This is a genomic window from Pseudomonas sp. 67(2021), from assembly GCF_017491835.1.
GTDB classification, from domain to species: domain Bacteria; phylum Pseudomonadota; class Gammaproteobacteria; order Pseudomonadales; family Pseudomonadaceae; genus Aquipseudomonas; species Aquipseudomonas atacamensis.
Genome location: NZ_JAFGYL010000001.1, coordinates 744,225 through 787,505 on the forward strand (window position 1 = coordinate 744,225; position 43,281 = coordinate 787,505).

At 60.0% G+C, this 43,281-nt stretch carries 46 protein-coding genes (1 of these 46 cut by a window edge); 14 read left to right on the top strand and 32 right to left on the bottom strand.

Annotated features, from left to right (window positions below; genetic code table 11):
- Nucleotides 1-221, bottom strand: the beginning of a protein-coding gene (locus J5M66_RS03365; RefSeq protein WP_056791251.1) for a hypothetical protein. 373 nt of this gene lie to the left of the window's left edge; 221 of the gene's 594 nt are visible here — the first part of the coding sequence; it begins with the start codon at nt 219-221; the stop codon falls past the left edge of the window.
- Nucleotides 187-927, bottom strand: coding sequence for an SURF1 family protein (locus tag J5M66_RS03370; RefSeq protein ID WP_207807644.1), 741 nt, complete (start codon nt 925-927; stop codon nt 187-189). Before J5M66_RS03370 ends, J5M66_RS03365 begins: the two co-directional genes overlap by 35 nt.
- A gap of 70 nt (nt 928-997) precedes the next feature.
- Between J5M66_RS03370 and J5M66_RS03375 the strand changes: the two genes are divergently transcribed.
- The gene (locus J5M66_RS03375) at nt 998-1,201 is read left to right on the top strand and encodes a twin transmembrane helix small protein (RefSeq protein WP_024015001.1); all 204 of its coding nucleotides are present in this window, start codon (nt 998-1,000) and stop codon (nt 1,199-1,201) included.
- A gap of 90 nt (nt 1,202-1,291) precedes the next feature.
- Here J5M66_RS03375 and J5M66_RS03380 read toward each other — a convergent pair whose 3' ends face one another.
- From J5M66_RS03380 to coxB, 4 genes are all read right to left on the bottom strand, one after another.
- The gene (locus J5M66_RS03380) at nt 1,292-2,179 is read right to left on the bottom strand and encodes a cytochrome c oxidase subunit 3 (RefSeq protein ID WP_016772329.1); all 888 of its coding nucleotides are present in this window, start codon (nt 2,177-2,179) and stop codon (nt 1,292-1,294) included.
- Between the two features lie 25 nt (nt 2,180-2,204).
- Nucleotides 2,205-2,756, bottom strand: coding sequence for a cytochrome c oxidase assembly protein (locus tag J5M66_RS03385; protein WP_016772328.1), 552 nt, complete (start codon nt 2,754-2,756; stop codon nt 2,205-2,207).
- Between the two features lie 261 nt (nt 2,757-3,017).
- Nucleotides 3,018-4,604, bottom strand: a complete 1,587-nt coding sequence (gene ctaD / locus J5M66_RS03390) for a cytochrome c oxidase subunit I (RefSeq protein ID WP_016772327.1) — start codon at nt 4,602-4,604, stop codon at nt 3,018-3,020.
- 82 nt (nt 4,605-4,686) lie between these two features.
- Nucleotides 4,687-5,814, bottom strand: a complete 1,128-nt coding sequence (gene coxB / locus J5M66_RS03395; RefSeq protein ID WP_016772326.1) for a cytochrome c oxidase subunit II — start codon at nt 5,812-5,814, stop codon at nt 4,687-4,689.
- 370 nt (nt 5,815-6,184) lie between these two features.
- Here coxB and J5M66_RS03400 point away from each other — a divergent pair, with 370 nt between their 5' ends.
- A complete protein-coding gene (locus J5M66_RS03400; RefSeq protein WP_016772325.1) occupies nt 6,185-6,835 on the top strand; it encodes a hypothetical protein in 651 nt (216 codons plus the stop codon).
- Between the two features lie 135 nt (nt 6,836-6,970).
- On the opposite strand, the gene J5M66_RS03405 is transcribed toward J5M66_RS03400, so the two are convergent.
- From J5M66_RS03405 to J5M66_RS03415, 3 genes are all read right to left on the bottom strand, one after another.
- On the bottom strand, nt 6,971-8,497 hold the full coding sequence (locus J5M66_RS03405) for a SulP family inorganic anion transporter (protein WP_016772324.1): 1,527 nt from the start codon (nt 8,495-8,497) through the stop codon (nt 6,971-6,973).
- Between the two features lie 90 nt (nt 8,498-8,587).
- Nucleotides 8,588-9,316: a carbonic anhydrase gene (locus J5M66_RS03410; RefSeq protein WP_016772323.1), complete on the bottom strand. Its 729-nt coding sequence runs from the start codon at nt 9,314-9,316 to the stop codon at nt 8,588-8,590.
- A 237-nt stretch (nt 9,317-9,553) separates the two neighbouring features.
- Nucleotides 9,554-10,612: a PA0069 family radical SAM protein gene (locus J5M66_RS03415; protein ID WP_207807645.1), complete on the bottom strand. Its 1,059-nt coding sequence runs from the start codon at nt 10,610-10,612 to the stop codon at nt 9,554-9,556.
- 271 nt (nt 10,613-10,883) lie between these two features.
- Here J5M66_RS03415 and J5M66_RS03420 point away from each other — a divergent pair, with 271 nt between their 5' ends.
- Nucleotides 10,884-11,159, top strand: a complete 276-nt coding sequence (locus tag J5M66_RS03420) for a hypothetical protein (RefSeq protein ID WP_207807646.1) — start codon at nt 10,884-10,886, stop codon at nt 11,157-11,159.
- Between the two features lie 59 nt (nt 11,160-11,218).
- On the opposite strand, the gene J5M66_RS03425 is transcribed toward J5M66_RS03420, so the two are convergent.
- Genes J5M66_RS03425 through J5M66_RS03435 form a run of 3 tightly spaced genes read right to left on the bottom strand, consistent with a single transcriptional unit; the run spans nt 11,219 to nt 15,066 of the window.
- The gene (locus J5M66_RS03425) at nt 11,219-12,520 is read right to left on the bottom strand and encodes a cytochrome c (RefSeq protein WP_207807647.1); all 1,302 of its coding nucleotides are present in this window, start codon (nt 12,518-12,520) and stop codon (nt 11,219-11,221) included.
- A 12-nt stretch (nt 12,521-12,532) separates the two neighbouring features.
- Entirely contained in the window at nt 12,533-14,317 is a 1,785-nt protein-coding gene (locus J5M66_RS03430; protein ID WP_073470773.1) for a GMC family oxidoreductase, read from the bottom strand.
- Between the two features lie 2 nt (nt 14,318-14,319).
- A complete protein-coding gene (locus tag J5M66_RS03435) occupies nt 14,320-15,066 on the bottom strand; it encodes a gluconate 2-dehydrogenase subunit 3 family protein (RefSeq protein WP_123441950.1) in 747 nt (248 codons plus the stop codon).
- 280 nt (nt 15,067-15,346) lie between these two features.
- Here J5M66_RS03435 and J5M66_RS03440 point away from each other — a divergent pair, with 280 nt between their 5' ends.
- Nucleotides 15,347-15,994 carry a tyrosine-protein phosphatase gene (locus J5M66_RS03440; protein WP_207807648.1) on the top strand — a complete coding sequence of 216 codons (648 nt, stop codon included), beginning with the start codon at nt 15,347-15,349 and terminating at the stop codon, nt 15,992-15,994.
- A 5-nt stretch (nt 15,995-15,999) separates the two neighbouring features.
- On the opposite strand, the gene J5M66_RS03445 is transcribed toward J5M66_RS03440, so the two are convergent.
- The 3 genes from J5M66_RS03445 to prlC all read right to left on the bottom strand — a co-directional run bounded on the left by J5M66_RS03445 (nt 16,000) and on the right by prlC (nt 20,476).
- Nucleotides 16,000-18,024 (bottom strand): M3 family metallopeptidase, encoded by a 2,025-nt coding sequence (locus J5M66_RS03445; RefSeq protein WP_207807649.1) that lies wholly within the window; start codon nt 18,022-18,024, stop codon nt 16,000-16,002.
- Nucleotides 18,025-18,137: 113 nt separating this feature from the next.
- Nucleotides 18,138-18,428, bottom strand: coding sequence for a YheV family putative zinc ribbon protein (locus J5M66_RS03450; protein WP_016772316.1), 291 nt, complete (start codon nt 18,426-18,428; stop codon nt 18,138-18,140).
- Nucleotides 18,425-20,476 (bottom strand): oligopeptidase A, encoded by a 2,052-nt coding sequence (gene prlC, locus J5M66_RS03455; RefSeq protein ID WP_123441974.1) that lies wholly within the window; start codon nt 20,474-20,476, stop codon nt 18,425-18,427. Before prlC ends, J5M66_RS03450 begins: the two co-directional genes overlap by 4 nt.
- Nucleotides 20,477-20,565: 89 nt before the next feature.
- On the opposite strand from prlC, the gene J5M66_RS03460 reads away from it, so the two are divergent.
- Nucleotides 20,566-21,111: a gamma carbonic anhydrase family protein gene (locus J5M66_RS03460; protein ID WP_016772314.1), complete on the top strand. Its 546-nt coding sequence runs from the start codon at nt 20,566-20,568 to the stop codon at nt 21,109-21,111.
- A gap of 28 nt (nt 21,112-21,139) precedes the next feature.
- The gene (locus tag J5M66_RS03465) at nt 21,140-21,790 is read left to right on the top strand and encodes an HAD family hydrolase (protein WP_024015022.1); all 651 of its coding nucleotides are present in this window, start codon (nt 21,140-21,142) and stop codon (nt 21,788-21,790) included.
- Between the two features lie 99 nt (nt 21,791-21,889).
- Here the strand turns inward: J5M66_RS03465 and J5M66_RS03470 are convergent, their stop codons facing one another.
- Nucleotides 21,890-22,981: an aminopeptidase gene (locus J5M66_RS03470; RefSeq protein WP_207807650.1), complete on the bottom strand. Its 1,092-nt coding sequence runs from the start codon at nt 22,979-22,981 to the stop codon at nt 21,890-21,892.
- Between the two features lie 58 nt (nt 22,982-23,039).
- Here J5M66_RS03470 and J5M66_RS03475 point away from each other — a divergent pair, with 58 nt between their 5' ends.
- The gene (locus J5M66_RS03475; protein WP_206421295.1) at nt 23,040-23,462 is read left to right on the top strand and encodes a hypothetical protein; all 423 of its coding nucleotides are present in this window, start codon (nt 23,040-23,042) and stop codon (nt 23,460-23,462) included.
- 40 nt (nt 23,463-23,502) lie between these two features.
- Nucleotides 23,503-23,922: a hypothetical protein gene (locus J5M66_RS03480; RefSeq protein ID WP_125917046.1), complete on the top strand. Its 420-nt coding sequence runs from the start codon at nt 23,503-23,505 to the stop codon at nt 23,920-23,922.
- A gap of 4 nt (nt 23,923-23,926) precedes the next feature.
- On the opposite strand, the gene J5M66_RS03485 is transcribed toward J5M66_RS03480, so the two are convergent.
- Nucleotides 23,927-24,166, bottom strand: a complete 240-nt coding sequence (locus tag J5M66_RS03485; RefSeq protein WP_206421294.1) for a DUF1161 domain-containing protein — start codon at nt 24,164-24,166, stop codon at nt 23,927-23,929.
- Nucleotides 24,167-24,407: 241 nt separating this feature from the next.
- On the bottom strand, nt 24,408-24,839 hold the full coding sequence (locus J5M66_RS03490; protein ID WP_016772308.1) for an OsmC family protein: 432 nt from the start codon (nt 24,837-24,839) through the stop codon (nt 24,408-24,410).
- Nucleotides 24,840-25,079: 240 nt separating this feature from the next.
- Between J5M66_RS03490 and J5M66_RS03495 the strand changes: the two genes are divergently transcribed.
- The gene (locus tag J5M66_RS03495) at nt 25,080-26,081 is read left to right on the top strand and encodes an LLM class flavin-dependent oxidoreductase (protein WP_024015025.1); all 1,002 of its coding nucleotides are present in this window, start codon (nt 25,080-25,082) and stop codon (nt 26,079-26,081) included.
- Between the two features lie 164 nt (nt 26,082-26,245).
- Here the strand turns inward: J5M66_RS03495 and J5M66_RS03500 are convergent, their stop codons facing one another.
- Both J5M66_RS03500 and J5M66_RS03505 read right to left on the bottom strand, forming a co-directional pair.
- The gene (locus J5M66_RS03500; protein WP_024015026.1) at nt 26,246-26,470 is read right to left on the bottom strand and encodes a DUF1161 domain-containing protein; all 225 of its coding nucleotides are present in this window, start codon (nt 26,468-26,470) and stop codon (nt 26,246-26,248) included.
- Between the two features lie 129 nt (nt 26,471-26,599).
- Nucleotides 26,600-26,815, bottom strand: a complete 216-nt coding sequence (locus tag J5M66_RS03505) for a dodecin (protein WP_016772305.1) — start codon at nt 26,813-26,815, stop codon at nt 26,600-26,602.
- 166 nt (nt 26,816-26,981) lie between these two features.
- Between J5M66_RS03505 and J5M66_RS03510 the strand changes: the two genes are divergently transcribed.
- Complete coding sequence (locus J5M66_RS03510) at nt 26,982-27,308, top strand: DUF883 family protein (RefSeq protein WP_024015027.1); 327 nt, start codon at nt 26,982-26,984, stop codon at nt 27,306-27,308.
- Here the strand turns inward: J5M66_RS03510 and J5M66_RS03515 are convergent.
- On the bottom strand, nt 27,281-28,198 hold the full coding sequence (locus J5M66_RS03515) for a LysR family transcriptional regulator (protein WP_207807651.1): 918 nt from the start codon (nt 28,196-28,198) through the stop codon (nt 27,281-27,283). The genes J5M66_RS03510 and J5M66_RS03515 overlap by 28 nt on opposite strands.
- Before the next feature lie 113 nt (nt 28,199-28,311).
- Here J5M66_RS03515 and trpB point away from each other — a divergent pair, with 113 nt between their 5' ends.
- A complete protein-coding gene (gene trpB, locus J5M66_RS03520; protein ID WP_016772302.1) occupies nt 28,312-29,544 on the top strand; it encodes a tryptophan synthase subunit beta in 1,233 nt (410 codons plus the stop codon).
- Nucleotides 29,544-30,353 (top strand): tryptophan synthase subunit alpha, encoded by an 810-nt coding sequence (gene trpA, locus J5M66_RS03525; RefSeq protein WP_024015029.1) that lies wholly within the window; start codon nt 29,544-29,546, stop codon nt 30,351-30,353. The genes trpB and trpA overlap by 1 nt, the downstream gene beginning before the upstream one ends.
- A gap of 58 nt (nt 30,354-30,411) precedes the next feature.
- On the opposite strand, the gene J5M66_RS03530 is transcribed toward trpA, so the two are convergent.
- The 10 genes from J5M66_RS03530 to J5M66_RS03575 all read right to left on the bottom strand — a co-directional run bounded on the left by J5M66_RS03530 (nt 30,412) and on the right by J5M66_RS03575 (nt 40,264).
- On the bottom strand, nt 30,412-32,373 hold the full coding sequence (locus J5M66_RS03530) for a DUF4105 domain-containing protein (RefSeq protein WP_130903249.1): 1,962 nt from the start codon (nt 32,371-32,373) through the stop codon (nt 30,412-30,414).
- Nucleotides 32,370-32,690 carry a DUF2388 domain-containing protein gene (locus J5M66_RS03535; protein WP_041476450.1) on the bottom strand — a complete coding sequence of 107 codons (321 nt, stop codon included), beginning with the start codon at nt 32,688-32,690 and terminating at the stop codon, nt 32,370-32,372. Before J5M66_RS03535 ends, J5M66_RS03530 begins: the two co-directional genes overlap by 4 nt.
- 27 nt (nt 32,691-32,717) lie before the next feature.
- Entirely contained in the window at nt 32,718-33,035 is a 318-nt protein-coding gene (locus J5M66_RS03540) for a DUF2388 domain-containing protein (RefSeq protein ID WP_024015031.1), read from the bottom strand.
- 108 nt (nt 33,036-33,143) lie between these two features.
- Nucleotides 33,144-33,461 carry a DUF2388 domain-containing protein gene (locus J5M66_RS03545; protein ID WP_016772298.1) on the bottom strand — a complete coding sequence of 106 codons (318 nt, stop codon included), beginning with the start codon at nt 33,459-33,461 and terminating at the stop codon, nt 33,144-33,146.
- Between the two features lie 333 nt (nt 33,462-33,794).
- Nucleotides 33,795-34,010: a DUF1127 domain-containing protein gene (locus J5M66_RS03550; RefSeq protein ID WP_007911656.1), complete on the bottom strand. Its 216-nt coding sequence runs from the start codon at nt 34,008-34,010 to the stop codon at nt 33,795-33,797.
- Between the two features lie 321 nt (nt 34,011-34,331).
- Nucleotides 34,332-35,825, bottom strand: coding sequence for an acetyl-CoA hydrolase/transferase family protein (locus tag J5M66_RS03555; protein ID WP_207807652.1), 1,494 nt, complete (start codon nt 35,823-35,825; stop codon nt 34,332-34,334).
- 214 nt (nt 35,826-36,039) lie between these two features.
- Nucleotides 36,040-37,473, bottom strand: coding sequence for an NAD(P)(+) transhydrogenase (Re/Si-specific) subunit beta (locus tag J5M66_RS03560; RefSeq protein ID WP_016772296.1), 1,434 nt, complete (start codon nt 37,471-37,473; stop codon nt 36,040-36,042).
- Nucleotides 37,473-37,793 carry an NAD(P) transhydrogenase subunit alpha gene (locus J5M66_RS03565; protein ID WP_003220416.1) on the bottom strand — a complete coding sequence of 107 codons (321 nt, stop codon included), beginning with the start codon at nt 37,791-37,793 and terminating at the stop codon, nt 37,473-37,475. The genes J5M66_RS03560 and J5M66_RS03565 overlap by 1 nt, the downstream gene beginning before the upstream one ends.
- A gap of 15 nt (nt 37,794-37,808) precedes the next feature.
- Nucleotides 37,809-38,930 carry a Re/Si-specific NAD(P)(+) transhydrogenase subunit alpha gene (locus tag J5M66_RS03570; protein WP_207807653.1) on the bottom strand — a complete coding sequence of 374 codons (1,122 nt, stop codon included), beginning with the start codon at nt 38,928-38,930 and terminating at the stop codon, nt 37,809-37,811.
- Between the two features lie 434 nt (nt 38,931-39,364).
- On the bottom strand, nt 39,365-40,264 hold the full coding sequence (locus J5M66_RS03575; protein ID WP_207807654.1) for a LysR family transcriptional regulator: 900 nt from the start codon (nt 40,262-40,264) through the stop codon (nt 39,365-39,367).
- Between the two features lie 157 nt (nt 40,265-40,421).
- On the opposite strand from J5M66_RS03575, the gene J5M66_RS03580 reads away from it, so the two are divergent.
- A complete protein-coding gene (locus J5M66_RS03580) occupies nt 40,422-41,603 on the top strand; it encodes an acyl-CoA dehydrogenase (RefSeq protein ID WP_207807655.1) in 1,182 nt (393 codons plus the stop codon).
- Nucleotides 41,604-41,617: 14 nt separating this feature from the next.
- On the top strand, nt 41,618-42,838 hold the full coding sequence (locus tag J5M66_RS03585) for a CaiB/BaiF CoA-transferase family protein (RefSeq protein ID WP_123441960.1): 1,221 nt from the start codon (nt 41,618-41,620) through the stop codon (nt 42,836-42,838).
- Between the two features lie 195 nt (nt 42,839-43,033).
- Here the strand turns inward: J5M66_RS03585 and J5M66_RS03590 are convergent.
- The coding region (locus J5M66_RS03590) for a hypothetical protein (protein ID WP_207807656.1) at nt 43,034-43,281 on the bottom strand (248 nt) is incomplete at its 5' end.

Sequence of the window (43,281 nt, forward strand, 5' to 3'; positions counted from 1 at the left end):
GCCTGCACGCCGAGGTCGGCGCGGGTCTGGCCGTTGCCGATCAGCTCGCCGTGGTAGCTGCGTCCTTCCGGCACCCAGAACTGCAATTTGTACATGCCGGTGGCGAGCAGCATCGGCCCGACCACGCCAAGCACGATCAGCAACAATTGAATGCGCCCGCGCCGGCGGCTCGGAACGGGTTTGGCCTCAGACATGCTGGGTGGATTCATGGCGCTTCCCATGGCGTTTCTCCTTTGCGTGGTGCCAGCCGAAATAGAGGTAAAGACCGAGCAGGGCCGTGGCCATGGCGAACCATTGCACGGCGTAGCCGAGGTGTTTTTCCGGGCCCATCGCGACTACCGGCCAATCGGTCTGGTAGCTCGCCGGCCCGGGTTCGGCGCGTAATTCGTAGGCGAAGCCGTCGCGCTCCAGGGTTTGCCACAATTTGCCCGGCTCGACGGCGGTAATGGTTTGCGGCCAGACATGGCTGACCGGATCGGCGTGCAACTGGAACGTTGCGCCGGGGGCGACATAGACCCAGGCGTCGAGCGTCAGCGCCTCGGCCGGTGTCGTGAATTGCGGCGGCACGCGCCGATCGGGCCATGGCAGCCAGCCGCGATTGACCAGCAGCCAGAGGCCGCTGCGTTGGTCCTGAAACGGTTGCAGCAATTCGACGCCGACCTTGCCGCCACGCTGGCGGTTGTCCAGCAACAGGGTGTGGGCCGGATCGAACTGGCCGTGCAGGCGCACGCGGCGGTAAGCCGGGTCGGCGTTGCCGAGCAGTTCGCTGCTGGCCAGCGGTTCGGCCACGCGACGTTCGGCATGACTGGCCAGCAGCGCGGTTTTCTCCGCACCCCGGCCCAGTTGCCAGAAGCCCAGCGCAACCATCAGCGGCAGCAACAGGGCGACCACTACGGTGGGAATCACGCCCGGGCGAAAGCGCTTCATGGGCGCGCCATAAAGTCAGTCATCGCGCTCGCTATACTCAAGTGCATCGCCTGTCCCCCGGAGTCTTGCCATGTTCAAAGCAGCGATCGTCCTGATGCTGATTGCCACGGTCGTCAGCCTGTTCAGCGGCCTGTTTTTCCTGGTCAAGGACGACAGCAGCTCCAATCGGCTGGTCATCGCCTTGAGTGTTCGGGTGGCACTGGCCGTGGTCACCGTCGGCCTGATGGCCTGGGGTTTCTACAGCGGCCAGTTGGTGTCCCACGTGCCGTGGTAGACGCGAGCGGCAAGCTTCAAGCGGCAAGCTACAAGTTAGAGGCCATCCCGCTTTGACTTGAAGCTTGCAGCTCGCCATTTGCAGCTGTTTTCAGAGCACATAGACGAAGAAGAACAAGCCGATCCACACCACGTCGACGAAGTGCCAATACCAGCTCGCCGCTTCGAAACCGAACTGGTGCTCGTTGTCGAAATGGCCTTTCATGATGCGCATCAGCATCACGAACAGGATGATCGTGCCGATGGTCACGTGGGCGCCGTGGAAGCCGGTAAGCATGAAGAACGTCGCGCCGTAGATGCCCGAGCCGAGGGTCAGCCCCAGTTCTTGGTAGGCGTGGATGTATTCCTCGGCCTGGAAACCGAGGAACGCGATGCCCAGCAGCACGGTGATCGCCAGCCACAGTTTCAGCGCGCCGCGATGGCCTTTCTTCAGCGCATGGTGGGCGATGGTGATGGTTACGCTGGAGCTGACCAGCAGGATCGTGTTGAGCAGCGGCAGGCCCCAAGGGCTGATGACATCCTTGGGCGGTGGGAACAGTTTCGGGTCGGGGTTGTTCAGCAACGGCCAGACATATTCGAAGTTCGGCCAGAGCATTTCCGACAGGCCCTTGCTGCCTTCGCCGGCCAGCCCGGGTGCGGACACGACGCGGATATAGAACAGCGCGCCGAAGAAGGCGACGAAAAACATCACCTCGGAAAAGATGAACCAGCTCATGCCCCAGCGGAACGAACGGTCCAGCTGCGGGCTGTACAGCCCCGCGCGACTTTCCTTGATCACCGCACCGAACCAGCCGAACAGCATGTACGCCAGCAGCAGGCCGCCGACGAAAAAGATCAGCGGGCCGTGGGAATCCGGGCGTGCGGCCTTGAGATCGTTGAACCAGGTGGCGAGGCCGTAGACGGTGACGAACATCCCGAGCGTGGCGATGATCGGCCATTTGCTCTGGGCCGGGACGTAATAATGCTCATGAGTTGCCATTTATTGTTCTCCTTATCGGGCACGCTCAGCCACCAGTGTTTACAGCCACCGGCGGATGTCGGGCGGTGATATCGAACAGCGTGTAGGACAGCGTCAGGTGCTTCACTTCCTTGGGCATGTCGCGGTCAACGATGAAACGCACCGGCATTTCGATCTGTTCACCGGGCTGCAGCACCTGCTGGGTAAAACAAAAGCATTCGGTCTTGTGAAAAAACGCCGCGGCGTTGCTCGGCGCAATACTCGGCACCGCTTGCGCACTCATCGGTTTATCGGTGGGATTGCGCGCGATGAATACCATCTCGTTCACGGCACCGGGATTGGCGGTCAGCTCGTCGTGTTTCGGGTAAAAGTCCCACGGCATGTCGGCGGTGTTGGTCGAGAGAAACTGCACACGCACCTGGCGCGAGGTGTCGACCACTTGCTCGCCCGCGTACTGGCCGCCGGTCTTGCCGTTGATGCCGAAGGCTTTGCACATCACGTCGTAGATCGGCACCAGGGCGAAACCGAAGACGAACATCGCCACCACCACCAGCAGCAGGCGGGTGACGAGTTTCTTCAGCGAGATCGAGTCAGCCATGGTTCATGCCTCCCCGGTGATCACCTTTGCTCGGCAATACCTGTGTGGTGAGGGGATTTATCCCCGTTGGGCTGCGAAGCGGCCCTGAATCCAGCGCACACGGTCTACCTGATGAATTTCGATTGCAGGTTTTGGGGCTGCTGCGCAACCCAACGGGGATAAATCCCCTCCCCACAAGGGATCTGTGTACATCCACAGGAGATCTGTGAGCATCCACTGGGGATCTGTGCCTCTGCACACATTGCAAAAAACAGCAGGTGTTCATTTCACTTCCGGCGGCGTGGTGAAGGTGTGATACGGCGCTGGCGACGGCACGCTCCACTCCAGCCCTTCGGCACCGTCCCACGGTTTCGCCGGGGCCGGTGCGCCGCCACGGATGGTCTTGATGACGATGAACAGGAAGAAGATCTGCGTGGCGCCGAACATGAATGCGCCGATCGACGAGACCATGTTGAAATCGGCGAACTGCAGGTTGTAGTCCGGAATCCGTCGCGGCATCCCCGCAAGACCGACGAAGTGCATCGGGAAGAAGGTCAGGTTCATGCCCACGAACGACAGCCAGAAGTGCAGCTTGCCGAGGGTTTCGTCGTACATGTGCCCGGTCCACTTCGGCAGCCAGTAATAGGCCGAGGCGAAGATGCCGAAGATCGCCCCCGGCACCAGCACATAGTGGAAGTGCGCGACGACAAAGTAGGTGTCCTGATACTGGAAGTCCGCTGGGGCGATCGCCAGCATCAGCCCGGAGAAACCGCCAATGGAGAACAGGATGACGAACGCCACGGCAAACAGCATCGGTGTCTCGAAGGTCATCGAGCCTTGCCACATGGTGCTCGCCCAGTTGAACACTTTCACACCCGTCGGCACGGCGATCAGCATGGTCGCGTACATGAAGAACAATTCGCCCACCAGCGGAATGCCGACCACGAACATGTGGTGCGCCCAGACAATGAACGACAGGAACGCGATGCTCGCCGTGGCGTAGACCATCGAGGTGTAGCCGAACAGCGGCTTGCGCGCGAAGGTCGGGATGATCTGGCTGACCGCGCCGAACGCCGGCAGGATCATGATGTACACCTCGGGGTGGCCGAAGAACCAGAACACATGCTGGAACAGCACCGGGTCACCGCCGCCGGCAGCACTGAAGAAACTGGTGCCGAAGTGAATATCCATGAGCATCATCGTCACGCAGCCGGCCAGCACCGGCATTACTGCGATCAGCAGAAACGCGGTGATTAGCCAGGTCCAGACGAACAGCGGCATTTTCATCAGGGTCATGCCGGGCGCGCGCAGGTTGAGGATGGTCGCGACCACGTTGATCGCGCCCATGATCGAACTGATGCCCATCAAGTGGATGGCGAAGATGAAGAACGTCACGCTTTCCGGCGCGTAGGTCGTCGACAGCGGCGCATAAAAGGTCCAGCCGAAATTTGGCCCGCCACCCGGGGTGAACAGCGTCGAGACCAGCAGCAGAAACGCCGCCGGCAACAGCCAGAAGCTGAAGTTGTTCATCCGTGGCAGGGCCATGTCCGGCGCGCCGACCATCAGCGGAATCATCCAGTTGGCGAGGCCGACGAATGCCGGCATCACCGCGCCGAACACCATGACCAGACCGTGCATGGTGGTCATCTGGTTGAAGAATTCCGGCTGCACGATCTGCAGGCCGGGCTGGAACAGCTCGGCGCGAATGACCATGGCGAACGAGCCGCCGAGCAGGAACATGCAGAAGGCAAACCACAGGTACAGCGTGCCGATGTCCTTGTGGTTGGTGGTCAGCACCCAGCGCATCAGGCCTTTGGCGGGGCCGTGGGCGTGGTCGGCGTGACCGTGGTCATCGATGACAGCGCTCATGGCCGGTCTCCTTCACGAAAGTGGACGGGGCAGGCCGGGGCGCGCTGCCCCGACCGGTTCACTGAATACGCAATTGACCGGCTCATTTGCTTTCCGCCTGTTTCAGCTCCAGCACTTCTTTTGGCGTGACCATGTCGCCCTTGTTGTTGCCCCAGGCGTTACGTTCGTAAGTCACGACCGCTGCGATATCGACTTCCGACAGCTGTTTGCCGAACGCCGCCATGGCGGTGCCGGGTTTGCCGTGGTAGACGATGCTCAGGTGATCCTTGATCGGCCCGGTGGCGATTTTCGAGCCCTTGAGCGCCGGGAACATCGGCGGCAGGCCCTGGCCTTCAGCCTGGTGACAGGCCACGCAAGTGGTGTGGTAAACCTTGTCGCCGCGCTCCTTGAGTTCGTCGAGGGTCCATTCCTTGCTGGTCAGTTCTTTGAGCTGCGCGGCCTCGGCCTTGCGCTCGGCGAGCCATTTTTCGTAGTCGGCCTGTTCCTTGACCTCGACCACGATCGGCATGAAGCCGTGATCCTTGCCGCACAATTCGGCGCACTGGCCACGGTAGAGACCGGGCTTGTCGATGCGCGTCCAGGCCTCATTGACGAACCCGGGAATCGCATCGCGCTTGACCGCAAACGCCGGCACCCACCATGAGTGAATGACGTCAGCCGAGGTCACCAGAAAGCGCACCTTGGCGCCGATCGGCAGCACCAGCGGCTTGTCGACTTCGAGCAAGTAATGCTCGCCCTTGGCTTCCTTGTTGTGGATCTGCTCGGCGGGGGTGGCCAGGTTGCTGAAGAACTCGACGTCCTGGCCCAGGTATTTGTAGTGCCACTTCCACTGATAACCGGTGATCTGGATATCGATGTCCGGCTCGCTGGTGTCGTACATCTTGATCAGCGTCGCGGTGGCCGGCACGGCCATGGCCACCAGGATCAGCAGCGGCACGATGGTCCACATGATCTCGACGCCGGTGCTTTCGTGGAATTTGGCCGCGACCTGGCCAGTAGAGCGGCGGTGCACCATCATCGACCAGAACATGGCGCCGAAGACGATGATCCCGATCACCACACAGATCCAGAAAATGGTCATGTGCAGGTCGAATACTGCGTGACTGATTTCAGTCGCTCCAGGCGCCATATTCACAGTCCATGCCGCGTTGGCCGGGCTGAAAATCGACCACAACAGGAGGCCCATCCAGACATGTGGATGTCGCATCATTGCGGGTTCCCCTTATCGTTCTTGTTATCCCGCCGGCGTATCGCCTGCGGCAAGGGAGCGGCTGCATCAGACTACGAACTTGAATCGCCGGGCCTTGCTGCGGGTGCAGTCGGGCGTCATCAGCTAACTCCATTCATTGGCGAGTATAGACAGCGCCCGGGAATTGCAACCCGGGCACGTAAATGAGCTGAAACACCCGGCGCTTGCGTTCAAGTGCCCGAATGGAGAAGGATGCAGACGAGTGGTGGCGAATGGATATAACGCAGCTGCATCAAGGATGAAATAATTATGACAAATGCGTCTTAGCGTTTTTCGTAAGCCAGCTAAGTTATGTCTTCCCTATTTCATTGCCTTGTTTCCTGGAGTTTTCATGAACACCGCCGCATTGCGCGAGCAGATCCAAAAAGCCCAACAGCACGAAAAAGACACCGGCCTGCTGACCCGTCAGCTGGAAAGCAAGCTGCCTCACCTGCACCCGGCGATCCAGTTGCCGGAAGCCGACGCCCAGGGCGTGCTGACGCGTTTTGTCGCCGCCTACATCGATGAAGTACCGGACCTGCTGGATGCAGCCAATGAAGTCGCCAGGGAAGCGGGAATCGAATCGCAGATCAAACCGGTGCTGAAAATCGCCGAGCAGTATTTCCTCCAGCCGCCGGCGATAATGGCCGGGCATGTCGGCCTGGACAGCCTGCTCGACGAGGCCTATCTGGCACACCGTTTTGTCGAAGAGGTCAACGACCTGTACATCAAGCACTTCGGCCAGCCATTGATCCCCTTGGACATGACGGTCGCCAACCTGATTGCTCACCAATTGATCGGTGAGGAATTCGCCAACCAACTGGATGAAGCGGTGCATCACGCGATCGACGAGATGCTCAACGAAGAGAGTTTTGCTTTGGAGTCGGTCGAAGCCTACCGCGAAAAACTCAGCAGTCCGGACACTGGCGCGGCGTGGAAACGCTGGCCGTGCATGGGCCGCCGGTTGGGGGTGGGTCTGGAACTCGACCAGCCTGCTGCATAACCCTCAAACACCTCATTCCAATGTGGGAGCGAGCTTGCTCGCGAATGCAATGTGTCATTCAACATCACGGTTGACTGGTCCACCGCTTTCGCGAGCAAGCTCGTTCCCACAGGGTTTGTGCTCAGGCAGGAAGATCTAGCCAGCCGCACCAATCCCGGTATTGGTCCGAACCCGCCCCTCAAGCCGTCGCTTCAACCCACGCGATTCGATCAACAGCTTCGATCCCTTCGCCGCATTCGCCCGGCCCCATTCCTCAAGCAACTCGAGACACGAATGGTCGATGTAGCTCAGGTTGTTCAGCGGCACATGCACCGTCGTGCCGTGGGGAATGCTGCCCAGCACCTGGGTCAGCGCCGGCACTTTGAGGAACGTCGCCGCGCCGACCAGACGCAATTCCATTTCGCCGTCCTGCGGCAAGTCGATCAGGCTGATTTTCAGGCGCGAAGCCTTGAATGCCAGTTTCAACATGGTCAGGCCGAAACCGATCAGCACACCGGTGAGCAGGTCAGTAAAAATGATCGCCAGCGCCGTCGCGGCGTAGGTGAACATCGGCATCCGCCCGTACCGGCCCAGACCACGGAAAGCTTTCAGGTCGACCAGTTTGAAGCCGGTATACACCAGCACCCCCGCCAGACTCGCCACCGGAATGCTTTGCAGCACGCTCGACAGCAACAGCACGAATGCCAGCAGCCACAGGCCATGGAAAATCGTCGAGTAGCGTGTGGTCGCACCAGCCTGAACGTTGGCCGAACTGCGCACGATCACCCCGGTCATCGGCAGCGCGCCGACCAGACCGCAGAGCATGTTGCCGACACCTTGTGCCGACAGTTCACGGTCGAAGTCCGAACGCACGCCGCTGTGCATGCGATCCACCGCCGCAGCGGACAGCAGGGTTTCGGCACTGGCGATGAACGCCACGGCGAACGCGGCAATCAGCAGTGTCGGGTCGGCCAGATTCATCAGGTCGGCCGGCTTGAGCCAATCGATCGCCTCGGCCAGATTCGCCGGCACTTCAACGCGTTTGACCTGCAACGCCAGCATCAGGCTCGCCACCGTCGCCAGACCCACACCGAGCAATGCGCCGGGAATGAAGCGCAGCGAATGCGGGCGGAATTTTTCCCACAGCCACATCACCGCAATCGTCGACAAGCCGAGCAGACCCGCCTGCCAGCCGAACGACGGCAAGGCTTGCGCTACGGCCGCCGGGAACGCCGTGAGGTTGTCGAGCCCGGAAGGCTGCGGCTTGGCATCGAGCATCACATGGATTTGCGAGAGCACAATCAACACGCCAATGCCTGCGAGCATGCCGTAGACCACCGCTGGCGCCGTGACGCGAAACCAGCAGCCAAGCTTCAGCCGCCCGGCGACCAGTTGCAGAAATCCGGCGAGCAGCAGGATCGGCCCGAGCATCTCGACGCCATGCTGGCGCACCAGCTCGAAAACCAGCACCGCCAGACCCGCCGCCGGGCCGCTGACCTGCAACGGCGAGCCCGCCAGCCAACCGACCACCAGACCGCCGATGATGCCGGTGATCAGACCCTTGGCCGGCGGCAGCCCTGAGGCAATCGCGATGCCCATGCACAGCGGCAGGGCGACCAGAAACACAACCACGGAGGCGAGCAGCTCCCGTGGCAACACAGCTTTCAATTGAGCCGCACGCATGGCGATTCTCCCGAAGTTTTCTTCAGGCGTGGCGAGGCCGGACCGCTGAATCAGCGGCCGGCGTCATACCACACAGATTGTTGGGAAGATTTAGAAGCGCGCTTTGGGCGTCGCCACAGGAATCGGATGGCTGCCGTCGAGAGGCAGGAAACGACCCTGGTCCGCGTCGTAAGCTTTGATTTCGCTGGTTTCGATGTTGTAGACCCAGCCATGGATGAACAGATGACCGTTCGCCATGCGCGAGGCTACCGAAGGATGGGTACGCAAGTGCTGCAATTGGGCGATGACGTTTTCCTCGGTGAGGATCGGCATGCTGTCTTTTTCGTCGGTGCAGTTGCAGTTGTCGTGCACCATGGTTTTCGCGACTTCAGCATGGCGCAGCCAGGCTTTGACCGTCGGCATTTTTTCCAGGCTGTCGGGGTTGAGTACCGCGCGCATGGCGCCGCAATCGGAGTGGCCGCAAATGATGATGTGCTGCACGCCCAGCGCCAGTACCGCGTATTCGATCGCGGTGGAGACGCCGCCGTTCATCTGACCGTAGGGCGGCACCACGTTGCCGACGTTACGGGTAACGAACAGATCGCCCGGCGAGCTTTGGGTGATCAGTTCGGGAACGATGCGCGAGTCGGCGCAGGTGATGAACATCGCCTTGGGCGCCTGAGCGGTGGCGAGCTTCTTGAACAGTTCTTCCTGCTGCGGAAAAACGTCATGGTGAAAGCGTAAAAAGCCATCAACGATCTGTCGCAGTGCTGCATCGGCGGATTGTGCTTCAGGGCTTTGCGCCGAGGCAGCCAACGACTGTTTATCCTTGTCACTCATGATTCATCCTCTTGTGCGGATTCAGGGAGTCTTCCCCGGTATTCCGGTATGAAGCCAGTGGCTGTTTAAACCATCCGGGTCATCCCGACCCGTCAGTCACTCGATGAACAAGGTAGCCGCCGAAACTTAACTGAAACTGAATCAAACGCTCTAGAACGTGTGTTCCAGGTCACAAAAAACGTGACCGGCGTGTTTCGGCGGAAGGATTCCAACCCGTCAACCCAAAGCCAATTGTCGCTAAATCAACGACATCTGGCGACCCGGCGGACAGAAGGCCGAGCAGTCGAGGTTATAGCCCTCGCGTTTGTTCAGGCCAAGCTTTTTGATGGTCTTGGCAAATCTTTGTGCGAGCAGGTCGGCAAACGGCCCTTCACCGCGCATCCGCGCGCCGAATCGACTGTCGTAGAGTTCACCGCCGCGACTCTGGCGGATCAGGCTCAGCACATGGGCGGCACGTTGCGGATAGTGCGCCTGCAACCACTCCTCGAACAGCGGCGCGACTTCCAGCGGCAGGCGCAGCATCATGTAGGCGGCGCTTTGCGCACCGGCAGCGTGGGCCTCGGTGAGCAGGCTTTCGATTTCGCTGTCATTGATCATCGGAATCATCGGCGAACACAGCACGCCCACCGGAATGCCTGCTTCGCGCATCACCCGGATCGCGCGCAGGCGTGCCTTGGGCGCAGCGGCGCGCGGTTCGAGGATGCATTTGAGTTCATCTTCCAGCGTGGTCAGGCTGATCATCACCGTTACCAGCCGTTGCTGCGCCAGCTCCGTGAGCAAATCGAGATCGCGCAGAATCAGCGAACCTTTGGTAACGATGGTCACCGGGTGGCGATAGCGCAGCAGCACTTCCAGGGTCTGACGGGTGATTTTGTATTCGCGCTCGATGGGCTGATACGGGTCGGTATTGGAGCCGAGATTGATCGGCGCACATTGATAGCCGGGTTTGCTCAGCTGTTCTTCGAGGACCTGGGCGGCATTGGTCTTGGCAATCAGCCGGGTTTCGAAATCCAGGCCCGGTGACATGTCCCAATAGGCGTGGCTGGGCCGTGCATAGCAATAGATGCAGCCGTGTTCGCAGCCGCGGTAGGGATTTACCGAACGGTCGAAGGGCAGATCCGGCGAGGTGTTGCGGCTGATGATCGATTTGGCCTTCTCGATGATCACTTCGGTGTTTTGCGTCTCTGGCACTTCCTGATACCAGCCATCGTCCTCGGCCACTGAACGACTGGGGGCAAAGCGGTTGTGCGGGTTGGTTGCGGTGCCGCGACCGCGAGGTGGCAATGAAGTAGACATGAAAACGCCCCGATACTGTATATGCGCACAGTATCGGGGCGATCCTCATCTGGCTAGTGCCGTCGGGCGAGTGGTCAGTTGTGGTTGTTCATGTCCGCTACTTTCGGGGAGGGGGACAGCATCCAAGGCTATCTCTGATCGTAACCGACGTTCCTACAACTGTGTGCACATACACCCTGTCAGATATGACAGTAGACGTGGTTGCAAGCGCCGTCTTACGTTAAAGCCGTATGACTAATAGTGGCTTGCCAACCGGAATGGATTGAATGTGATGCCAATCAGAATTTTGCTTGAAATTGCAGACATGGAACGCGACGGAAGTCCCGAGGTTGTTTTTTATCATTACGGCGATGACGCCACCGAAATGATGGACTACGACTACGCGCTATTTGCCTCTTCATCGCAGGCAAACGATCGCTATGACCTCCTTTCCGAAGAGGTTATCGATAGCGACGGGGATGGCGATATCGATAACCATGACAAGAGACTGTACTTGCAGTTGGCGGATGCGTTTGTGCAGTTCAGAGGTCTGAAGTCGACTCGATGAACACCGCTGACTCAACATACGAAGTCATGTCGTGCCAGCGGTCTGTCGACACATTTCGCTCAGTTATGCGAGGTGAGCTGCCCAAGATCGTCACCGGAGGTCTGCTTCATATCCTCCGTACGTAACTCGGCAACATCGGCAGCTTTCACCGGCGCACCCTTGTTGCCCCAGCTGCCACGAATGAAACTCACCACATCCGCGACTTCCTGATCCGACAGGCGCCAGGCGAAACCGGGCATGGTGAAGCTCGATGGCGCGGTGTGCGTTGCCGGCAAAGTCCCGCCCTTGAGCACGATGTGGATCAGCGATGTCGGGTCATCCGTCTGCAGCACCGGATTGCCCGCCAGCGCCGGGAACACCCGGGTGTAGCCATGGCCATCGGTACGGTGGCAGGCCGCGCAGTTGTCGATGTACACCGACGCGCCGCGTTGGCTGTCGTCACCGTTCCACAGCGCTTTGGCCACTTTCTGGTCGTACTGATGCGGCTGATCCGCCGGGTCATTGGCCGGCAGTGATTTGAGATAGCGGGCAATCGCGGTGAGGTCGGCGTCGCTCATGTATTGCATGCTGTGGGTGACCACATCACTCATGCCGCCGAATACTGCGCTGCGATCACTGCGCCCGGTCTTGAGAAACTGCACCAGTTGTTCTTCGCTCCAGCTGCCGAGGCCATCCTGGTGATCGCCGCGCAGGCTCTTGGCGATCCAGCCTTCCAGCGGCGCACTGCCGGCGAGGAATTCGCTGCCGTCCGCCGCGCTCAGGGATTTTTCCTGCATGGTCAGCGCACGCGGGGTGTGACAGGCGCCGCAGTGGCCGAGGCCTTCGACCAGGTATGCGCCACGATCGATCACCGGATCGGCCGATGTGGCCTGGTAATCCTCGACCTTCGGTGCGAACAGCCAGCGCCAGCCCATCAGCGGCCAGCGCATGCTCAACGGCCAGGGAATGTCGCTGGCCTTGTTCTCCTGCGCCACCGGTTCGACGCCGTGCATGAAATACGCATACAGCGCTTGCATGTCCGCCTGGTTGACCCGCGCGTAGGACGGATAAGGCATCGCCGGGTACAACGTGCTGCCGTTTTTGGCCACGCCATGGCGCACGGCCTGATCGAAGTCCTCGAAGCTGTAATCGCCCAGGCCGGTTTTATCCGGGGTGATGTTGGTCGAGTAGATCGTGCCGATCGGCGTCTCCATCGGCAGGCCGCCGGCGAACGGCTTGCCGCCCTTGGCGGTGTGACAGGCCACGCAGTCACCGGCGCGGGCGAGGTATTCACCTTGCTTGATCAGATTTTGATCAACATCGGCCGCATAAATTGCGGTGCTGCCGAGCAGGGCGAGGGTGGCGATAACGAAAGTTTTCATGGTCATCGCTCCTTAAGCCTGCACCAGCGGGCCGGGGTTTTTCAGGTATTGCTCGCGGATCGCTTTCGCCGACCAGTAGGTCAGCGCCGCCACCAGTCCGGTCGGGTTGTAGCCCAGGCCCTGCGGGAACGCCGAGGCGCCCGGGACGAACACGTTGTGCACGTCCCAGCTCTGCAAATAGCGGTTCAGCGCGCTGGTCTTCGGATCGGTACCCATGATTGCGCCACCGTTGAGGTGGGTGGTCTGGTACGAGGCGGTGTTGAAGTGGTCGCCGACCTGCTTGCCGATCACCGCAATGGCTTTCGGGCCCATGGCTTGGGCGATCTTGCCCATTTTCTCGACCATGAAGCGGTTCATCTTGATGTCGTTTTCCTGCCAGTCGAAGGTCATGCGCAGCAGCGGCAGGCCGTAGGCATCGCGGTACACCGGATCGAGATCGAGGTAGTTGCCACGGTAGGATTGATGCGCGCCGTGGGCGTCCATCGACACTTGGTGGGTGTAGTAATCGGCGGTGGCGCGTTTCCACGCGCTGCCCCAGGCCGGCGTGCCCGGCGGGTTCGAGGTGCCGGCAATCGGTCGACTGCCAGCCTGGTTGACCCACATCGGCGAGCCACCGACAAAGCCGTGCGGGCCGTGATCGAAGTTATCGGCGTTGAAGTCGTCCACCGCCACGCCGTTGCCGCCAGCGCCGATGAAGTTGTTGGTGTGGGTGTCCTTGTCGAAGAAGGCCTTGATGGTGGCCATGTTCTGGTAGGCGAAGTTACGCCCGACCACGCCTTCGCCGCTGATCGGATCGTAGGGTTTGCCGATCCCGGAGAGCAGCATCAGACGCACGTTGTGCAGCTGGAACGCGCCGAGGATCACCAGATCCGCCGGCTGCTCGATCTCGCGGCCCTGGCCGTCGATGTAGGTGACGCCGGTGGCTTTGGACTTGCTGCTGTCGAGGTTGACCCGCAGCACATGGGAGTTGGGCCGCAGTTCGAAATTCGGCAGGGGCTTGAGCGCCGGCAGAATGTTCACGTTCGGCGAGGCCTTGGAATACATGTAGCAGACGTAGCCGCTGCAGAATCCGCAAAAGTTGCACGGCCCCATTTGTGCGCCGTAGGGATTGGTGTACGGCCCAGAGGTATTTGCCGAAGGCAGGTTGTAGGGTTTGTAACCCACCTCTGTAGCCGCTTTGCCGAACAGCTGTGCGGATACGGTGTTCTTCTGCGCTTCAAGCGGGAACGGGTTGGAGCGGTCCGGCGCGTAGGGGTTGCCGCCCTTGCCCTGACCGACCAATTGGCCCTTCACCGTCCAGGCCTGGCCGGAGGTGCCGAAGACTTTTTCCGCGAAGTCGAAAAACGGTTCCAGCTCTTCATAGCTGACGCCGAAATCCTGGATGGTCATGTCCTTGGGGATGAAGCTTTTGCCGTAGCGTTCTTCGTAATGGCTGCGCATGCGCAATTCGATCGGGTCGACGCGAAAGTGCACGCCCGACCAATGCAGCCCGGCGCCGCCGACGCCATTCCCCGGCAGGAACGCGCCCAACTGGCGGTTGGGCAGGGCGATATCATTGACGCTGTGGCGAATGGTCACCGTCTCTTTGGAGATGTCCTGAAAGAGCTTTTTCCGCACGCTGTAGGTGAGTTCGTCGATCACCTGCGGATAGTTGCCGTCGGGGTAGGTGTCCTGCATCGGCCCGCGCTCCAGCGCCAGCACGTTCAGACCCGCTTCGGTGAGTTCCTTGGCCATGATCGCCCCGGTCCAGCCGAAACCGACGATGACTGCATCAACCTTCTTCATTACCGTTGCCATGCTTACGCCCTCTCGCCGCGAATCGACACTGCCGGGAAGGGGTATTGCTCGTTGCGTTCCACCCAATCCATGAAATCGGCGCGGGCGCCGGGGAAACCGATCATGGTCCAGCCGACCATGCCTTTATTGCCACCGTGGATCGGGTCGCAGAAGAAACCTTCCTTGGTGTTTTGCAGCAGCAGATTGAAGAAAATCTTCGCCGGCACCGCATCGAACTGCGGCTTGCCGGCTTCGAGTTGCTTGAGCAAATCGTCTCGGGTAGCGCTGTCTTGCTCGGCAAATGTTTTACCGTTGAGACCTTTTACCCACTGATCCGTGGCGGCGATGCCGAGGCGATAGATGTCTTTGGGCACCAGTTTGCTCTGCCAGCCCATCTCCGGCGCAGCGTCGGCATTGAACGGGCCTTGCATGTACCACAGGGCACCGGCGGCGTACGGCGTGTTCATCTGCCGGTCGATGTATTCCGGCACGCCGGCTTCGAGAGCACCCGGGCCTTGCGCATCGTTGGGGATCAACTGGGCGACGGCGGCGTTGATGAACGCCCATTCTTCGGCGGTGAAAAAGCTCGGCTGATACTCACCGGCGCCAGCCGCGACCGGTTTTGCTGCGGCAGGCGCCGGTGTGCTTTCAGGTGCGGCTTGCAGCACGCTGCTGCCCAGGCCGGTACCGGCAAGCGTGACCACCGGAATCAGGGTCAGGGATTTGCGCAAAAACTCACGCCGCGGGTTGTCTCGATCTTGATCAGACATGGGGGGCACCTCATCAGGCATAGAAGTCAGCCGCTTCTGCGAGCAGCTCGAGGAATTTTGCGTCGCGATGACGAGGGTCTGTCCCGAAAAAGGGCGCCACGTCTGCAACATCATGTGACAAATGGTAGCAGGCTAAGCATCAAGAAAAACCGTTTTCCTGGAAAAAAGCCCGGTGAGGCGCCGATTCACGTTTCTTTGACGGCCGGCTCACGGCGTATTGACCGCTTTATAGCGAAGCTGCAATTCCTCTCATGAAGATTGCCGAAACGGTCAGCCCAGCATGTCTCGAGTGCGCTTTTTCCCCGCGTTATGTTTTTCGCTTGTTGCCCTGTTGCATGGCATTGCCGCCCGGGCGGCCGACGCCACGCCATCTCGCCCGGCCGAGTGGGCACAGCCGGTTGAGGCGCAGTTCAACCTGTTCCGCATGTCACCGACGCTGTATCGCAGCGCCTTGCCCAGCCGCAGCGCGGTGCCGCTATTGAACGATCTGCATGTCGTCACCGTAATCAACTTCCTGCCTGATGCTGATAGCGATTGGCTCTCCGCGCCGGGCATCAAGCAAGTGCAACTGCCGTATCGCACCAATCACGTCGACGACAGCGATGTGCTCAAGGCTCTGCGCGCGATTCAGTCCGCCGAAGCCGACGGCCCGGTGCTCATGCACTGCAAGCACGGTTCTGACCGCACCGGTCTGATGGCGGCGATGTACCGCGTGGTGGTGCAGGGCTGGAGCAAAGAGCAGGCGCTCAAGGAAATGACCGAGGGCGGTTTTGGTGACAGTCAGCATTTCCACGACAGCGTGCGCTACGTGATGCAGGCCGATGTCGATCGGTTGCACGAAGCCCTGATCAATGGCGAATGCAGCACCAGTGCATTCGCCATGTGTTCGATGAAGAGCTGGTTCGACTCGGCGCACGTCCGGCGTTGATCAGCTCAATCGGCTGGTGCAGGAAACAGCGCGCTGTCGATCGGTTTACCCAAGAACGCTTGCAGCGCGGCGGGGAGTGACTGTCTGTCTCCCGACAGCAGGTGCTTGCGCAGGTCCCGGCCCGTCTGTTCATTGAACAGACCTTCACGTTCGAAGCGTTTGAACGCCTCGCTCGCCAGTACACCCGACCATTTGTAGGCGTATAGCGAAGCCTCGTAACCGGTGACCAGATAATCGCAGCTGTTGGCGAAGCGGCAGTAGGCTGGAATATGCAGGCCCGGGAATGCGCTTTGCACATCCGCCATCACTTGTTGAACAGTGCGACCGTCGCCGTGACTGCAATGCAGTTCGAAGTCGAACAGCGCGCTCAGCAGCAGCATCGCCGTCTCTCGGCTGCGCTGGATGTCGGTGGTGGAAAACGCGGCGTCGGCCTGCGTTTCCGACAGGCGCTCACCGCTCTGATGATGCGTACCCAGCCAGCGCAGGAATTGCCCGGATAGCGCCCATTTCTCGAACAGCTGCCCGACAAACTCCGCAGCGTCGCGGCTCAGATGCGAAATGCCGGACAGGTTGTAGTGCGGCGAACGTGTCAGCACGTGATGCAGGCAATGGCCGAATTCGTGCAGCAGCACGCGCAGATCCTGATGTGCCAGCAGATTCAGCCCGTCGGCGGCGGCCGTGTAATTGCATTGAAGCGAGGCTATCGGCAGTGATGGCCGGCCTTCCGCATTGATCCGTCGGTTGCGCAGTACACCTGTCCAGGCGTAGTCGGCGCCAGCAGCGCGGTGGAACGGGTCGATGTAGATGAAGCCGACCGTTTGCTCATGCTCGCTGACTTCGAACAGGCGCACGTTTTCGTTGAAAGTCTCCAGGCGAATGTTTTCGCTGATCCTGATGCCGAACATGTGCTCACTGAAGCGGCACAGGCTCTGCAGTATGGCGTCCAGCGGAAAAAACAGGCGCAGGTCCTGCACCTCGCCGCCCAACTGCTTCAGGCGCAATTGCTCGGCGAGGAAGTCGTGATCCCACGCTTCTATCTGATCAATACCGTACTGGCGTGCAGAGGCTTGCAGGTCATCGGTTTCGCGCGCAAGCGCCGCTGCATTGAGGGCGATCTGCTGTTGCAGAAAACGGCGGACCTGGTCAGTATCCACGGCCATGCGGTCGAGCAGTCGCAGTTGAGCGAAATTGTCGAAACCCAACAGCCGGGCTTTGGCATGACGCGCCGCCAGCAGCTTGTGCAGCACCGGTCCGTTGTCGAAGCGGCCGGCGTATGGCCCCTGATCCGAAGCGCGGGTGCACCAGGCTTTGAAACACTCTTCACGTAAACCGCGGTGCCGCGCCCGCTTCATGACCTGATCGTAAGTGTTCTGATCGAGTGTCAGCCGCCACCCGGACAGGCCGGCATTTTTGGCATTGGCGGCCAGATGCGCCTGCGTTTCGGCCGGCAGTCCTGCCAACAGCGCTGCATCGTCGACGTCCTTGCTCCATGCAGCGTTGACCGATCTGAGATTGCTCATGAAGCGCTTTTCCAGCAGATCGATTTCGCCGTTCAATCGCGTCAGATCCTTGCGCAGCGCACTCGACAATTCGCTGCCGGCCAAGTGAAACCTGCGCAGGATTTTCGCCAGCGAGGCTTTGCGTGCATCACTGAAGCTCGCGGCTATGGAGCTCTGTGCCAATCGTTGATAAACCTGGAGCAACTGCCGATTGCCGGCCTTCGCAGCTTTGTAATGCTGTGCAGCGTGGGTGCTGAGCGCTTCCTGCGCCAACCACTCGGGATCATCGGCATGCCTGACCGAGAGGAATTCGATAATCGCCATGGTTTCATTCAGGCGTGCATCGGCTTCATCAATGGCAATGACCACGTCGTCCCAGTTGGGATGATCGAGTTGAGTAGCGATGACGTTCTCGATGATAAGCAGGTTGTCGGCAACGATGCGCTCGACTGCCGGCAGCAGATGTTCGGCGCGTATCGCCGACCAGGGCGGCAACTGCCATTGTTGCAGGAGTGGGTTGGTGTCAGGCATGGCGTCTTCCGTGAGAGAGGGCTGGATTGACCAGCCTAATCACGAAGCGCGGGGGCGAGGTGGTAGATAGTTACCGCCACCTGACGACGATCATCGGCAGGTGGCGGTAGTTGTCACTGTTGCTCGTCGGGCTTTTTCTTCAACTTGGGGTTGGGGAAGAACTGCACGGCCTGGACCTTTTTGTCGGCGGCAGGCTTCAGCGCACTGGTATTGACCCGCGTGCCCAGTTCTTTGGGCACCGACAGGCCCTGCTCGTTGAGGGTGTCGGAGTAGCCGCAAGCCACGCATTCGCGGTGTGGCACGCCGTCTTCGTTCCACATCATCAACTTGTCCGGCTCGCTGCACGCCGGGCAGACCGCCCCGGCGATAAAGCGCTTCTTGGTGATCACAGGGCCGTCGCTCATGCTGCCGCGTCCTCACTCAGGCCGCTGTGGCGCAACAGCGCGTCGATCGACGGCTCACGGCCACGGAAGTCGACGAACAGCACCATCGGTGCCTGCGAGCCGCCGCGCGCCAGAATCGCTTCGCGGAACGCACGACCGGTTTCAGCGTTGAGCACGCCGTCTTCCTCGAACTTCGAGAAGGCGTCGGCGGACAGCACTTCAGCCCACTTGTAGCTGTAGTAACCCGCCGCGTAACCACCAGCGAAGATGTGCGCAAAGCTGTTGGGGAAGCGGTTGTAAGCCGGTGGACGCATCACCGACACTTCGTCACGCACGCCCTCGAGCACTTGCGCCACGCTGCGGCCATCGCCATGGGTGGCATGCAGTTCGAAGTCGAACAGCGAAAACTCCAGCTGACGCACCATCATCAGCCCGGACTGGAAGTTCTTCGCCGCGAGCATTTTTTCCAGCAGGTCCTGCGGCAGTGGCTCGCCGGTCTCGTAGTGGCCGGAGATCAGCGCGAGGCCTTCCGGCTCCCAGCACCAGTTTTCCATGAACTGGCTCGGCAGCTCGACCGCGTCCCAGGCCACGCCGTTGATGCCGGATACGCCAGCGTGTTCGACGCGGGTCAGCAGGTGATGCAGGCCGTGGCCGAACTCGTGGAACAGGGTGGTCACTTCATCGTGGGTCAGCAGCGCAGGCTTGCCGCTGTCGGCCGGGGTGAAGTTGCACACCAGATTGGCGACCGGGCTTTGCAGCACTCCGTCGACGGTGCGACGACGGTCGCGGGCGCCATCCATCCACGCGCCGCCACGCTTGTTGGCGCGGGCATACAGGTCGAAGAAGAAGCGGCCGACGTGCTGGCCGTTTTCCTTGATCTCGAACAGGCGGACGTCCGGATGCCAAGTGTCGAAGCCTTTCTGCTCGGCGATCTCGATGCCGTACAAACGCTGGACGATGGCGAACAGGCCGCTGAGGACTTTGTCGATCGGGAAGTAGGCTCGCAGGGTTTCCTGAGCGACGCTGTAGCGTTGCTCGCGAAGTTTTTCACCGTAGAAACCGCTGTCCCAGCTTTGCAGATCGGCGCAGCCCTGTTCGGCAGCGTAAGCGCGCAGCTGTTGCAGATCCTGCGCGGCGAACGGCTTGCTGCGTTGGGCCAGATCGCGCAGGAAGCTCAGCACCTGATCGCTGGATTCGGCCATTTTCGTCGCCAGACTCAGTTCGGCGAAACTGGCGAAACCCAGCAGTCGGGCCAGTTCCTGACGCAGGGCGAGGATCTCTTCCATCACCGGACCGTTGTCGTTCTGGCCAGCATTCGGGCCTTGATCCGAGGCACGGGTGCAGTAGGCGGCGTAGACTTCTTCGCGCAGCGCACGGTCTTGCGCGTAGGTCATCACCGCGTAATAGCTGGGGAATTCCAGGGTGATCAGCCAGCCGTCGAGGCCTTTGGCCTGGGCTGCGGCAGCCATCTGCGCCTTGGCCGAATCGGTCAGGCCGGCAAGGGCGGCTTCGTCGGTAATGTGCTTGGTCCACGCCTGCGTGGCATCGAGCAACTGGTTGGAGAAGCGGCTTCCGAGCTCGGACAGTTTGCTCTGCACTTCGGCGTAACGTTTCTGCTCGGCTTCCGGCAGATCGATACCCGACAGACGGAAATCGCGCAGGGCGTGTTCCAGAATGGTTTTTTGCGCGACGTCGAAACTGGCAGCTTCCGGACTGTTGGCCAACGCTTCATACGCCTGGAACAGTTCGCGGTTCTGGCCCATTTCGGTGGAGTAGGCGCTCAGGGCCGGCAGGCACGACTCGTAGGCTTCGCGCAATTCGGCGCTGTTGCACACGGCGTTAAGATGGCTGACCGGGCTCCACGCCGCACCGAGACGATCATTGAGTTCGTCCATCGCCAGCACCAGACCGGCCCAGGTCGGGTTCTTGCCCTGGGTCTTGAGGATTTCGGCGATGGCGGCGCGGTTGTCCGCGAGGATGGTTTCGATGGCGGGCAGGACGTGTTCGGCACGGATCGTGGAGAACGGCGGCAGGTCGTAGGACTGCAAAAGAGGGTTGTTCACGCTCACGGTTGGCACCTTGGCTGGAAGAAACATGCGCCCATCTTAATTACAATCGACACTCACCGCAGCTATCGGCGACAGAGAGAGAACTAATCGTGTCCCTTCGCAAATACCAGAATCACACCCCCCGCCTGAGCAACGGCGCATTCGTCGACGGTTCGGCGGTGGTGATCGGCGACGTCGAAATTGGCGCAGACAGCTCGGTCTGGCCGCTGACGGTGATCCGTGGCGACATGCACCGCATCCGCATCGGTGCGCGCACCAGCGTGCAGGATGGCTGCGTGCTGCACATCACCCACGCCGGCCCGTTCAACCCGGACGGTTTTCCATTGCTGATCGGCGATGACGTGACCATCGCCCACAAGGTCATGCTGCACGGCTGCACCGTTGGCAGCCGCGTGTTGATCGGCATGGGCAGCATCGTCATGGACGGTGCCGTGGTCGAGGACGACGTGATCATCGGCGCCGGCAGCCTGGTGCCGCCGGGCAAGCGCCTGCAGAGCGGCTTCCTGTATGTCGGCAGCCCGGTCAAGCAAGTGCGCCCGCTGACCGATAAGGAAAACGCCTTCTTTACGTACAGCGCGGCGAACTACGTCAAGCTCAAGGACCTGCATCTGGCCGAAGGCTACGACCAGCTCTGAATCGCCTTACACCTGCTCGGGAATTTCCATGCATTACCAGACTGTACTGTTCGACCTCGATGGCACCCTGACCGACCCGCGTGAGGGCATCACCCGCTCAATTCAATTTGCCTTGGCCAATCTCGGCATCGACGAACCGGATCTGAGCAAACTGGAACACTTCATCGGCCCGCCGCTGCTGCAAGCGTTCATGCAGTTCTACGACTTCGACGAGGCCAAGGCCTGGGAAGCGGTGAATTTCTATCGCGAGCGCTTCAAGGTCACCGGGCTCTACGAGAATCGGGTGTTCGACGGGGTCACGCCGTTGCTGGAAACCTTGAGCGGGCAGGGGCGGCAGTTGTACATCGCCACCTCCAAACCGTGGGTGTTCGCCCGCGAGATCGCCCGGCACTTCGACTTCGCCCGCCACTTCAAAGTGATCTACGGCAGCGAACTGGATGGCACGCGGACCAACAAGGTTGAGCTGATTGCGCACTTGCTTGAGGAAGAACGCCTGGACCCCGCGCAGACCCTGATGATCGGCGATCGCAAGCACGACCTGATCGGCGCGCGCAGCAATGGCCTGGATGCGGCGGCGGTGGGCTATGGGTTCGGCAGTTTTGAAGAACTGAATGCCGAGGCGCCGGCTTATCACTTTGAAACCTTGGACGAGTTACATCAGGCGTTTTTGCAGCGCTGAGCAGATGGTTATCGCCGGCAAGCCAGCTCCCACAGGATAGCGATTCTTCAGGCTCACCGCTGTCCCTGTGGGAGCTGGCTTGCCAGCGATGAGGCCCGTTCAGCCGCTGGAGGACTCAGGAACTGCCAAGGCCCTCAAAGCCGCCTTACGCTCATCAACCGGCAACCGTCCCAACCGCTCGACCTCGGCATAAAACCTCAACCAATCCTCACCCACCTGCCTGAACACCGCCGCAAACGCCGGCACCCACTGGTCATACAGCCCGAACGGCAACAACCGCGCGTTGTTCAGTGGCGCATTGACCCAGGCGTCATAGCGCTTGTCCCCAGCGCACTGACTGTCGCGCATGACCCGATACTCCCGGCGCAAGCGCTCGAATTCAGCTGCTTTGCGCTCACGCATCTGCTCAACCGACAGCGGCTGCGCATACAGCGTCTCCAGCCGTGAGCGCGTGTCGAGTACCAGACCGATGAACTGGTCACGCTGCTTGAGCCTCGCATCCGACTCCGCCGGCAGCCCGCGGAACGCGCGCCATTGCCGCGTGCCTTCCTGCTCGACGAAGGTGGCGAAAGACTCGTTGAATTCAGTGTCGTCCTTCACATAGAACTTCTGGTGCGCCAGTTCATGAAAGATCAACGTGGCCAGCCGTTCGTCGCCCCAGCCCATCATCGAATTGAGAATCGGGTCATTGAACCAGCCGAGCGTCGAGTACGCCTCGACCCCGCCGATCGACACGTCCATGCCCTGCAAGCGCTGAAGCGCCGCTTCGCCACGGGCGGCGCTCTGGCTGTAGTAGCCGCGATAGGCCACGCAGCCGGCAATCGGGAAGCAGTGATTGTGCGGGGTCAGGGAAAACTCTGCGGTGGCGAACACGTTCCACACCACGAACGGGCGACCGATGTCGGCGTACAGACGATAGCTCTGGTTGTCCGGCAAGTGCAGATGCTCGCTGGCGAACGTGCGGGCCTTTTGTGATTGAGCCAGATGCGCGCGCAATCTGGCATCGCGGCTGGGGTCGGCAATGACTTTTTCGACCGGCTCCCGTGCGCGCAGTAATTGCAGTTGGCCGCTGGCCAACTGGCTGTAATAGCTGACGCTGGTGCAACCGTTGAGCAACAAAAACAACACACCCGGAAACAAAATCGGAAAAACGCGATCAAGTAACCCAAGGCTGGAAAACGGCCTGATCAAAATAAGAAATTCCCCGGAAAGTCTGCCCCAAGACTATCCCGCCTCAAGGAGCACCGCTATGCGCATGTTGATGCTGACAGGAGGCCTGCTGACGCTGGCCGGTTGTGCCGGATTCGGAATGCCCGACCCCGACCCTTCGCAAGCCTGGATCGATCTTGACGCTCGTCAACACGACACGGCGCTGCAAGCCGTACAAGTCGATGCCACACAGGCTGTCGACAAACGTTATTTCGAAGTGCAGCCCGGCAGCCATGAGCTGAAGGTGCGCTATCAATTCCCGGTCGAGGCCACCAACATCGGCCCGACTGCCGAACCGCTGTGGCGCGATTGCCAGTTGAGCGTGAAATTCAAGGACTTCACCGCCGGCCAGCGCTATCAGCTGCAGGCGGGCAGTATCGGCTTCCGGCCTTGGGCCAAGCTTTATGACGAACAGCGCAAGGTTGTCGGTCAGGGCACGCCGGCGGGCTGTCAGAGCAGTTGATCGGCGCTATGCTGGCTATTCGAATCTGCGGATATCCATCATGCGTACCTTGCTGCTGTTGCTCGTTGTCGGTCTAGTCGCCGGTTGCCAGACGCCATTGCCACCGGTTGACCCGCACATGGCCTGGGTCGACTTCTCTACGCCAAGCCCCGGCGGCAAGTTGCTGATGGCCGAGCGTCTCGACAACCAGCGCTTGAACGACGGGCGTTTCTTCCAGGTGACGCCCGGTAGCCATGAGTTGCGGGTGCGTTTCGACTTCGAAGTGTTTGGCGGCGGTGGCAGTCTGCTCACCGGCCCGGTGGAGCGTTTGTGTTATCTGACGATCCGCTATGACCACTTCGAGGCCGGCCAGCGTTATCTCTTGGAAGGCCGCTCGCTGGCGTTTACGCCGAGCGCGCGTTTGTACAATGCCAAGCGCGAGATCGTTGCTGAAGACCGCGAGTTCCACTGCATCATCTAGCGCTTCAGCTGTCGTTTTTCTGGTAGATGATGCGCTTGGTACCGTTCTCGCAAGTGCCGACGATCATGGCTGAGTCGTGCTGCTTCGCCTCTTCCGCCGTGATGATTTCCAGGGTGTACGTTGGGATCGCCTTCGCCTGGATCTTGATCTCGATCTCCTTTCTAAGCTCCTCGCATTTTTTGGGGGCTGCGATAGCGGTCGTGGCCAGTGCACTGCAAAGGATCGCCAAGCCAATACGTTTCATCGATGAAGCTCCTTGAGGCAGCGCGCACGGGTGTGCGCTGAAGCTGCTGTCGATTATTCGACCACATTTCTGCAGAGCGGGTTCTGACTTTGCGCACACCTTGTATTAATTGCCGGCCGCTGAGCAGGTTTCGAGACTGCCTTCGCGAGCAAGCTCGCTCACACACTGGATCTGCGACGTGCACAAATCCCCCGTGGGAGCGAGCCCTGCTCGCGAAGGCGTCAGCCCGGCAAACGCCGAATCAGCTGACCAGCGAAGCCTCAAGCGTGATCTTCGCATTCAGCACCTTGGAAACCGGGCACCCTTCCTTGGCCTTGTTGCTCAACTCCTCAAACTGTTGCTGAGTCGCGCCCGGGATCTTCGCCTTGAGAATCAGTTTCACCGCAGTGATCGCGAAGCCGCCGTCAACCTGATCGAGGGTGACTTCGGCGTTGGTGTCGATGCTGTCTGCCTTCAGGCCGGCATCGCCGAGAATCATCGAAAACGCCATGGAGAAGCAGCCGGCGTGGGCCGCGCCGATCAGTTCTTCCGGGTTGGTGCCTTTGCCGCCTTCAAAGCGCGCCTTGAAGCCGTACGGCGCTTCGCGCAGTACGCCGGTTTCGGTGGAGATCGAGCCGAGACCGGTTTTCAGATCGCCTTCCCAATGCGCCGATGCCTTTTTCACGATAGCCATGTCTGCCTCCTCAAATATGGCGCGGAACGCCGCGCCGTCGCGGTTTTTACTAGCAAGGCTTCTGAGGATAGACGGCGGAACAAAGTTCAGCCTGGCTGAATCGTTGACTTTTTTAGTAGGAAATTTCGTCGCTGCTATTGAATCTCGGGTATATGCCCTCATTCCATAAAACACGCTTATGGATTTGGCAGGTTTTCGTTCGCAAGAAAAACCTGCCTCCCCACCCGGAGATGCAGGTTAATGAAAAAACTGTCCGACGTTAAATTTTCCACCCTCGACCTGGTGCCGGTGCGCGAAAACGGCAGCGCGGGGCAATCGCTGCGCAACTCGCTGGACCTGGCGCAGCATGCCGAGAAATTCGGCTACACGCGCTTCTGGGTCGCCGAACACCACAACATGGACGGCATCGCCAGTTCGGCCACTTCGGTGTTGCTCGGCTATCTGGCCGGAGGCACGTCGACGATCCGCGTCGGTTCCGGCGGGGTGATGCTGCCCAACCATGCGCCGCTAGTGATTGCCGAGCAGTTCGGCACCCTCGAGAGCCTGTACCCTGGACGCATCGACCTGGGTCTGGGCCGCGCGCCCGGCTCTGACCAGATGACCGCCCGCGCCTTGCGCCGTGAGCGCTCGGGCAGCGCTGACGACTTCCCTGAAGACGTTGCCGAATTGATGCGCTACCTCGGCCCGCGCACCCCGGAGCAGCGGGTGATCGCCATGCCCGGCACCGGCACCAACGTGCCGATCTGGCTGCTCGGCTCAAGCCTGTTCAGTGCGCAATTGGCGGGTGAGCGCGGCTTGCCTTACGCCTTCGCCTCGCACTTCGCGCCGCGCTTCATGCACGAGGCGATCCGCATCTACCGCAATCACTTCAAACCGTCGGCGGTGCTCGACAAGCCGTACGTGATGCTCGGCGTGCCGCTGGTGGCAGCGGATACCGATGAGCAAGCCGATTACCTGGCGACGTCGGTGTACCAGCGCATTCTTGCGTTGATGCGTGGCCAGAGCCTGGTGCAGCGTCCGCCGGTGAAAACCATGGACGGTCTGTGGCTGCCCCATGAACGTGAGGCAGTGGGCGATTTCCTCGGCCTCGCCATGGTCGGCGGCCCGCAGAAGATCCGTGCCAAGCTTGAGGTGTTGATCGAGCAGACCCAGGCGGACGAGCTGATTTTCACCTCGGACCTGTACGAGCATGCCGATCGCGTGCATTCCTACGAGCTGCTGGCCCAAGTCATGAAGGGATAAAGCGCACCCCTGTAGGAGCTGTCGAGTGCAACGAGGCTGCGATCTTTTGATTGTGATTTGAAGTCAAGAACAAAAGATCGCAGCATGCTGCAGCTCCTACCCGGAAAATCATCGTCCACAAAAAAGCCGACGCATCCACGTCGGCTTTTGTATTTCAGGCGCAATCAACCGCGCTTGTAGACGATTTCCTTGCTGCCGCCTTCGCAACTGCCGACGACGTCACCATCAGCCGCCGCACCCTTGTCGACAACTTCCAGCGAATATCCGGAAACGCCTTTGGCGTCGAGCTTCGCGGCGATTTCGCTTTTCAGCTCGTCACATGGCTTGCCGGCTGCAAACGCACCACCCGCAAGGCTCAACAAACCTACTGCCAACATGAACTTCTTCATCGGTCGCACTCCCTGGTCGGATTGAAAGAGGCGGGCATCGAGTCATCCACCCGATGCGCTCACCTTGTAGCGCTTTGCCATTCCCTATGGCACTCGGCCAGCGCGCAAGTTCAGAAGACTAGCTCAAACTCAGCTGGCGGCAATCTTGAAGCCGACTTTCAGCGTGACCTGAAAGTGCGCTACCTGGCCATTTTCGATGTGGCCACGGGTTTCGGTCACTTCAAACCATTCCAGATTGCGCAGGGTCTTGTTCGCCTCGGCCAGTGCATTGTTGATGGCGTCTTCGATGCTGGTAGTGGACGAGCCGACCAGCTCGACTTTCTTGTAGGTGTGATGGTCACTCATGGCGTTCTCCTTGGGTTGGAATGGCGTGTGAAATTGAGCCTAGCAGGCAATTGCACTGATGATTTCGGCGCCGCTGCGCTGCCGAAGTTCAGAATTTCTGCACTTTCTCGACGTGCTGAAGTCCCAACCAACACACGCCACTCATCACCAATGCAGGAGAGCCACCATGGCCAACACCTCTTTACGTAAAGCCTCGTTGCAAAGCATGGAAGCCGAGATCGAGAGTCTGCTCAAATCGTTGGAAAGCTTGAAAGACGATGCTTCGGACGAGTCGCGCAAGACCCTCAAGGCGCTGAAAGGCAACGCCGAAAGTGCGCTGAAACATTCCCGTCATCTGCTCAGCGACGCGTACGAAGAAGTCAAAGTGAAAACCCGCGAGACCGGCATTGCCACTCGTGACTACGCGCAGGAACACCCATGGACCACAGCCGGCGTGGCTGTCGGTGCAATCGGTCTGCTCGCCGCCTACTTTTTGTTCAAGCGCGGTGAGTGATCAGTCTGGCGCAGCTCGTTTTTGAGCCATTGCGCCAGTTGCCGGGCGCGTCCGTCTGCGGCGCGCTTGGGTAGCCACAACGCCAGTTGCGCCGGGGTTTCGCAAAAGCCCCACGGCGCAACCAGGCGACCCGCCTTCAGATCTTCGGTTACCAGCGGCTCCGGCGCGATTGCCACGCCGAGACCTGCAACAGCCGCCTCCAGCAAATAATACAAATGCTCAAAACCTTGCCCGAGCTTCAACGCCTTGGGATCGAGGTGGTTTTGCTGCGCCCAGCTGGGCCAGGCTTGTGGGCGAGAGGTGGTGTGCAGCAAGGGCTCATCAAAAAGATCTGCGGCCACAGCGGTGTGCAGCTTCTGATAACCGCTATACAACGGGCTCATTACGGGGCCGATGCGTTCCGCCGCCAGTTCATAGACCTGCATATCGGCCGGCCACGGTGGTTCGGCGAACAGCAACAACGCATCAAGGCCCGGGCGCCGGGGATCGAGATCGCCTTCACCGGCCGACAGGTGCAAGCGCAGATCAGGCAAATCGGCATTCAGCCGCCCCAGACGCGGAATAAACCAGCGCGCCAGCAGGCTCCCCGAACAACCCAGCACGAACGGCGCATTCGCTGTGCTTTGCGTAAGTTCGGCGCAAACACTGCGCAACCGATCGAACGCCTCAGCGCTGGCATCGCGCAGACGCGCTCCGGCATCTGTGAGTTTCAAGCCGCGTCCGTCCTTGACGAACAGGCTCACCCCTAGATGTTCTTCAAGCACCTTGAGCTGGCGGCTGACCGCACCGTGGGTGACGTGCAGCTGTTCGGCAGCCTGACTCACACTGTTCAGACGGGCGGTGGCCTCGAAGGCGCGCAAGGCATTCAGCGGGGGAAGGTCATGGCTCATGGTATCTGTGAGTTTTCCTGACAGGTTGTGGCGATCTTATCGGTTTTCAGCCTGGAAAGTCAGGGGTAGAGTGATCGTCATTGTCTTCTGACCGAATTCACCTGGAGCGACCCATGACCCAGACTTCGAACACCTCTGATCTGCGTAACGGCCCTGACGCCAACGGCCTGTTCGGTGCGTTCGGTGGCCGTTATGTAGCGGAAACCCTGATGCCATTGATCCTCGACCTGGCCCGCGAATACGAAGCGGCCAAGGAAGATCCGGCATTCAAGGAAGAGTTGGCCTACTTCCAGCGTGATTACGTCGGACGTCCGAGCCCGCTGTATTTCGCCGAACGCCTGACCGAGTTCTGCGGCGGCGCGAAGATCTACCTCAAGCGCGAAGAGCTGAACCACACCGGCGCGCACAAGATCAACAACTGCATCGGCCAGATCCTGCTGGCGCGGCGCATGGGCAAGAAGCGCATCATCGCCGAGACCGGCGCCGGCATGCACGGCGTGGCCACGGCCACCGTTGCTGCGCGTTTCGGGCTGGACTGCGTGATCTACATGGGCACCACCGACATCGAACGTCAGCAGGCCAACGTCTTCCGCATGAAGCTGCTCGGCGCTGAAGTCATTCCGGTCGTGGCTGGCACCGGCACCCTCAAAGACGCGATGAACGAAGCCCTGCGTGACTGGGTGACCAACGTCGACAACACCTTTTACCTGATCGGCACCGTGGCCGGCCCGCACCCTTATCCAGCAATGGTTCGCGACTTCCAGGCCGTCATCGGCAAGGAAACCCGCGATCAACTGCAAGCTCAGGAAGGTCGTCTGCCGGACAGCCTGGTGGCGTGCATCGGTGGCGGTTCCAACGCCATGGGCCTGTTCCACCCGTTCCTCGATGACAAGAGCGTGGAGATCATCGGCGTCGAAGCCGCCGGTTACGGCATCGAAACCGGCAAGCACGCGGCCAGCCTGAACGGCGGGGTGCCGGGCGTGCTGCACGGTAACCGCACCTTCCTGTTGCAGGACGACGATGGCCAGATCATCGACGCCCACTCGATTTCCGCTGGCCTCGATTACCCAGGCATCGGCCCTGAACACGCCTGGTTGCACGACATCGGCCGCGTCCAGTACACCTCGGTAACCGACGACGAAGCCCTTGAAGCGTTCCACAAATGCTGCCGTCTGGAAGGGATCATTCCTGCCCTGGAAAGCGCCCACGCCCTGGCCGAAGTGTTCAAACGCGCACCGAAGCTGCCGAAGGATCACCTGATGGTGGTCAACCTCTCGGGCCGTGGCGACAAGGACATGCAAACCGTGATGCACCATATGCAACAGTCGCAGCAGGAGAAACACTGATGAGCCGCCTGCAAACCCGCTTTGCCGACCTCAAGCAACAGAACCGCGCGGCGCTGGTGACCTTTGTCACTGCCGGTGATCCTGACTACGACACTTCGCTGGCGATCCTCAAAGGCCTGCCTGCCGCAGGTGCCGATGTGATCGAGCTGGGCATGCCGTTCACCGATCCGATGGCCGATGGCCCGGCAATCCAGTTGGCCAACATTCGCGCCCTGGGCGCCAAACAGAATCTGGCGAAAACCCTGCAAATGGTTCGCGAATTCCGTGAAGGCAACAGCGACACGCCGCTGGTGTTGATGGGTTACTTCAATCCGATCCACAAATTCGGCGTCGAGCGTTTCATCGCCGAAGCCAAAGAGGCTGGCGTTGACGGCCTGATCGTGGTCGACATGCCACCAGAGCACAACGAAGAGCTGTGCGACCCGGCGCAGGCTGCTGGCCTGGACTTCATCCGCCTGACCACGCCGACCACCGACGACGCACGTCTGCCGCGTGTGCTCAACGGCAGTTCCGGTTTTGTCTACTACGTGTCGGTCGCGGGTGTCACCGGCGCAGGTGCAGCGACTCTGGAACATGTGGAAGAGGCGGTTGCACGTCTGCGTCGGCATACCGACCTGCCGATCAGCATTGGCTTCGGTATCCGTACACCGGAGCAGGCCGCGGCCATCGCGCGTCTGGCTGACGGTGTGGTGGTGGGCTCGGCGTTGATCGATCACATCGCCAGTGCCGATACGCCTGAGCAGGCCATCGATGGCGTGTTGAGCTTGTGTTCGGCGCTGTCCCAAGGCGTGCGCAAGGCTCGCGTCTAAAGCCGCAGGTGAAAACTAAAAGGCTTCAGAACAGGCGTTCTGAAGCCTTTTTTTGTGCTCAGGGTAATTGCAGTCCGCCCGAAGCCTTGTGCAGTTTGCGCAGATGCTCGCCAATCTGCTTGACGTTGGCCTCGCTGGCGGCAATCTCGGCGGCGCGCTTGGGTTCAAGCAGCTTGCGCACTTCGGTATCGAGATCGCCGGACAGTGCCAGCAGCTTCTTCTGCCGCTGGCTGCTTTCCGCTTCCAGTCGGCCGAACTCGCTCGGCTGAGGCAGTCCGTAACCTTTGGAGTCGAGCAGTTCCGCCGGGCGGCTGAGGAAACCACTGTTGGCGAGGATCTCCTGCAAGGTCGCATTGGCTTTGTCCATGCCGCCGTTTTCCAGCTCGCGGGCACCGAGGTAGCGTTGCTTGACCTCATCCTGCGCCAGTAACAACTGCCGGCGGAAACTGGCCTGCTCAAGCAGCAACAGCGCCGCGCTGGTGCGCAGGTCGGCGCGGTCGAACCATTCGCGGCGTTGTTCAGCGCTGAGTGACAGCCAGTCTTCGACAGTGGTCTGCTTGATCGGCAGCTGCTTCTTCAACACATCGAACATCGCCTGATAACGATCGCGGAACGAGTCGAAGCGGTAACCTAGACGCAGCGCTTCTTTCGGATTGTCGAGCACACTGGTATCGGCCAGACCACGGCCCTTGAGCACTTCCAGCAAGCCGTTGGGCATGATGCTGTCGAGGCCGACCAGTTGGCTGTTATTGCTGCCGCTGCGCAACAGTTTCAAACCCTCTACCGCGCAGTTGTTGGACAGGAAGAAATAGTTGCCGTCGTAGCTCCAGTGCATCTCGGCAGCATGTTCGACGACGCCTTCGATTTCCTCGCGAGACAGGTTCAGCGGCACCGAAGCGAGACTGCGCAGCTCGGTCTTGGTGTATTCGTCGATCACTTGCGCCAGCGGCAACACGAACAGCCGCGACGGGTATTTGCCGACCAGTCCGTCCCAGCTCGACAGCTGTACATCGCCAACGAAGGCGCGATAGGACAGCACCAGGTGTTGATCGAGGTCGAGGCGGCAATCCGGGCCACGCGGGCGACCGGGGGCGCAGATCACCAGGCGCAACATGCTGTGGCCCCAGCGGCTGACCCAGTTCTGATTGGCCTCGGCCAGCAGGTAATCGACCGCGTAGACCCGTTCCGGATCGACTTGCCCCAGAGGCTGCTTAGCGAAGTCATTGCCCGCATTGAGAAAGGCGAAGCTCTTGCTGCAGGTGTCCTGCGCTGGCGGCGCCCAGCCGAAATGTTCCTTGTAGTAGCGATACAGCGCCGGGCGGCGGCAGGCGTAGCTCGGGTCGAGGAGGAAGTACTCCATGTTGACCGCGACGAATTCCTTGGGACTGGAGATCTCGTAAAGATCCGGACTGCGGGCGATCTGACGGTTGTGTTGTTCACGCTCGCCACGGCGGCCGACGTACTGTTGCCACCCGGCCAGATCGAGCAGGCGCGGGTCATCGCTGATGGTGAAGCGGCGACCGTTCTGCCCGCGACACTCATCGGGAATGCCGATCAGCCCGGCGCTGTTGAAGCGTCGGGTGCAGCGCTGGATCAACGTGCGCTCGGCGCTCGGCCATAAACGCGCGCGGTCGTAGATATGCGTGATTTCGTGCAGCACTGTGGCCAGCAGTTCCTGGCGCACAGTGCCGTGAGGACGATTGGTTTTCTCTTTCGCCGCGCTGCCATCGGTGAGGCTGGCGAGCAGCTTGCGGTTCAGATCGAGCTCGGACACCAGCGTCGCCTGCCCGTAAGCGTTGGCAGGCATGTCGTCGGTCCAGCCGACGTCGATGCGCCGATCCAGCCGCTCGATGAAGCTCGGCGGCAGTTTCGCCATCGCCTCATCGATCAGCGCCTGACTGGCCTGTTGTTGAGCCGGGCTCAGACCCTCGGTCTTGAGCCGCAATTGCAGGCCGGCGTGGGCGCTGTTGCCAAGCAGCAACAACGCCCCGGCCAGCAGCCAGGCGCCAACGGACTTCACAGTGCGAGAATGGCTTCGGCGAGTACCTGATCACTGGCGTCGCGCGCTTCCGGCACGCGAGTGCGCAAGGTGTTGAGGGCGGCTTCGAGGTGCGCGCCACGGATGTCACCGTTGCTGGCGACGAAACTGGCGGCGTCGTCGTGGGCTTCGCGGATGATTTTCGAATCGCGAATCGACGTGGTGGTATCGGAAGTGAAATCGATGCTGCGCTGGGAGGCACGAACGATGATGTTACTGGTGGCTACCAGGGTGTGCGCCTGGGCCACATCGGCCAACACAAACAGGCCAAGGGCGGCAGCAATCAGCGGGCTACGCATGGAACGACTCCGGAAGGACAAGGATAACTATTGGACGAGAATTGCCTCTGCCAGTTCAAGGTCGCTGGCATGAAGTTTCGGCCGGGTTTTGCGCAGGTAATGCAGCGCGGACTCCAGCCGTGCGCCTCGCCATTCACCGTCACTGGCAACAAAGGCGGCCGCATCATCATGGGCGGCGAGCAGCAGTTTACGGTCGAACGGCGCAGAAGACACCATGCTGGTCGCGTAACCGCTGACAACCGTGCCTTGGGTCGATGCATTGAAAGCATCGAAGGCATTGGCAGACATCGCCCAGCAGGCGCTGAACAAGGCAGAAGAGATGAGCAGGTTTGGAAGAAAGCGCATGGGACTCGACAACTGTTAACGAGCCTGAAGGCTAGCGCAAATGCCCGGGCCAGAGCCAGCGTTGAAACATCGGGACACGGCTGGCGTGTCCCGCAATACCGCAAACGATCAGAGGGTCAGAATGGCCTGAGCCAATTGGGCATCGGTGGCATTGAGTTGGGGCGCCTGATGGCGGATGTGATCGAGCGCGCTTTCCAGCTTCACTCCACGGATATCGCCTTCGCTGGCCACGAAGCTGGCGGCATCGTCGCGGGCGGCGAGGACGATCTTGTCGTCACGGAACGAGGAGGTCACATCGGAAGTGGCGTCGGAAGTGGCTTTCAGCGCGCCGACGATCGAGTCGGTGGTCACGATGAAACTGGTAGCACTGGCGTTGGCAGCCACGGCCAGCAGGGCGGCGGCACTGAGCAGGCGAAGACGGGTCATGATGGAACTCCTTTGGATAAACCGTAGTGAGAGGTGGCTCGGTATCTGAGGAGTCAGACGCCTATTGCGCAACGTTCGCCACGTTCTGCATGGATATTAGGCTGCCGAATCCGGTTCGCCCAGTGGTGGCCAGTGATACTCCAAAGGTTCTGCATAACTGTACTGGTGTTATTTGAGGTGTTCGTAAATTGTACCTGTGCTCGTTCAGTTATGCGTTTTAGAGAATTCAAAGCCCTGAAACGACAAAACCCGTCGTGGTTGCCCACGACGGGTTCTGCTTGTGCAATTCGGGTTGCTGGCGGTGGGTCTGACGACCAGAGCCAGCGACGCTGCTTAGCGCCAGAACGGCTTGCTCAGCTCTTCGTAGCGTTGTGCTTCGCTGATACCGGCATCAGCCAGCAGACGCGAATCCAGACGGGCCAATTGGTGGCGGCTGGAGATGCGGCGCTGCCACAACATCAGGTTGGCAATAACGCGCAGAGGCAGGGAAGCCTGGGTGTTTACAGCTTTGTCTTCGAAGAACAGTTCGGAACTGAGTGTACGTTCCATGGTTGACATCCTTCCGCTTGTGGCGGGATCAGGTAGTGGTTTGACTGGTGCCCATGATCCTCTCGTTTGGATAGTCTCTGTAGATACAGTTCATTTGTATTGTGAGTGAGCAGTTAACTGTTTATGGATGGTGTACGGGTCGAAATTGGGCAAACTGTACCTGTCCGCACTTGATTGGTGCATTTCCGCTCGTATCAGGGGATTGAGTAGGGCTTTGCTGTAGGAAAAGACCGGTACAGCAGTACAGTTTTTTGCAATCCTGCTTCTCGCGGGCATCCACCGATGCAAAACTGTGTTTGCCTCGGTGGTTATCTGTGTGAATCACACTGCCAGCATGCGCCCGGTTTCTTCCAGGTTCATATGCCAGCTCAGTGCTTCGCGCAGAATGTGCGGGGTATGACCGCCGATTGCACAGGCAGCGCTGAAGTAGTCATTCAGTGCCTGGCGAAAGTCCGGATGCACGCAGTTGTCGATGATCACTCGTGCACGCTCCCGTGGCGCCAGGCCACGCAGGTCGGCGAGGCCGACTTCGGTCACCAGGATGTCGACGTCATGCTCGGTATGGTCGACGTGGCTGACCATCGGCACCACGCTGGAAATCGCGCCACCCTTGGCGATCGACTTGGTCACGAATATCGCCAGATGCGCATTGCGCGCGAAGTCGCCGGAGCCGCCGATGCCGTTCATCATCCGCGTGCCGCAGACATGGGTGGAGTTGACGTTGCCGTAGATATCGAACTCCAGCGCGGTGTTGATGCCGATGATGCCCAGACGGCGCACCACTTCCGGGTGATTGGAGATCTCCTGCGGCCGCAGAATCAGTTTGTCCTTGTACTTCTCCAGGTTGCCGAACACGTCGCTGTTGCGCCGCTCGGACAGGGTGATCGAACTGCCCGAGGCGAAGCTCAGCTTGCCGGCATCGATCAGGTCGAAAGTCGAATCCTGGAGCACTTCCGAGTACATGGTGAGGTCTTCGAACGGCGAGTCGATCAAGCCGCACATCACCGCGTTGGCGATGTTGCCAATTCCGGCTTGCAGCGGGCCGAGCTTGTTGGTCATGCGGCCGGCCGCAACTTCCTGCTTGAAGAAGGTGATCAGGTGTTCGGCGATAGCGTTGGTATCAACGTCCGGTACCGACACTGTGGACGGCGAGTCCGACTGCTGAGTGATGACAATCGCAACGATCTTCTCCGGCGGAATCGGAATTGCCGTGCTGCCGATGCGATCGTCGACTTTCACCAGCGGGATTGGCGTGCGCGTAGGGCGGTACGTCGGGATATAGATGTCGTGCAGGCCTTCGAGGTTGGCGTTGTGGGCCAAGTTGATCTCGACGATCACTTGTTTGGCGAAGATCGCGAAGCTGGCTGAGTTGCCCACCGAAGTGGTCGGCACGATATGGCCTTGTTCGGTGATGGCGACTGCCTCGATGACGGCAATGTCCGGCAGCTTCAACTGTTGGTTGCGCAGTTGCTCTACGGTTTCCGAGAGATGCTGGTCGATGAACATCACTTCGCCGGCGTTGATTGCCTTGCGCAACGTGCTGTCGACCTGAAACGGCATACGCCGCGACAGCACGCCGGCCTCGGTCAGTTGCTTGTCAAGGTCGTTGCCCAGGCTGGCGCCGGTCATCAGGCTGATCTTCAGCGGCGTGACCTTGGCGCGCTCGGCCAGTGCATGGGGAACGGCCTTGGCTTCGCCGGCGCGGGTGAAACCGCTCATGCCGACGGTCATGCCGTCCTCAATCAGAGCAGCGGCGTCGGCAGCGCTCATCACTTTGTCCAACAACGAAGGCAGGCGAATACGGTCACGGTACATGGATTATTATCTCGGGCAACGAGTAGCAGGATGCGCAGTCTAGTTAATTTGGCCGGCGCCTGTCCCGCTACCAAGGTCGCAAACGAGGCCTCTATTTCGCGGGTTTGCAGTAAAACACCGTTACCGGATCTGCAACAACGAGGCAAATTGTCCAGCGTCTGGCGCAAACAAAAACGCCCCGACAAGTCGGGGCGTTCGCTATTGCAGCGGTGAATTACTCGACCGCTTTGACCATGTCTTCGATGACTTTCTTCGCATCGCCGAAGACCATCATGGTCTTGTCCAGATAGAACAGTTCGTTGTCCAGGCCGGCGTAGCCGCTGGCCATCGAGCGCTTGTTGACGATGATGGTCTTGGCCTTGAACGCTTCGAGAATCGGCATACCGGCAATCGGTGACTTCGGATCGTTCTTCGCGGCCGGGTTGACCACGTCGTTTGCGCCGAGCACCAGCACCACGTCGGCCTGACCGAACTCGGAGTTGATGTCTTCCATCTCGAACACCTGGTCGTAAGGCACTTCGGCCTCGGCGAGCAGGACGTTCATGTGCCCAGGCATGCGACCGGCCACCGGGTGAATCGCATACTTCACGGTCACGCCGCGATGGGTCAGCTTCTCGGTCAGTTCCTTCAGTGCGTGTTGTGCACGGGCCACTGCCAGACCGTAGCCCGGGACGATGATCACGGTGTCGGCGTTGGTCAGCAGGAAGGTTGCGTCATCAGCCGAACCGGATTTCACCGGGCGAGCTTCCTGCGCACCGGCAGGGCCTGCATCTGCCGTATTGCCGAAACCGCCGAGCAGTACATTAAAGAAGGAGCGATTCATCGCCTTGCACATGATGTACGAGAGAATCGCACCGCTCGAACCCACCAGCGAGCCGGCAATGATCAGCATCGAGTTGTTCAGCGAGAAACCGATGCCCGCCGCCGCCCAGCCGGAATAGCTGTTGAGCATCGACACCACCACCGGCATGTCGGCGCCGCCGATCGGGATGATGATCAGCACGCCCATCACGAACGCCAGCGCCAGCATAAGTGCGAACGCCGTGAGGTTGCCGGTGAACATGAAGGTCAGGCCGAGAACCAGCGTAGCCAGACCCAGAACCGCATTGAGCTTGTGCTGACCGGCGAACTGTACCGGTGCGCCCTGGAACAGACGGAACTTGTATTTGCCTGAGAGCTTGCCGAAGGCGATCACCGAACCCGAGAAGGTGATAGCACCGATCGCAGCACCGAGGAACAGCTCCAGACGGTTGCCCGCCGGAATCGCATCGCCCAGTTGTTTAACGATACCCAGCGATTGCGGCTCGACCACCGCCGCGATGGCAATAAACACCGCCGCGAGGCCGATCATGCTGTGCATGAACGCTACCAGTTCCGGCATCTTGGTCATTTCAACGCGCTTGGCCATGATCGAGCCGGCGGTACCGCCGACCAGCAAGCCAACGATCACATAACCGATGCCAGCCGTGGCCAGTTCAGCGCCCAACTTATAGATGAGGCCGACCGTGGTGATGATTGCCAGCGCCATGCCGAGCATGCCGAACAGGTTGCCGCGCCGCGAAGTGGTCGGGTGCGACAGGCCTTTGAGGGCCTGGATAAAGCAGATCGACGCGATCAGGTAGAGCGTCGTGACGAGATTCATGCTCATTACTTCGGCGCCTCTTCTTTTGCTTTCGGGGCTTTCTTCTTGAACATCTCAAGCATGCGGCGGGTGACCAGGAAGCCACCAAACACATTGACCGCCGCCAGTGCCACAGCCAGCGTGCCCATGGTCTTGCCCAGCGGCGTAACGGTCAGCGCGGCGGCGAGCATGGCGCCGACGATCACGATCGCGGAAATGGCATTGGTCACCGCCATCAACGGCGTGTGCAGCGCAGGCGTAACGTTCCAGACCACGTGGTAACCGACATAAATCGCCAGCACGAAGATGATCAGGTTGTAGATACCGGGGGAGATAAGCTCTTCCATCGTCTGAATCCCTGCTTAGGCGTTTTTGCGGATGACTTGGCCGTCGCGGCACATCAGGCACGCGGCGACGATGTCGTCTTCGAGGTTGACGTCGAACTGGCCTTCCTTGGTGAACACCAGCTTGAGGAAGTCCAGCAGGTTGCGTGCGTACAGCGCCGAAGCATCGGCAGCGACTTCACCGGCGAGGTTGGTCGGGCCGACGATGGTCACACCGTTTTCCACAACGACCTGATCGGCGACGGTCAGCGGGCAATTGCCACCCTGAGCGGCGGCGAGATCGATGACCACCGAACCCGGTTTCATCTGCGCCACGGTCTCGGCGCTGAGCAACGTCGGTGCCTTGCGACCCGGAATCAGCGCAGTGGTGATGACGATGTCAGCCTGCTTGGCCCGGTCGTGCACGGCCTGGGCCTGACGCTGCATCCAGCTCGCCGGCATTGGTCGAGCGTAACCGCCGACACCTACGGCGCATTCACGCTCTTCATCGGTCTCGTAAGGCACATCGACGAACTTGGCGCCGAGGGATTCGATCTGCTCCTTTACGGCCGGACGCACGTCGGACGCTTCGATCACCGCACCCAGACGCTTCGCCGTGGCAATCGCCTGCAAACCGGCCACGCCCGCGCCGAGAATCAGCACGCGCGCCGCTTTCACGGTACCCGCAGCAGTCATCAGCATCGGCATGAAGCGTGGGTAATAGTGAGCCGCGAGCAACACCGCTTTGTAGCCGGCGATATTCGCCTGCGACGACAGCACATCAAGGCTCTGCGCCCGCGAGGTACGCGGCGCCGCTTCGAGGGCGAACGCGGTAATGCCGCATTCGGCCATCTTCGCGATGGTCTCGTTGTTGAATGGGTTGAGCATGCCCACCAGCACCGCACCGCGCTTGATCAGCGTCAGTTCGGCATCGCTTGGCGCGATCACTTTGAGAATCAGCTCGGCGCCAAACGCGTCATTGGCGCTGCCAATGCTTGCGCCGGCCGCTTCATAGGCACTGTCGACGACACTGGCTTTGACGCCAGCGCCGCTTTGCACAGTGACCTTATGGCCTTGGCTGATCAGCTTCTTGATGGTTTCCGGGGTTGCAGCAACCCGTGTTTCACCGGTCTGGGTTTCGAGAGGAACACCAATGTGCACGTCAAATCTCCTGCGTGATCTTATTGAGTAAACCCATGCACTACGGATGGTGCGACTGGGGCGGCCGATCAGCACGATCCCGCCGAATCAGGGCGGGGCGCGGCATTTTGCAGGCGAACTTTATGCCCTTCAAGGGATTATGACGGGTGACGGAAAATTAACTACAAGTCATGCCGTGACCGAATGTCGCAGATGGCCAGTTGAACCCCTTGCAGGCCGTGCCCTGCATGGATTCTGGCTGAATTTGAAAAAAATTCGCATCGGTGGCGTGAATAGGCAGTAATGAGTCGCCATTAGAGGCTCAAAGCCACGTGTTTGGCAGCTTGTGGGACGTCTGTACGACTTTCGGATACAGTCTGCGCAAAAGCGACAAATAGTTATATCTGTAGGGCTTTGGTTTTTCTGACTACGGGGTTAAGTATTGCGCAAAGCCTTTATTCTTCTAGGCTGTAGCTCTGCGCTTGATTTACCAGCCAGTCGCGAAATGCCTTCAGCGATGCCGATTCGACCTTTCGCTCTGGAATCATCAGGTAATAGGCCTTGATGCTGGAGAGCGCTTGAGGGTTGGCAACCACCAGACGTTTCTCTGCCAGCTCGCGCTGGATCAGAAACGGCGGAATCAGCGCGACGCCCATGTCGTGCATGGCTGCCTGGGCAAGCATGGAGAATAGCTCGTAGCGTGGGCCGGTCATGTCGCGCGGAATATTCAGCTGTTGCGAGTTGAACCATTGGCGCCAGGCGTAAGGTCGGGTGGTTTGCTGCAGCAGCGGTAGTTCAGCGATGGCTTGCGCTGTCAGCTGCTTGCGATCGCCGAGTAGGGCGGGGCTGCACACCGGCATCGGATTCTCGCCCATCAATCTGTGGGATTCGGTACCCGACCAATCGGCATCGCCGAAGTAGATCGCGGCATCGAATTCGGTGTCGGCAAACAGGAACGGCCGGGTGCGGTTGGTCAGGTTGACGGTCACTTCCGGGTGCTTGAGCTGGAAATCCTTGAGGCGTGGCAGCAGCCATTGCGTGCCGAAGGTCGGGACGACGGCGAGCTCGATGACGTTGGTGCCCTGCTGGCCCATCACCGAAAGGGTGTCGCGCTCCACCGCATCGAGCTGAGTCGCCACCCGGCGACTGTAGGAAAGACCCGCCTCGGTCAGTTTCACTCCACGTCGCGAGCGTCGGAACAGTTCCACGCTGAGGAAATCTTCCAGGCTGGCGATCTGTCGGCAAATGGCGCCTTGGGTGAGCGACAGTTCTTCAGCAGCACGGGTAAAGCTCTCATGGCGGGCGGCAGCTTCGAAACTGATCAGGGCGGCGGTGCTGGGGATCTTCCTGCGCATGTACGTCAACCTCACTAATGCGCCGCATAAAAGGCTATTCGCGACGTTTCGGAGTGAGAAATTAGCACAACAGGATGCGAAATCCTCGTTTGCCGCGATGGCGAACCGCGCCTAGGATCAATGCCACGTTAATTCACCCGATTGCGAGGGCACACTCATGGGCGGTAAAGCTAGTTTCAATTGGATCGATCCCCTGCTGCTGGATCAACAGCTCACCGAAGAAGAGCGGATGATCCGCGACACCGCCGCGCAGTTCGCTCAACAGAGTCTGGCGCCGCGTGTGCTCGAAGCTTTCCGTCATGAGAAGACAGATCCGGCAATCTTCCGCGAGATGGGTGAAGTCGGCCTGCTCGGTGCGACCATTCCCGAACAATACGGTGGCAGCGGTCTGAACTATGTCAGCTACGGTCTGATTGCCCGAGAGGTCGAGCGCGTCGACTCCGGCTACCGCTCGATGATGAGCGTGCAATCCTCGCTAGTGATGGTGCCGATTAACGAATTCGGCACCGAGGCACAGAAACAGAAGTATCTGCCGAAGCTGGCATCCGGCGAATGGATCGGTTGCTTTGGCCTGACCGAGCCGAACCATGGTTCCGATCCGGGCGCGATGAAAAGCCGGGCGCGCAAAGTCGATGGCGGCTACAGCCTGACTGGCGCGAAGATGTGGATCACCAACAGCCCGATCGCTGACGTGTTCGTGGTCTGGGCCAAGGACGATGCTGGCGATATCCGTGGCTTCGTTCTGGAGAAAGGCTGGAAAGGTCTGAGCGCTCCGGCGATTCACGGCAAGGTCGGCCTGCGCGCTTCGATCACCGGTGAGATCGTCATGGACAACGTGTTCGTGCCGGAAGAAAACATCTTCCCGGATGTCCGTGGCCTGAAAGGCCCTTTCACCTGCCTCAATTCCGCACGCTATGGCATTTCCTGGGGCGCGCTGGGCGCGGCCGAATTCTGCTGGCACACCGCGCGCCAATACACTCTGGATCGTCAGCAGTTCGGTCGTCCGCTGGCCGCAACTCAGCTGGTACAGAAAAAGCTCGCCGACATGCAGACCGAGATCACTCTGGCACTGCAAGGCTGCCTGCGCTTGGGCCGGATGAAGGACGAAGGCACGGCCGCCGTTGAAATCACTTCAATCATGAAGCGTAACTCCTGCGGCAAGTCGCTGGATATTGCGCGAATGGCGCGGGACATGCTCGGTGGCAATGGCATCTCCGATGAGTTCGGTGTCGCTCGTCATCTAGTCAATCTGGAAGTGGTGAATACCTATGAAGGTACCCATGACGTTCACGCGCTGATCCTCGGGCGTGCACAAACCGGTCTGCAGGCGTTCTATTAATAGGAGGGCGGACCATGGGCGCGCTGTCGCATCTGCGGGTACTGGATTTATCGCGAGTGCTGGCCGGGCCTTGGGCCGGGCAAATCCTCGCCGACCTTGGCGCCGAAGTGATCAAGGTCGAGCGCCCGGGCAATGGTGATGATACCCGCGCCTGGGGTCCGCCCTTCCTTAAAGACGCTTACGGCGAGAACACGTCGGAAGCGGCTTATTACCTCTCGGCAAACCGCAACAAGCAATCGGTGACCATCGACTTCACCCGCCCTGAAGGGCAGAAGCTGGTGCGCGACCTGGCGGCGAAGTCGGACATTCTGATTGAGAATTTCAAAGTAGGTGGTCTGGCGGCCTATGGTCTGGACTATGAGTCGCTGAGGGCTCTCAACCCGAATCTGATCTACTGCTCAATCACCGGCTTCGGCCAGACCGGCCCGTACGCGAAGCGCGCAGGGTATGACTTCATGATCCAGGGGCTTGGCGGCTTGATGAGCCTGACCGGCCGGCCTGAAGGAGATGAGGGCGCCGGTCCGGTGAAAGTCGGCGTCGCGCTCACGGATATTCTTACTGGGCTGTATTCAACGGTGGCGATCCTCGCGGCGTTGGCTCATCGCGATCACGACGGTGGCGGCCAGCACATCGATATGGCGTTGCTGGATGTGCAGGTCGCGTGTCTGGCGAACCAGGCGATGAATTACCTGACCACCGGCAGTGCGCCAAAGCGTCTGGGCAATGCACATCCCAACATCGTGCCTTATCAGGACTTTCCTACGGCGGATGGCGACTTCATCCTCACCGTGGGCAATGACGGGCAGTTTCGCAAGTTCGCCGAAGTCGCGGGGCAACCGCAGTGGGCGGATGATCCGCGCTTCGCGACCAACAAGCTGCGGGTAGCGAACCGCGCGGTGCTGATCCCGTTGATCCGCCAAGCTACGGTCTTCAAGACCACGGCCGAGTGGGTTGCACAACTGGAGCTGGCGGGTGTGCCTTGTGGGCCGATCAATGATCTGTCGCAGGTGTTTGAAGATCCGCAAGTGAAGGCGCGCGGTCTGGCGATCGAACTGCCTCATGCATTGGCGGGGATGGTGCCCCAGGTGGCCAGCCCGATTCGATTGTCGGAGACGCCCGTTGAATATCGTCATGCGCCTCCTTTATTAGGTGAGCACACATTAGAGGTTCTGCAACGGGTGCTGGGTCTGGGGGCAGGCGCGGTGGCTATGTTGAAGGAGGAAGGCGTCCTTTAAGTCTTCTATATAGAAGAGCTCTTTTCTCATCTGATTGGATGTTTTTTAACCAATACGCAAGTTATTGAAAGAAAAGCGAAATTAACGGTTGACGGCAGATTCCAGAGGTCTATAATTCGCCCCACTTCCGGCGCAGTCGAAACGGAAAACTCCTTGAGATTCAAAGAGTTACGCAGTTTTCGACAGCGGCTTGCTTCAGATCATCGAAGCCTGGAAGGAGTTGAGAGAGTGGTGATGTTTGGCTCTTTTAACGGTTCGATCTTCTCGGTCGAAAGCGGAGAAAAAGAGGTGTTGACAGCAGCGATTAACGCTGTATAATTCGCCTCCCGCTAACGAGAGATCGGAAGCGCAAGTGGTTGAAGTTGTTGAAGAATTCTTCGAAAACTTCTGAAAATAATCACTTGACAGCAAATGAGGCTGCTGTAGAATGCGCGCCTCGGTTG

What these genes read in the sequence shown, in the direction of transcription:
- J5M66_RS03370 (WP_207807644.1), bottom strand. Translation starts at nt 927, where the DNA reads ATGAAGCGCTTTCGCCCGGGCGTGATTCCCACCGTAGTGGTCGCCCTG.
- J5M66_RS03375 (WP_024015001.1), top strand. Translation starts at nt 998, where the DNA reads ATGTTCAAAGCAGCGATCGTCCTGATGCTGATTGCCACGGTCGTCAGC.
- J5M66_RS03380 (WP_016772329.1), bottom strand. Translation starts at nt 2,179, where the DNA reads ATGGCAACTCATGAGCATTATTACGTCCCGGCCCAGAGCAAATGGCCG.
- J5M66_RS03385 (WP_016772328.1), bottom strand. Translation starts at nt 2,756, where the DNA reads ATGGCTGACTCGATCTCGCTGAAGAAACTCGTCACCCGCCTGCTGCTG.
- ctaD (WP_016772327.1), bottom strand. Translation starts at nt 4,604, where the DNA reads ATGAGCGCTGTCATCGATGACCACGGTCACGCCGACCACGCCCACGGC.
- coxB (WP_016772326.1), bottom strand. Translation starts at nt 5,814, where the DNA reads ATGATGCGACATCCACATGTCTGGATGGGCCTCCTGTTGTGGTCGATT.
- J5M66_RS03400 (WP_016772325.1), top strand. Translation starts at nt 6,185, where the DNA reads ATGAACACCGCCGCATTGCGCGAGCAGATCCAAAAAGCCCAACAGCAC.
- J5M66_RS03405 (WP_016772324.1), bottom strand. Translation starts at nt 8,497, where the DNA reads ATGCGTGCGGCTCAATTGAAAGCTGTGTTGCCACGGGAGCTGCTCGCC.
- J5M66_RS03410 (WP_016772323.1), bottom strand. Translation starts at nt 9,316, where the DNA reads ATGAGTGACAAGGATAAACAGTCGTTGGCTGCCTCGGCGCAAAGCCCT.
- J5M66_RS03415 (WP_207807645.1), bottom strand. Translation starts at nt 10,612, where the DNA reads ATGTCTACTTCATTGCCACCTCGCGGTCGCGGCACCGCAACCAACCCG.
- J5M66_RS03420 (WP_207807646.1), top strand. Translation starts at nt 10,884, where the DNA reads ATGCCAATCAGAATTTTGCTTGAAATTGCAGACATGGAACGCGACGGA.
- J5M66_RS03425 (WP_207807647.1), bottom strand. Translation starts at nt 12,520, where the DNA reads ATGAAAACTTTCGTTATCGCCACCCTCGCCCTGCTCGGCAGCACCGCA.
- J5M66_RS03430 (WP_073470773.1), bottom strand. Translation starts at nt 14,317, where the DNA reads ATGGCAACGGTAATGAAGAAGGTTGATGCAGTCATCGTCGGTTTCGGC.
- J5M66_RS03435 (WP_123441950.1), bottom strand. Translation starts at nt 15,066, where the DNA reads ATGTCTGATCAAGATCGAGACAACCCGCGGCGTGAGTTTTTGCGCAAA.
- J5M66_RS03440 (WP_207807648.1), top strand. Translation starts at nt 15,347, where the DNA reads ATGTCTCGAGTGCGCTTTTTCCCCGCGTTATGTTTTTCGCTTGTTGCC.
- J5M66_RS03445 (WP_207807649.1), bottom strand. Translation starts at nt 18,024, where the DNA reads ATGCCTGACACCAACCCACTCCTGCAACAATGGCAGTTGCCGCCCTGG.
- J5M66_RS03450 (WP_016772316.1), bottom strand. Translation starts at nt 18,428, where the DNA reads ATGAGCGACGGCCCTGTGATCACCAAGAAGCGCTTTATCGCCGGGGCG.
- J5M66_RS03465 (WP_024015022.1), top strand. Translation starts at nt 21,140, where the DNA reads ATGCATTACCAGACTGTACTGTTCGACCTCGATGGCACCCTGACCGAC.
- J5M66_RS03475 (WP_206421295.1), top strand. Translation starts at nt 23,040, where the DNA reads ATGCGCATGTTGATGCTGACAGGAGGCCTGCTGACGCTGGCCGGTTGT.
- J5M66_RS03480 (WP_125917046.1), top strand. Translation starts at nt 23,503, where the DNA reads ATGCGTACCTTGCTGCTGTTGCTCGTTGTCGGTCTAGTCGCCGGTTGC.
- J5M66_RS03485 (WP_206421294.1), bottom strand. Translation starts at nt 24,166, where the DNA reads ATGAAACGTATTGGCTTGGCGATCCTTTGCAGTGCACTGGCCACGACC.
- J5M66_RS03490 (WP_016772308.1), bottom strand. Translation starts at nt 24,839, where the DNA reads ATGGCTATCGTGAAAAAGGCATCGGCGCATTGGGAAGGCGATCTGAAA.
- J5M66_RS03495 (WP_024015025.1), top strand. Translation starts at nt 25,080, where the DNA reads ATGAAAAAACTGTCCGACGTTAAATTTTCCACCCTCGACCTGGTGCCG.
- J5M66_RS03500 (WP_024015026.1), bottom strand. Translation starts at nt 26,470, where the DNA reads ATGAAGAAGTTCATGTTGGCAGTAGGTTTGTTGAGCCTTGCGGGTGGT.
- J5M66_RS03505 (WP_016772305.1), bottom strand. Translation starts at nt 26,815, where the DNA reads ATGAGTGACCATCACACCTACAAGAAAGTCGAGCTGGTCGGCTCGTCC.
- J5M66_RS03510 (WP_024015027.1), top strand. Translation starts at nt 26,982, where the DNA reads ATGGCCAACACCTCTTTACGTAAAGCCTCGTTGCAAAGCATGGAAGCC.
- J5M66_RS03515 (WP_207807651.1), bottom strand. Translation starts at nt 28,198, where the DNA reads ATGAGCCATGACCTTCCCCCGCTGAATGCCTTGCGCGCCTTCGAGGCC.
- trpB (WP_016772302.1), top strand. Translation starts at nt 28,312, where the DNA reads ATGACCCAGACTTCGAACACCTCTGATCTGCGTAACGGCCCTGACGCC.
- trpA (WP_024015029.1), top strand. Translation starts at nt 29,544, where the DNA reads ATGAGCCGCCTGCAAACCCGCTTTGCCGACCTCAAGCAACAGAACCGC.
- J5M66_RS03535 (WP_041476450.1), bottom strand. Translation starts at nt 32,690, where the DNA reads ATGCGTAGCCCGCTGATTGCTGCCGCCCTTGGCCTGTTTGTGTTGGCC.
- J5M66_RS03540 (WP_024015031.1), bottom strand. Translation starts at nt 33,035, where the DNA reads ATGCGCTTTCTTCCAAACCTGCTCATCTCTTCTGCCTTGTTCAGCGCC.
- J5M66_RS03545 (WP_016772298.1), bottom strand. Translation starts at nt 33,461, where the DNA reads ATGACCCGTCTTCGCCTGCTCAGTGCCGCCGCCCTGCTGGCCGTGGCT.
- J5M66_RS03550 (WP_007911656.1), bottom strand. Translation starts at nt 34,010, where the DNA reads ATGGAACGTACACTCAGTTCCGAACTGTTCTTCGAAGACAAAGCTGTA.
- J5M66_RS03555 (WP_207807652.1), bottom strand. Translation starts at nt 35,825, where the DNA reads ATGTACCGTGACCGTATTCGCCTGCCTTCGTTGTTGGACAAAGTGATG.
- J5M66_RS03560 (WP_016772296.1), bottom strand. Translation starts at nt 37,473, where the DNA reads ATGAGCATGAATCTCGTCACGACGCTCTACCTGATCGCGTCGATCTGC.
- J5M66_RS03565 (WP_003220416.1), bottom strand. Translation starts at nt 37,793, where the DNA reads ATGGAAGAGCTTATCTCCCCCGGTATCTACAACCTGATCATCTTCGTG.
- J5M66_RS03575 (WP_207807654.1), bottom strand. Translation starts at nt 40,264, where the DNA reads ATGCGCAGGAAGATCCCCAGCACCGCCGCCCTGATCAGTTTCGAAGCT.
- J5M66_RS03580 (WP_207807655.1), top strand. Translation starts at nt 40,422, where the DNA reads ATGGGCGGTAAAGCTAGTTTCAATTGGATCGATCCCCTGCTGCTGGAT.
- J5M66_RS03585 (WP_123441960.1), top strand. Translation starts at nt 41,618, where the DNA reads ATGGGCGCGCTGTCGCATCTGCGGGTACTGGATTTATCGCGAGTGCTG.